Source organism: Pseudomonas sp. NFX5, assembly GCF_049132125.1.
GTDB lineage: Bacteria > Pseudomonadota > Gammaproteobacteria > Pseudomonadales > Pseudomonadaceae > Aquipseudomonas > Aquipseudomonas marginalis.
In genome coordinates this window covers 169276-225903 of record NZ_JAFMZG010000035.1, presented here as the reverse complement: position 1 = coordinate 225903, position 56628 = coordinate 169276, and the positions used below count along the sequence as shown (strand labels likewise).

General features: G+C 63.4%; 50 protein-coding genes and 3 pseudogenes (2 of these 53 cut by a window edge). 26 read left to right on the top strand and 27 right to left on the bottom strand.

The annotated features are described in order from the left end of the window. The 7 genes in view from J1N02_RS25640 to hpaI are tightly spaced (at most 51 nt apart) and all read left to right on the top strand, a layout consistent with a single transcriptional unit that may run on beyond the window. Positions 1-260, top strand: the end of a protein-coding gene (locus J1N02_RS25640; protein ID WP_027603494.1) for a fumarylacetoacetate hydrolase family protein. Its footprint begins 511 nt before the window's first position; only the last 260 of its 771 coding nucleotides appear in the window; the start codon falls outside the window, past its left edge; the stop codon is at positions 258-260. Positions 261-265: 5 nt separating this feature from the next. Further along, on the top strand, positions 266-1726 hold the full coding sequence (gene hpaE / locus J1N02_RS25635; RefSeq protein ID WP_141606044.1) for a 5-carboxymethyl-2-hydroxymuconate semialdehyde dehydrogenase: 1461 nt from the start codon (positions 266-268) through the stop codon (positions 1724-1726). Positions 1727-1775: 49 nt separating this feature from the next. After that, positions 1776-2633 carry a 3,4-dihydroxyphenylacetate 2,3-dioxygenase gene (gene hpaD / locus J1N02_RS25630; RefSeq protein WP_419480259.1) on the top strand — a complete coding sequence of 286 codons (858 nt, stop codon included), beginning with the start codon at positions 1776-1778 and terminating at the stop codon, positions 2631-2633. A 45-nt stretch (positions 2634-2678) separates the two neighbouring features. Then, positions 2679-3071, top strand: a complete 393-nt coding sequence (locus tag J1N02_RS25625) for a 5-carboxymethyl-2-hydroxymuconate Delta-isomerase (RefSeq protein WP_098479852.1) — start codon at positions 2679-2681, stop codon at positions 3069-3071. A 51-nt stretch (positions 3072-3122) separates the two neighbouring features. Next, a complete protein-coding gene (locus J1N02_RS25620) occupies positions 3123-4427 on the top strand; it encodes an MFS transporter (protein WP_419480260.1) in 1305 nt (434 codons plus the stop codon). 12 nt (positions 4428-4439) lie between these two features. Continuing rightward, entirely contained in the window at positions 4440-5243 is an 804-nt protein-coding gene (gene hpaH, locus J1N02_RS25615) for a 2-oxo-hept-4-ene-1,7-dioate hydratase (RefSeq protein WP_027603489.1), read from the top strand. A gap of 13 nt (positions 5244-5256) precedes the next feature. Continuing rightward, positions 5257-6060: a 4-hydroxy-2-oxoheptanedioate aldolase gene (hpaI, locus tag J1N02_RS25610; RefSeq protein WP_108574573.1), complete on the top strand. Its 804-nt coding sequence runs from the start codon at positions 5257-5259 to the stop codon at positions 6058-6060. Positions 6061-6101: 41 nt separating this feature from the next. Here hpaI and hpaR read toward each other — a convergent pair whose 3' ends face one another. Continuing rightward, complete coding sequence (gene hpaR / locus J1N02_RS25605) at positions 6102-6524, bottom strand: homoprotocatechuate degradation operon regulator HpaR (RefSeq protein ID WP_027603487.1); 423 nt, start codon at positions 6522-6524, stop codon at positions 6102-6104. A gap of 239 nt (positions 6525-6763) precedes the next feature. Here hpaR and J1N02_RS25600 point away from each other — a divergent pair, with 239 nt between their 5' ends. The 6 genes from J1N02_RS25600 (at position 6764) to J1N02_RS25575 (ending at position 11639) form a co-directional block, all read left to right on the top strand. Further along, positions 6764-8062, top strand: a complete 1299-nt coding sequence (locus J1N02_RS25600) for an NAD(P)/FAD-dependent oxidoreductase (RefSeq protein ID WP_027603486.1) — start codon at positions 6764-6766, stop codon at positions 8060-8062. A gap of 31 nt (positions 8063-8093) precedes the next feature. Then, on the top strand, positions 8094-8459 hold the full coding sequence (locus J1N02_RS25595) for a cupin domain-containing protein (RefSeq protein WP_027603485.1): 366 nt from the start codon (positions 8094-8096) through the stop codon (positions 8457-8459). Between the two features lie 57 nt (positions 8460-8516). Then, complete coding sequence (locus tag J1N02_RS25590) at positions 8517-9176, top strand: response regulator transcription factor (RefSeq protein WP_092488332.1); 660 nt, start codon at positions 8517-8519, stop codon at positions 9174-9176. Positions 9177-9261: 85 nt separating this feature from the next. After that, positions 9262-10083 carry a molybdenum cofactor biosynthesis F family protein gene (locus tag J1N02_RS25585; protein ID WP_065923951.1) on the top strand — a complete coding sequence of 274 codons (822 nt, stop codon included), beginning with the start codon at positions 9262-9264 and terminating at the stop codon, positions 10081-10083. Beyond that, the gene (locus J1N02_RS25580) at positions 10076-10876 is read left to right on the top strand and encodes an SDR family NAD(P)-dependent oxidoreductase (RefSeq protein WP_027603482.1); all 801 of its coding nucleotides are present in this window, start codon (positions 10076-10078) and stop codon (positions 10874-10876) included. The genes J1N02_RS25585 and J1N02_RS25580 overlap by 8 nt, the downstream gene beginning before the upstream one ends. Continuing rightward, complete coding sequence (locus J1N02_RS25575) at positions 10869-11639, top strand: SDR family oxidoreductase (protein ID WP_421147961.1); 771 nt, start codon at positions 10869-10871, stop codon at positions 11637-11639. Before J1N02_RS25580 ends, J1N02_RS25575 begins: the two co-directional genes overlap by 8 nt. Before the next feature lie 23 nt (positions 11640-11662). On the opposite strand, the gene J1N02_RS25570 is transcribed toward J1N02_RS25575, so the two are convergent. From J1N02_RS25570 to J1N02_RS25555, 4 genes are all read right to left on the bottom strand, one after another. Beyond that, positions 11663-12292: a TetR/AcrR family transcriptional regulator gene (locus J1N02_RS25570; protein WP_092359656.1), complete on the bottom strand. Its 630-nt coding sequence runs from the start codon at positions 12290-12292 to the stop codon at positions 11663-11665. Between the two features lie 15 nt (positions 12293-12307). Continuing rightward, a complete protein-coding gene (gene feaR, locus J1N02_RS25565; protein WP_027603480.1) occupies positions 12308-13270 on the bottom strand; it encodes a transcriptional regulator FeaR in 963 nt (320 codons plus the stop codon). Between the two features lie 116 nt (positions 13271-13386). Continuing rightward, positions 13387-14007, bottom strand: a complete 621-nt coding sequence (locus J1N02_RS25560; protein WP_421147960.1) for a DUF3156 family protein — start codon at positions 14005-14007, stop codon at positions 13387-13389. Next, complete coding sequence (locus J1N02_RS25555; RefSeq protein ID WP_421147959.1) at positions 13952-15451, bottom strand: APC family permease; 1500 nt, start codon at positions 15449-15451, stop codon at positions 13952-13954. The genes J1N02_RS25560 and J1N02_RS25555 overlap by 56 nt, the downstream gene beginning before the upstream one ends. Before the next feature lie 291 nt (positions 15452-15742). Here J1N02_RS25555 and J1N02_RS25550 point away from each other — a divergent pair, with 291 nt between their 5' ends. After that, a complete protein-coding gene (locus J1N02_RS25550) occupies positions 15743-17071 on the top strand; it encodes a hypothetical protein (protein WP_141157322.1) in 1329 nt (442 codons plus the stop codon). A gap of 46 nt (positions 17072-17117) precedes the next feature. On the opposite strand, the pseudogene J1N02_RS25545 reads toward J1N02_RS25550, so the two are convergent. Both J1N02_RS25545 and J1N02_RS25540 read right to left on the bottom strand, forming a co-directional pair. Beyond that, positions 17118-17399: pseudogene (locus tag J1N02_RS25545) on the bottom strand (methyl-accepting chemotaxis protein); the annotation flags it as partial. A gap of 15 nt (positions 17400-17414) precedes the next feature. Further along, positions 17415-17657, bottom strand: a pseudogene (locus J1N02_RS25540) (PAS domain-containing protein); the annotation flags it as partial. Between the two features lie 684 nt (positions 17658-18341). Between J1N02_RS25540 and J1N02_RS25535 the strand changes: the two are divergent. The 4 genes from J1N02_RS25535 to J1N02_RS25520 all read left to right on the top strand — a co-directional run bounded on the left by J1N02_RS25535 (position 18342) and on the right by J1N02_RS25520 (position 22660). Continuing rightward, on the top strand, positions 18342-19319 hold the full coding sequence (locus J1N02_RS25535) for a helix-turn-helix transcriptional regulator (protein WP_027603475.1): 978 nt from the start codon (positions 18342-18344) through the stop codon (positions 19317-19319). 132 nt (positions 19320-19451) lie between these two features. Next, positions 19452-20333 (top strand): transporter, encoded by an 882-nt coding sequence (locus J1N02_RS25530; protein WP_421147958.1) that lies wholly within the window; start codon positions 19452-19454, stop codon positions 20331-20333. Positions 20334-20355: 22 nt separating this feature from the next. Then, positions 20356-21519 (top strand): MFS transporter, encoded by a 1164-nt coding sequence (locus J1N02_RS25525; protein WP_092359669.1) that lies wholly within the window; start codon positions 20356-20358, stop codon positions 21517-21519. Positions 21520-21553: 34 nt separating this feature from the next. Continuing rightward, positions 21554-22660 (top strand): class II histone deacetylase, encoded by a 1107-nt coding sequence (locus J1N02_RS25520; RefSeq protein ID WP_027603472.1) that lies wholly within the window; start codon positions 21554-21556, stop codon positions 22658-22660. A gap of 50 nt (positions 22661-22710) precedes the next feature. Here the strand turns inward: J1N02_RS25520 and J1N02_RS25515 are convergent, their stop codons facing one another. Both J1N02_RS25515 and J1N02_RS25510 read right to left on the bottom strand, forming a co-directional pair. Then, positions 22711-23643, bottom strand: a complete 933-nt coding sequence (locus tag J1N02_RS25515) for a p-hydroxyphenylacetate 3-hydroxylase reductase component (protein WP_098479861.1) — start codon at positions 23641-23643, stop codon at positions 22711-22713. A 56-nt stretch (positions 23644-23699) separates the two neighbouring features. Continuing rightward, positions 23700-24869, bottom strand: coding sequence for a p-hydroxyphenylacetate 3-hydroxylase oxygenase component (locus J1N02_RS25510; protein WP_027603470.1), 1170 nt, complete (start codon positions 24867-24869; stop codon positions 23700-23702). Positions 24870-25131: 262 nt separating this feature from the next. On the opposite strand from J1N02_RS25510, the gene J1N02_RS25505 reads away from it, so the two are divergent. The 3 genes from J1N02_RS25505 (at position 25132) to J1N02_RS25495 (ending at position 28798) form a co-directional block, all read left to right on the top strand. Further along, positions 25132-26619, top strand: coding sequence for an aldehyde dehydrogenase family protein (locus J1N02_RS25505; RefSeq protein WP_421147957.1), 1488 nt, complete (start codon positions 25132-25134; stop codon positions 26617-26619). Between the two features lie 137 nt (positions 26620-26756). Continuing rightward, complete coding sequence (locus J1N02_RS25500) at positions 26757-27818, top strand: aromatic ring-hydroxylating oxygenase subunit alpha (RefSeq protein ID WP_065939637.1); 1062 nt, start codon at positions 26757-26759, stop codon at positions 27816-27818. A 29-nt stretch (positions 27819-27847) separates the two neighbouring features. Continuing rightward, positions 27848-28798 carry a PDR/VanB family oxidoreductase gene (locus J1N02_RS25495; protein ID WP_421147956.1) on the top strand — a complete coding sequence of 317 codons (951 nt, stop codon included), beginning with the start codon at positions 27848-27850 and terminating at the stop codon, positions 28796-28798. Between the two features lie 6 nt (positions 28799-28804). Here J1N02_RS25495 and J1N02_RS25490 read toward each other — a convergent pair whose 3' ends face one another. From J1N02_RS25490 to J1N02_RS25465, 6 genes are all read right to left on the bottom strand, one after another. After that, positions 28805-29518, bottom strand: coding sequence for a GntR family transcriptional regulator (locus tag J1N02_RS25490; protein WP_065939635.1), 714 nt, complete (start codon positions 29516-29518; stop codon positions 28805-28807). Positions 29519-29585: 67 nt separating this feature from the next. Next, positions 29586-31328 (bottom strand): acyl-CoA dehydrogenase, encoded by a 1743-nt coding sequence (locus J1N02_RS25485; protein ID WP_421147955.1) that lies wholly within the window; start codon positions 31326-31328, stop codon positions 29586-29588. Positions 31329-31356: 28 nt separating this feature from the next. Further along, a complete protein-coding gene (locus J1N02_RS25480) occupies positions 31357-32598 on the bottom strand; it encodes a thiolase family protein (protein WP_421147954.1) in 1242 nt (413 codons plus the stop codon). Continuing rightward, a complete protein-coding gene (locus J1N02_RS25475) occupies positions 32595-34469 on the bottom strand; it encodes a feruloyl-CoA synthase (RefSeq protein ID WP_421147953.1) in 1875 nt (624 codons plus the stop codon). The genes J1N02_RS25480 and J1N02_RS25475 overlap by 4 nt, the downstream gene beginning before the upstream one ends. 62 nt (positions 34470-34531) lie before the next feature. After that, entirely contained in the window at positions 34532-35980 is a 1449-nt protein-coding gene (locus tag J1N02_RS25470) for an aldehyde dehydrogenase (RefSeq protein ID WP_421147952.1), read from the bottom strand. Between the two features lie 76 nt (positions 35981-36056). Next, on the bottom strand, positions 36057-36887 hold the full coding sequence (locus J1N02_RS25465; RefSeq protein WP_010567568.1) for a p-hydroxycinnamoyl CoA hydratase/lyase: 831 nt from the start codon (positions 36885-36887) through the stop codon (positions 36057-36059). A 213-nt stretch (positions 36888-37100) separates the two neighbouring features. On the opposite strand from J1N02_RS25465, the gene J1N02_RS25460 reads away from it, so the two are divergent. Continuing rightward, on the top strand, positions 37101-37589 hold the full coding sequence (locus tag J1N02_RS25460) for a MarR family winged helix-turn-helix transcriptional regulator (RefSeq protein ID WP_027603461.1): 489 nt from the start codon (positions 37101-37103) through the stop codon (positions 37587-37589). A gap of 5 nt (positions 37590-37594) precedes the next feature. Here the strand turns inward: J1N02_RS25460 and J1N02_RS25455 are convergent, their stop codons facing one another. Further along, positions 37595-38920 (bottom strand): OprD family porin, encoded by a 1326-nt coding sequence (locus J1N02_RS25455; RefSeq protein WP_027603460.1) that lies wholly within the window; start codon positions 38918-38920, stop codon positions 37595-37597. 308 nt (positions 38921-39228) lie between these two features. Between J1N02_RS25455 and mhpT the strand changes: the two genes are divergently transcribed. Next, the gene (gene mhpT, locus J1N02_RS25450) at positions 39229-40437 is read left to right on the top strand and encodes a 3-(3-hydroxy-phenyl)propionate transporter MhpT (RefSeq protein ID WP_027603459.1); all 1209 of its coding nucleotides are present in this window, start codon (positions 39229-39231) and stop codon (positions 40435-40437) included. On the opposite strand, the gene J1N02_RS25445 is transcribed toward mhpT, so the two are convergent. From J1N02_RS25445 to J1N02_RS25435, 3 genes are all read right to left on the bottom strand, one after another. Next, positions 40415-41362 carry a SphA family protein gene (locus J1N02_RS25445; protein ID WP_027603458.1) on the bottom strand — a complete coding sequence of 316 codons (948 nt, stop codon included), beginning with the start codon at positions 41360-41362 and terminating at the stop codon, positions 40415-40417. The two genes, mhpT and J1N02_RS25445, sit on opposite strands and share 23 nt — an antisense overlap. 81 nt (positions 41363-41443) lie before the next feature. After that, the gene (locus J1N02_RS25440) at positions 41444-42211 is read right to left on the bottom strand and encodes a coniferyl-alcohol dehydrogenase (RefSeq protein ID WP_027603457.1); all 768 of its coding nucleotides are present in this window, start codon (positions 42209-42211) and stop codon (positions 41444-41446) included. A 37-nt stretch (positions 42212-42248) separates the two neighbouring features. After that, complete coding sequence (locus J1N02_RS25435; protein ID WP_027603456.1) at positions 42249-43724, bottom strand: benzaldehyde dehydrogenase; 1476 nt, start codon at positions 43722-43724, stop codon at positions 42249-42251. A 270-nt stretch (positions 43725-43994) separates the two neighbouring features. Here J1N02_RS25435 and J1N02_RS25430 point away from each other — a divergent pair, with 270 nt between their 5' ends. Together J1N02_RS25430 and J1N02_RS25425 are read left to right on the top strand one after the other, a co-directional pair. Next, the gene (locus J1N02_RS25430; RefSeq protein WP_092359690.1) at positions 43995-45749 is read left to right on the top strand and encodes a sigma-54-dependent Fis family transcriptional regulator; all 1755 of its coding nucleotides are present in this window, start codon (positions 43995-43997) and stop codon (positions 45747-45749) included. A 98-nt stretch (positions 45750-45847) separates the two neighbouring features. Beyond that, positions 45848-46459, top strand: a complete 612-nt coding sequence (locus tag J1N02_RS25425; RefSeq protein ID WP_027603454.1) for a TetR/AcrR family transcriptional regulator — start codon at positions 45848-45850, stop codon at positions 46457-46459. A gap of 19 nt (positions 46460-46478) precedes the next feature. On the opposite strand, the gene J1N02_RS25420 is transcribed toward J1N02_RS25425, so the two are convergent. The 5 genes and pseudogenes from J1N02_RS25420 to J1N02_RS25400 all read right to left on the bottom strand — a co-directional run. Continuing rightward, positions 46479-46958: a DUF3237 domain-containing protein gene (locus tag J1N02_RS25420; RefSeq protein ID WP_027603453.1), complete on the bottom strand. Its 480-nt coding sequence runs from the start codon at positions 46956-46958 to the stop codon at positions 46479-46481. Between the two features lie 42 nt (positions 46959-47000). After that, positions 47001-48104 carry a polyamine ABC transporter substrate-binding protein gene (locus J1N02_RS25415; protein WP_092359693.1) on the bottom strand — a complete coding sequence of 368 codons (1104 nt, stop codon included), beginning with the start codon at positions 48102-48104 and terminating at the stop codon, positions 47001-47003. A gap of 40 nt (positions 48105-48144) precedes the next feature. Beyond that, positions 48145-49482 carry an alginate export family protein gene (locus J1N02_RS25410; protein ID WP_027603451.1) on the bottom strand — a complete coding sequence of 446 codons (1338 nt, stop codon included), beginning with the start codon at positions 49480-49482 and terminating at the stop codon, positions 48145-48147. 99 nt (positions 49483-49581) lie between these two features. Continuing rightward, entirely contained in the window at positions 49582-49683 is a 102-nt protein-coding gene (locus J1N02_RS25405; protein ID WP_368961871.1) for a hypothetical protein, read from the bottom strand. Further along, a pseudogene (locus J1N02_RS25400) lies at positions 49677-50723 on the bottom strand (serine hydrolase domain-containing protein); the annotation flags it as partial. The pseudogene J1N02_RS25400 and the gene J1N02_RS25405, both read right to left, overlap by 7 nt. 390 nt (positions 50724-51113) lie before the next feature. Between J1N02_RS25400 and J1N02_RS25395 the strand changes: the two are divergent. Beyond that, complete coding sequence (locus J1N02_RS25395; RefSeq protein ID WP_065926271.1) at positions 51114-52256, top strand: pectate lyase family protein; 1143 nt, start codon at positions 51114-51116, stop codon at positions 52254-52256. A gap of 57 nt (positions 52257-52313) precedes the next feature. On the opposite strand, the gene gspF is transcribed toward J1N02_RS25395, so the two are convergent. The 3 genes in view from gspF to gspD are tightly spaced (at most 58 nt apart) and all read right to left on the bottom strand, a layout consistent with a single transcriptional unit that may run on beyond the window. Beyond that, positions 52314-53525, bottom strand: coding sequence for a type II secretion system inner membrane protein GspF (gene gspF, locus J1N02_RS25390; RefSeq protein WP_414887493.1), 1212 nt, complete (start codon positions 53523-53525; stop codon positions 52314-52316). Next, the gene (gene gspE / locus J1N02_RS25385; RefSeq protein ID WP_414887492.1) at positions 53525-54943 is read right to left on the bottom strand and encodes a type II secretion system ATPase GspE; all 1419 of its coding nucleotides are present in this window, start codon (positions 54941-54943) and stop codon (positions 53525-53527) included. Before gspE ends, gspF begins: the two co-directional genes overlap by 1 nt. A gap of 58 nt (positions 54944-55001) precedes the next feature. Then, on the bottom strand, positions 55002-56628 hold the 3' portion of the coding sequence (gene gspD / locus J1N02_RS25380; protein ID WP_421147951.1) for a type II secretion system secretin GspD. Its footprint extends 704 nt past the window's final position; the window shows 1627 of its 2331 coding nt (coding positions 705-2331); the start codon falls outside the window, past its right edge; it ends in the stop codon at positions 55002-55004.

The following is a 56628-nucleotide window of genomic DNA, read 5'->3' as shown; positions in this document are numbered from 1 at the left end:
AACTGCGCACCTGGATCAACGGCGAGTTGCGCCAGGAAGGCAGCACCAGGGACATGATTTTCGACATTCCCTACCTGATCGAATACCTGTCCAGCTTCATGACCCTGCAACCCGGCGACATGATCGCCACCGGCACGCCCGAAGGCCTGGCGGACGTCGTGCCGGGCGATGAAGTGATTGTGGAAGTCGAAGGCGTAGGCCGCCTGGTTAACCGAATTGTCAGCGAAGCGGCGTTCTTCAGCGCCCGTAAAGAGGCTTGAGCAGCATGATCAAACATTGGATCAACGGCCGTGAGGTCGAAAGCAAAGACGTGTTCGTCAACTACAACCCGGCCACCGGCGAAGCCATCGGAGAAGTCGCCAGCGGCGGCGCCGAGGAAGTCGCGCAAGCCGTGGCGGCGGCCAAGGAAGCCTTCCCGAAATGGGCCGGCACCCCGGCCAAGGAACGGGCGCGCTTGATGCGCAAGCTCGGCGAACTGATCGAACAGAACGTGCCGCACCTGGCCGAACTGGAAACCCTCGACACCGGCCTGCCGATTCACCAGACCAAAAACGTGTTGATTCCCCGCGCCTCGCACAACTTCGATTTTTTCGCCGAAGTCTGCACGCGCATGGACGGCCATAGCTACCCGGTCGATGACCAGATGCTCAACTACACCCTGTATCAGCCGGTGGGTGTCTGCGCGCTGGTGTCGCCGTGGAACGTGCCGTTCATGACCGCCACCTGGAAAACCGCGCCGTGCCTGGCCCTGGGCAATACCGCGGTGCTGAAAATGTCCGAGCTGTCGCCGCTGACCGCCAACGAACTGGGGCGCCTGGCGGTGGAGGCCGGGATTCCAAAAGGCGTGCTCAATGTCATCCAGGGTTACGGCGCGACCGCCGGCGATGCCCTGGTGCGTCACCCCGATGTCCGCGCGATTTCCTTCACCGGCGGCACTGCCACCGGCAAGAAAATCATGCAGACCGCCGGGCTGAAGAAGTACTCCATGGAACTGGGCGGCAAGTCGCCGGTGCTGATCTTCGAAGATGCCGACCTGGAACGCGCCCTCGACGCCGCGCTGTTCACCATCTTCTCGCTCAACGGCGAACGCTGCACCGCCGGCAGCCGGATCTTTATCCAGGAAAGCGTGTACCCGCAGTTCGTCGCCGAGTTTGCCGCGCGCGCCAAACGCCTGATCGTCGGCGACCCGCAAGACCCGAAGACCCAGGTCGGCTCGATGATCACTCAGGCCCACTACGACAAGGTCACCGGCTACATCAAGATCGGTCTCGAAGAAGGCGCCACTCTCCTCGCCGGTGGCCTCGAGCGCCCGGCCAACCTGGCGGCGCATCTGAGCAAGGGCCAGTTCATCCAGCCCACGGTGTTCGCTGACGTGAACAACTCCATGCGTATCGCCCAGGAAGAGATCTTCGGCCCCGTGGTGTGCCTGATTCCGTTCAAAGACGAAGCCGAAGCCTTGCAACTGGCCAACGCCACCGAGTACGGCCTGGCGTCTTACATCTGGACCCAGGACATCGGCAAGGCGCATCGTCTGGCCTATGGCATCGAAGCGGGCATGGTGTTCATCAACAGCCAGAACGTGCGCGACCTGCGCCAACCGTTCGGCGGCGTGAAGGGCTCCGGCACCGGCCGTGAAGGCGGCCAGTACAGCTTCGAAGTGTTCGCCGAGATCAAGAACGTGTGTATCTCGATGGGCAGCCATCACATTCCACGTTGGGGCGTCTGAGCAACACCAGTCCCCCGATGACAACAACAACAATTTCAGGAGCATCATCATGGGCGAAGTCGTCCTGGCGGCGAAAATCTGCCACGTACCCTCGATGTATTTGTCGGAGCTGCCTGGCAAGCACCACGGCTGCCGCGAAGCGGCGATTGCCGGGCACAAGGAAATCGGTCGGCGCGCCCGCGAGCTGGGCGCCGATACCGCCGTGGTGTTCGACGTGCACTGGCTGGTCAACAGCGCCTATCACGTCAACAGCGGCGAGCACTTCAAGGGCATCTACACCAGTAACGAACTGCCGCACTTCATCAAGAACATGGCCTACGAATACCCCGGCTGCCCGGAGCTGGGCGAACTGATCGCCGCCGAGGCCAACGCCGCCGACGTGCGTACCCTGGCCCACAACATCCCGAGCCTGGAGCTGGAGTACGGCACCCTGGTGCCGATGCGCTACATGCACATGGGCGTACCGGACGAGCAGAGCTTCAAAGTCGTTTCGATTGCCGCCTGGTGTGCCTGGCATCGCCTGCAAGACAGCTTCACCTTCGGCGCCGCCGTGCGCCGGGCCATCGAGAAGAGCGATCGCAAAGTCGTGGTGCTGGCCTCGGGTTCGCTGTCGCACCGCTTCTCCGACGACCGCAATGCCGAAGCCAATATCCATAACTGGACGCGCGAATTCGACAAACAGGTCGACCTGCATGTGGTGGAACTGTGGCGCCAGGGCCGCTGGAAAGAGTTCTGCGCCATGCTCCCGGACTACGCCGAGCATTGCTTTGGCGAAGGCAAGATGCACGACACCGCCATGCTTCTCGGTTTGCTCGGCGGGCCGGACTACGACAAGCCGGCCGAGATCATCACCGAACCCTTCGGCAGCTCGGGCACCGGGCAGATCAACGCCATTTTCCCTGTTTGACCGCATGGCCGCGCGGCATCCCCGCGCGGCCTGAAGGAGCCGTTCATGCCCCACTTCATCGCTGAATACACCGACAACATCGAACAGCAGGCAGACCTGCCGGGCCTGTTTGAAAAAGTCCACGCCAGCCTGGGCGACAGCGGCGTGTTTCCCCTGGGCGGCATCCGCAGCCGTGGCGTGCGCCTGGACACCTGGCGCATGGCCGATGGCAAGCATGACTACGCGTTCGTGCACATGACGTTGAAGGTCGGCCATGGCCGCGACCTGGCCACCCGCCAGCAAGTCGCCGAGCGCCTGTTCGAGGTCATCACCCAGCACTTCGCCGCGCTTCAGGCCCAGCGCCTGCTGGCCTTGTCGTTTGAAATGCTCGAACTGCACGAGCAGCTCAATTTCAAGCAGAACAACGTGCATGCGTTCCTCAAGGCGCAGGTCGGTTAAGGCGCCCTGCCCGTTCACACCCTCGGCCTCTCAGATAAAAAGTATAAGACCATGAGCACAGCCCATACCGCCGACAACCTCGGCCAGGTCGCACGCGACCGTACTCACAGCACCATCACCTGGCGGCTGATGCCGCTGTTGCTGGTCTGCTACCTCTTCGCCCATCTCGACCGCATCAACATCGGCTTCGCCAAGATGCAGATGAGCGCGGACTTGAACTTCAGCGACACGGTCTATGGCTTCGGCGCCGGCCTGTTCTTCGTGGCCTACGCGCTGTTCGGCGTCCCCAGCAACATGGCCCTGGACCGTGTCGGCCCAAGGCGGTGGATTGCCACGCTGATGGTGGTGTGGGGCGTGCTGTCGACCTGCATGTTCCTGATCGACAGCGCCATGGGCTTCTATGTGCTGCGCTTTTTGCTGGGGGTGGCCGAGGCCGGTTTCTTCCCGGGCATCCTGGTGTTTCTGAACCGCTGGTACCCGGCCGGGCGTCGCGCGCAAGTCACCGCCCTGTTTGCCATCGCGGTGCCGATGGCCGGGGTGATCGGCGGCCCGCTGTCCGGCGGCATCCTTGAACACTTCCACGACCTGGGCGGCCTGCGCGGCTGGCAATGGATGTTCGTCATCGAAGGCGCCCCCGTGATTCTGCTCGGGCTGGTGGTGCTCAAGTGCCTGCCGGACAGCTTCGAGACGGTCAAGTGGCTGGCGCCGGAACAGAAGCAACACCTGCGCGAGCAACTGCACCAGGAAGAACACCGCAAATCCATCACCTCGTTTTCCGCCATTCTCAGCAACCCACAGGTGTGGCTGCTGGTGGCGGTGTACTTCGCGGTGATGCTGGCGGTCAACACCCTGGCATTCTGGATGCCGACGCTGATCCACGGCGCCGGCATCGGCAGCGACGGCAAGGTCGGCCTGCTCAGTGCGGTGCCGTACCTGGCCGGGTGTTTTTTCATGATCGGCTGCGGGCGTTCGTCCGACCGCCAGCGTGAACGCCGCTGGCACCTGTGCGTGCCCTTGCTGATGTCGGCCGTGGGCATTGCCATCGCCGGGCTCGCCCCCGCCAACCCGGCCGTGGTGCTGGGTGGCCTGATTGTCGCCGGCATGGGCGCCAGCGCGGCGTTGCCGATGTTCTGGCAACTGCCTCCCGCGTTCCTCGCCAATAACACCCAGGCCGCCGGGATCGCCCTGATCAGCTCGTTCGGCAGCATCGCGTCATTCTTCGCGCCCTACCTGATCGGCTGGATGCGCGACACCACCCAGAGCGCCAGCCTGGCCCTGTACGTCCTGGCGCTGCTGATTGCTCTCGGTGGCCTGCTGGTGCTGCGCACCCGGGCGGCCATCGTCAACCCTCAATAAGAGACTCTTGCCATGCTTGATCAATCGCTCATTTTGCAAGCCGCCGCGCGCCTCGACCAGGCCGAACGTTCACGCGAACAGGTGCGTCAGTTTTCCCTCGATCACCCGGCGATCACCCTCGAAGACGCCTACGCCATCCAGCGCGCCTGGGTGGAACAGAAAATCAGGGACGGGCGCAAGCTGGTCGGCCACAAGATCGGCCTGACCTCCCGGGCCATGCAGGTCTCGTCCAATATCACCGAGCCGGATTACGGCGCTTTGCTGGACGACATGTTCTTCGATGAAGGCACCGACATCCCCTTCGAGCGCTTTATCGTGCCGCGCGTCGAGGTGGAGCTGGCGTTTATCCTGGGCAAACCGCTGAAAGGCCCGAACGTGACGGTGTTCGACGTACTCGACGCCACTGAATGGGTGATCCCCGCGCTGGAGATCATCGATGCGCGCATCCAGCAGGTCGACCCGCACACCAAGGCGACCCGCAAGGTGTTCGACACCATCTCAGACAACGCCGCCAACGCCGGCGTGGTCATGGGCGGGCGGGCCGTGCGGCCCACCGAGATCGACTTGCGCAAGGTGCCGGCAGTGCTCTACCGCAATGGCGTGATCGAAGAGTCCGGCGTCTCCGCCGCCGTGCTCAATCACCCGGCCAAGGGCGTGGCCTGGCTCGCGAATAAACTGGCCGCCTATGACGTCACCCTGCAACCCGGACAAATCATCCTGGGTGGCTCCTTCACCCGCCCGGTGGCGGCCAACCCTGGCGATACCTTCCATGTCGACTACGACATGCTGGGTTCGATTGCCTGCCGATTCGTTTAACGGGAGAGTGCTCATGGACATGCCTGTCAACACCTTCAAACGTCGCCTGCGCAGCGGTGAAGCCCAGATCGGCCTATGGCTGGGCCTGGCCGATGCCTATTGCGCGGAACTGGCCGCCAATGCCGGTTTCGATTGGCTGCTGATCGACGGCGAACATGCGCCCAACGACCTGCGCGGCCTGCTCGGCCAGCTCCAGGCCGTGGCGCCCTACCCCAGCCAGCCGGTGATTCGCCCGGTGATCGGCGACACCGCGTTGATCAAGCAAGTGCTCGACATTGGCGTACAGACCTTGCTGGTGCCCATGGTGGAGAGCGCAGAACAGGCGCGTACGCTGGTGAACGCCATCCACTATCCGCCCAAGGGCGTGCGCGGCGTCGGCAGTGCGCTGGCCAGGGCTTCACGCTGGAACAGCATTGCCGGTTACCTCGACCACGCCGATGAGCAGATGTGCCTGCTGGTGCAGATCGAAAACCGCGAGGGCCTGGCCAACCTGGAGGCGATTGCGGCGGTGGAAGGCGTCGACGGAGTGTTTATCGGGCCGGCGGACCTGAGCGCCTCGATGGGCCATCGCGGCAACCCCGGCCACCCCGAGGTGCAGGCCGCCATCGAAGACGCCATCGCGCGCATCCGCAACGCCGGCAAAGCCGCCGGCATTCTCAGCGCCGACCAGGCACTGGCGCGGCGCTACATCGAACTGGGCGCGGCGTTCGTGGCGGTGGGCGTGGACACCACCGTGCTGATGCGCGGGCTGCAAAGCCTGGCGGCGGCCTTCAAGGACTCACCGGCGCCTGCCGTCACAGCCGGCGGCGTCTACTGACGCAGCCTCGCTTGCGCTCGGCAGCTGTGGGGCTAGCTCAACTAGCGCTTGAGGGTTTTCAGTTCGTTGAGCAAGGTCAGCAAGGTCTGCAACTTCTCTTCGCCAAACCCCGCCTGCAAGCGCTGGTAATTGGCTTCCATGCTCTGGCTCATGGAGTCGAAACAGGCTTGCCCCTTCTCGGCCAGCCGCACCAGCACGCGGCGTTGGTCCTGTTGCGCCTTGCGCCGCTCCACCATGCCTGCCGCTTCCATGCGCACCAGCACCCCGGTCATGCTCGGCTTGAGGATGCACGCCAGCTCGGCCAGGCGGTTGATCTCAAGCTCCTCATGCTGGCTGAGAATCCGAATGACCCGCCATTGCTGCTCGGTCAGTCCGTGTTGATTGAGCGAAGGGCGAAAAAACCCCATGGCGGCTTCACGCGCATGGAGCAAAGTGAGGGTCAGGGATTGGCGCGGTTTGGACATGGATGGCGGCGTCGCAATTGGTTAACAGATTAACAACATTCTAGCATTGGCGATTGTTGCCCGTGTGCGGCTTTACCGCGCGGCCGGATTCAGGGTGGATGATTGGCAGCCACGGTCAAGAGCGGCGGCACACAGAATCAAGACACCTACCGCGCGGAAGGCACCTAATACACCCCAACAGGCACAGAGCTTCGTGTCGGCTCTGCAGTGAGTTTCCCTTCACTTTTCCAGGCTGCGCCATGATCAATATCGAAACGCCGACCTACTACTCGGCAACCAAGAAATACAACCTCAGTTTCCCCACCCTCGAACAGGACGTGGAAGCCGATGTGGTGGTGATTGGCGGCGGTTTCTCCGGCATCAACACCGCACTGGAACTGGCCGAAAAAGGCATCACCAACATTGTGGTGCTCGAAGCGCGCTACTTGGGCTTCGGCGGCACGGGTCGCAATGGTGGGCAGATCATGGCGGGGATCGGCCATGACCTGGAGAAAATCAAGAACCAGGTCGGCGACGAAGGCCTGCGCCAGATCTTTGAAATCAGCGAGCTGGGCGCCGGCATCATCAAGGATCGCATCGCCAAGTACGCGATCGACGCCGACTTCTGCCACGGCTACGGCTACATGGGCTTCAACGCCCGCCAGGAAAAAACCCTGCGCGCCTGGGAGAAGGACTTCAAGTCAATCAACACCAAGGACGAAATCCGCTTTATGGCGGGATCCGAGGTCAAGCAGATCATCGGTTCCGACGCCTACACCAGCGCGCTGCTGCACATGGGCGGCGGGCACGTGCACTCGCTGAACCTGCTGCTGGGCGAAGCCAAGGCCCTGGCCGGCCACGGTGTGCGCATCTTTGAGCACAGCCCGGCCCTGGAAGTCAGTTATGGCGAACGCATCACCGTGCGCACCGGCCGAGGCTCGGTCAAGGCCTCCAAGTTGCTGTGGGCCTGCGACAGTTTTCTCAACAAGCTGGAACCGGAACTGCACAAGACCACCGTCAATACCTATGCCTTCCAGTTGATGACCGAACCGCTATCCGACGAGCTGATCAACCGCATCAGCCCGATTCGCGGCGCCTACAGCGATATCCGCCCGGTGATCGACTACTACCGGGTCACCAACGAAAACCGTTTGCTGTTCGGTGCCGCCACGCCTTTCGTCGAGCACATCCCGCTGGACCTCAAGGCCTGGAACCGCAACCTGATGCTGAAGATTTTCCCCTACCTCAAGGACGTGAAGATCGACCTGGCGTGGGGCGGGCCGATGGCGACCGGGGCCAACCTGTTCCCGCAGATCGGCACGCTCAGCGGGCGTCCGAATGCCTTTTATGTGCAGGGCTACGCCGGCTTCGGGGTCACGCCCAGCCACATCATCTGCAAGGTCCTGGCCGAGGGCATGAGCGAAGGCTCGTCGCGCTACGACCTGATCAGCGCGGTCAAGCATGCGCAGATCCTGGGCAAGGACCATATCCGCCCGCTGCTGCTCACGGCCGGCAAAAGCCTTCATCAACTTTCGGGCTACTTCAACGGTCGCCGTTGAGCCCCACTGTTTCATTCACAGGAGACCTGCCATGCCCGTTACCCCCCTGAAGAAAGACATCCAATTATCCGACCTCGATGCCTGGGGCACCGTTGCCGACCTCGGCTCCGAGATCCTCGAGGGCGAAGTCAAAGCCTTTGGCAAAATGACCTTCGGCGCCCCGACCGACGCCGTCAGCAGCGCCTATTTCGGCACCACCCAAGGCAAGTTCCGCATGGTCTACCCGTTCGCCGAACAGGCCACGGTGGTCACCGGCGAAGTGGTGCTGACCGACGAAAGTACTGGCCAGAGCACCCGTTACAAGGCGGGCGACAGCTGGTTCGTGACCCAGGGCACGCCGGTGCTGTGGGAGGTGGTAAGCGAGAGTTTTGTGAAGCACTATTTCGCGGTAGTCTGATCGCTCCCCTCTGCCGGCTTCGGCCGGCAGCGTTTGTTCCGGCGCAGGTGACTGACCATGCACGCCATCCCCGCTCAGGAAGTCGCCGGCCATTGCCTGCAGGCTTTCACTCAACTGGTGCCCGCCAGCCAGGCAGCGTTCTATTGTGTCGACCGCCAGTTGCAGGCCCGTGATTTCAGGCTGCAAGGCATGAGCGGTGAGATGCACCGCGACTACCTCGACAACTACCGCCAATTCGACCCGTTGCAACCGCGCAATTGCCTGTCCAGCGGGCTGGCGGTGGTGCCGCTGGGGTTCGCCATGGCCCGCCAGCCCCTGCGTGACAGCCGCCGCTATCAAGACTTCCTGCAACGCTACGGTGTGGTCGATGTGGTGGAGATCGTCGCCCATCGCGCCGACCAGCCCCAGGCGGCCATCTCCTTGCTGCGCACGGCGGAGCAAGGGGTGTTTACCCCCGACCAACTGGCTCAGCTCAATGCCTTGCAGGCGTTGCTGCAAATGGCCGTGGCCAATATGCAGCCCTGCGACGATGCATTGGCCGGGCTCACGCCCAAAGAGCGCGAGATTGCCTGGTTATTACGCCAGGGTGCGAGCAACAAGCAACTGGCCCTGGAGCTGGATGTCGGCCTGCCGACCATCAAGACCCACCTGATCCACCTGTTCCGCAAGATGGGTGTCAGCAGCCGTACCGAGTTGGTCGCCGCGCTGTTTCTGTAAGCCGCCTCAACCCTTTGGTTGATAGGCGCGCCAGGTTGCCAACCGCATGATCCGGGGTGTCCATTCCCTCAACCGGAGCCATGCAATGACCACTTCATCCGACTGGATCACCGTAGGCGCCCTCGCCGACGGGTTTGCCCCCGACGCGTTTATCCTGCCCAACCTTGCCGACCTCAACGGCAAGGCCTTCACCCTGCACTTCGCCAACGGCTGGCAGATCGAGCATCGCTTCGACACCGAGCAGTTGCACTGGCACGCCGCCGACGGTCACTCCAGCGGTTCGGCCGCCTACCGCGCCACCTCGGTACGCCCGGGCCTGTACCTGGTCGACTTCATCAAGCATGAAGCCGGCCAGGCTTGGTCGATCAGCCTGGTGCTGGACACCACCACGTCGTCGTTCACCGCCGTGATCGGGCGCATGCCGGACCGCGAACAAACCGAGCAAGGCCTCTACAGCCGCGCCCTGGCCGGCAAGGCCCTGACCTCGGTGGACGTGGACTTCCTGCACGGCAGCCTGGATCAACCCTGGCAGCCGGGCCAATGCCCCCACGCGCCCACCCAGGAACTGACCGGCCTGCGCAACCTGTATCGCTACAGCCCCAGCGAAGTCTACGAGCACATCTACCTGAACGATCAGTTCTATGCCTGGCAATGCCTCAAGGGCGTGGAGCAAGGCCTGTGCGATACCGATCGCTGCCACTACTACAAGATTGCCGATCAGCTGTACCTGTTCGTCTGGCGCGAAAAAATCATCCCGACCCTCGGCCTGGTGCTGATCGACCTGCAACAGCACCGCAGCGACGGCAAGATCTTCGGCTATGCCGGCGCGTCGTTCGATGAGCTGTCGAACTTTCCGGTCAGCTCCTACTGCCAAGTGCTCAACCGCACGGAGTATCCCGATGCCTGATCCACGTACCGTTGTCATCACCGGTGCCGGCACGGGCATCGGGGCCGCCTGCGCGCGCTTATACGCCGCCGAAGGCGCCAACCTGGTGCTCATCGGCCGTCGCCGCGAGCCGCTGGAGCAGGTTGCACAGGACACCGGCGGCCTGGTGCTGGTCGGCGATGCGGCCTGCCCGGCCACCTGGGAGGGTTTCGTTGCGCAGATTGCTCAGCGCTACGGCCGCCTCGATGTGCTGCTGGCCTGCGCCGGCGGGCATGGCGTGGGCAGCGCCACCCAGACCAGTCCACACACTTGGGAGGCGGCCTTGCGCAGCAACCTGGACAGCGCGTTCTACAGCGCTCGCGCCTGCCTGCCGCTGCTGATCGAAAGCGCCGGCAATATCGTGCTGCTCGGCTCCATCGCCTCGCTGGCCGCCGGGCCCGACGTATGCGGCTACACCACCGCCAAGCATGCGCTGCTCGGGCTCAATCGCTCCCTGGCACGGGATTACGGCCCACGCGGCGTGCGGGTGAACGCGGTGTGTCCCGGCTGGGTTACCACGCCGATGGCCGACGAGGAAATGCAGCCGCTGATGAGCTTCCACGGCGACACCCTGCCGCAAGCCTATGCCCGCGTATGCGCCGACGTGCCGTTGCGGCGCCCCGCCAGCGCCGAGGAAATCGCCAAGGTATGCCGCTTCCTGGCCAGCCCGGATGCCGCGATCATCACCGGCGCCAGCGTGGTCGCCGATGGCGGTTCGAGCATCGTCGATGTGCCCACGCTGGCTTACGTCCATATGGAGCGTGCACATGCCTGAAGACTTGGATTTCAGCGGCAAGACCGTGCTGGTCACCGGCGGCGCCCAGGGTATCGGCCAGGCCATCGTCGAGGCGTTCGCCTGGCGTGGCGCCCGCGTAATGATCGCGGACCTGCGCCTGGCACAAGCCCAGGCATTGGCCGAAGGCTTGCGTGCGCGAGGCTGCCAGGTCGAGGCCATCGCGCTCGACCTGGCCGACGCGACTGCGGTGTTCGAAGGCATCAAGGCCATCGAACAGGACGGGGGCCGCCTGGATATTCTGGTGCACAACGCCGGCTACTTTCCGTTGACCCCGTTCGCGCAGATCACCCCGGCCATTCTTGAGCGCACGCTGGCGGTGAATCTCTCGGCCCTGTTCTGGCTGACCCAGGCCGCCCTGCCGATGTTTCAACGCCAGGGCGGTGGCTGCGTGCTGGTCACCTCATCGGTCACCGGGCCACGGGTCGCCTATGCGGGGCTCAGCCACTACGCGGCGTCCAAGGCCGGGGTCAACGGTTTTATCCGCAATGCCGCACTGGAGCTGGCGCCTTACCAGGTGCGCGTCAACGGCGTCGAGCCAGGGATGATTGCCACGCCGGCCATGGATAACCTGGGCGACAGCCAGGTCAATGCCGACATCGCCAGCCGCGTGCCCCTGGGACGCCTCGGCGCCGCTCAGGATATTGCCGGGGCCATGCTGTTCCTGGCCTCCGACCTGGCGACCTACATCACCGGGCAGACCATCGTGGTGGACGGCGGGTCGACGCTGCCTGAGGTGAAATGACCTCTGTCGGGACGTAAACCGGATCAAATGTGGAAGGGGCGGTGTATCCGTTGAATAGCGCTCGCCCCTTCAAGCAGCGACAGTGAATCACTGAACACCCGCGACAACGCCGCAAGCCGCTTGACGTAACCCTGGGGCGTCGAATAGATCAGCTCCACATGCAGGCTGTCGACGATACCCAGGTAAGCGTCACAAAACACCTCGAGCGCCTCGGGCCGTACCATCCGGTACCGCCCTTGCGCGGCACGCTGGAAATCCTCGCGAATGCTCGCCAGGTACCCCTCAAATCCTGCCGTAATCACGCTGCGAATATCCGCCGGCGGAAAGTAGGCCGTGCGCAACAGGAAGCGCAGGTGCGCCGACCCTGCATAGCGCCCGCGCAATCGCTCAAGGTGTAATTGCCCAGGCACGCCGGGGTGCCCGGCCTCTTCCTTGAAGCACTGCGCGATGTACTGGTGTTCATGGGCCAGGGCAATCTCGAAGACCGTCTGAAACAGCGCGTCCTTGCTGACAAAGTGCGCGTACAGCGAGGCCTTGCGCATGCCCGCCCCGACCGCGATTTCGTTCAGCGATGAAGCGTCGTAGCCATAAGCGGCAAAGTGTTCGACCGCGACTGCACAAATGTTATGGGCCGACAGGGTGAGCGGTTTCATTGATCCATCGATACCCTATGCCGCACCCACCGCTTGCTGCAGATGAGTGGAACGAAAATCCTTGGGCGACAGCTCGAATTGCTTCTTGAACGAGCGGCTGAAGTGCGCGGAATCGGTGAAGCCCCACTTGTAGGCAATCGAGGTGATCGACTCGCTCTTGAGGAACGGGTTGGTCAGATCGTCCGCGCTGCGCTTGAGCCGCGCACGCTGGATGTAGCGGCAGACGCTGTCGTCCTGCTCTTCAAACAAGCGGTACAAATGCCGCACCGAGATGTTCAGGCGGCTGGCCAGGCCTACCGGACTGAGGCCGGGTTGGGTCAGGGACTCGTCGATGACTTTCTGCACATAACTGCGCAGGTTGCTGCCCTGCAAGGACACGCCGCTGTCGCCTGGAGCGTCATGCAGTTCGAAGGCTGAACCGAGCAGCGAAACAAACGCCGCTTGCAGCGCCTCGGCCTCTTCAATCGAATCCTGCCCCTCCAGGCCCTCGCGGCACAGCTGGTCCATCAACACGTGGAGCATGCGCCCGCAGGCCTTGCTCGAAGAGATCTTGCCAAAGGTTTTCGAGGCGCTGCCCAGCTGCTTGCACACTTCGTTGCGCGAGAGTGACAGCGAGGCATGTTCGATAAGGCCAAAGGGGCTGATCTCGATCGAACCCGTGGAGTCCATCAGCAACATATCGCCGGGGGCCAATTGAATGACCTGGCCGTTCTGGGTGATCTGGCAATAGCCACTGCGCTGGCTGACCAGGAAACAATGCTGGTCCATATCGTGATCGGCATTGGGTCGCTCGCGTTTGATCAGGCCGGCGTTGGTGCGCAGGTTGGCCAGTGACAGGCCGCCCCGGGAGTGCTTGGACACCTCACCGATGAACAGTGAGCGGTTGAAGGCCAGTTCCGTGTCGAAATGGCCGCAGGCCGCTCGCAGATCCCGAGTCCAGGTTTCCAACCCATAGTGCGCAGACTGATAGGTGCTCATGGCATCTCCACAATGGTTTCTTGTTTTTGTTGGCTAATAGTTAACATGTTATCTATATAGGCGCAACAAGTCCGTGATACCGACTGTAGAAGCACTAATGATGCCAATTCCTCAACTCAGATCGCGCCCAATACCCGCTGCAAACCCGCCAGTACCCTGAGCAGCCCGGCCCGCTGCGCGCCGCTCAAGGGGATGTAGCGCCGGAACGCCGGCATGCGATTGACCACCTCGCTGCCGCCCATGTGTTCAAGCCGTACGTGCCATTGCTGCCCGCTCAAATCGAGGTGCAGGCGCTTGAAGTCCAGCCCCATCAACGCTTGATGCAGGTCGGGATCATCGTTCAAGGCCGCCTGGAGCCTGGCCAGCAAATCCGGCGCTCCCGTCCGTTGCCGACAGGCCAGTCCCGTGCGCCGGATCGACCCGCTGTGGTGCAGTTCAAAGCGCGCACTGCCCTGCTCTGAGGCAGGCACCGTGAACATGAATTCGGTCATGACCAGGTGCATCAGCAATTGCGCTTCGGTGCGCTCGGCCACGTCGACCTGAAGGCCGATGTCGTCCAGGCAAAACCTTGCCTGGGCTGGCCCCGTCGAGGTGAAACTCGCCAGCCCGAGGTTGCGCCGCACGTACTCAAGCGTGACCCCAGGCCGGTAACCAGACGGGGCCCGTTGGGCGCTGAACAGCTCAGACAGCTTTTGCAGCCTGCTCGAGATAAGGGTTGTGAGGGTTGCCAGGCTCATGGGAAAACTCCTTGGCCAGCACTTCTTCTACCGAAGCCGGCTTGAATGGATTGACCTTCTGTACCACCAGTGTCCAGAACAGCGCGTATGAAGCCGTGATCCCGAGCATCACCCCGAACGGCACATAAATGTCCGCAGGGTTCATGCCCGGCGGGGTAATGAACCACATGCCCAGCAAGATGCCGACGCTGGAAAGAATCTGTGGCAACGGGAAGAACGGCGAACGATAGGCCCGTGGCAGGTCCGGACGACGAATGCGCAGGATCACCACCGACAGCGTCACCAGCAGATAAGAGAAACTCCACGCACACACCGCCGCCAGCACCAGGTGCATGATGTTATCGGTGTTGCCGCCCAACCACAGGGCATACAGGCACGGAATCAGCATCGCTACCAGGATGCACAGCAGCGGCGTCTTGAAACGCGGGTGCAAATATGTGAAGACCTTGGGCAACGCGCCGTCCACCGCCATGCCGTAGAGAATCCTCGGCACGCCCGCCATCAACGTGTTGATGGTGGCGGCACCGGCGAACAGGAAGCCGATCCCCAGCCACAACGGGCCAATATCGCCCATGACCTGCTCGGCGAACCGCGGGATCGCCATGGGCGTGTCGAGCAGGTGCACGCCGGTGGCGGCATCCAGCACCACGTTTTCCACCTGGCGCTTCATCGCCGCGCCATAGATGAACATGCAGGTGGCTACGCTCAACAAACCGAAAATCATGGCCTTGGGCATGACCTTGGCCGAGTTGCGCAGGTCCGGGGCCAGCGGCGTGACGAACTCGCAACCGACGAACATGAACATGGCCATGCCCACCAGCGACAGAATGGTGACCAGGTCGGTACCCACCAGCGACACGCCGAACCAGCCCTCCAGCTGCACCGCAGGGGCCGCGATCAGGCCGAGCACGCCGAACACCATCAGGGTGGTCCACATGCCGAAGGTCAGGATGATCTCGGCCCTGCCGAAGGCGCTGACGCCAAAGGCATTGAGAACACCGAACACCACGACAAACCCCACCCCCAGCAACCAGGAGCCGCCAGCGGACTCCGCCAGGGTATTGAGGTGTTCGAAGTTCACCAGGGCCATGACCCCGGACAGAATCGTCTCGGCCGTGCCGGCGAACACGTGCACGATCAGGTACGCCGACAGGGTGCCGGTGATCGCAAAGAAACGGCCCATGCCGCAATTGATGTAGTCGTAGACCGAGCCGGTGGTCGGCAGGATCGAGGCGGCCTCGGCGAAGGTGGTCGCCTGGGCCAGCATCATTACCACCGCAATCAGCATGGCCACCGCGAAGGCGCTGCCGCCGATACCGAAGCCCATGGTCGCGGTGAGAATCACCGGGCTGGCCATGATCAGGCCGATGGTGCTGGCCAGCGCGGTCGGAAACCCGACGCTGCCGCGTTTCAAATGCTGTGTGAGCCGGTCATTGATCGACATGGTGCGGATCCTCGAAAGCGGATTTCTGAGTGGATGCATCGAGCCGTTCAAGGAGCCGGCGATAAAGCCCTCCCCAGCCAGTCCCTGATCGAAACGGCATCGTGCGCAAAATCACTGTGCACTTCCCGAGCACCGAGCGTCTTGCCCATGTCTGCCGTGGCTTTTGTTGCTGCCTGCCAAGGCATGCGGCTTGGCGGGCAGGATCAATTACGTGGCACGCAGGTGAAAGACTTCCTCCGCCTGGGGTCATCTTAATGCGCCCTCGACTTAACCAAGCTGGGGACTATAACAATGGAGCACACCTTGAAAATACGCACGCAATCCTTGGCCGTCGGCCTGGGTATCGCGCTGTTGATCGGCCATTCACCGGCCCAGGCCTATGAGCTGTACGCCGACGAGGACACCCACCTGAATGCGGACTTCCTGGCGGTCTACGGCCTGTTCAACAGCCGTCACAACTACGACGGCACAGCGGGCGGCTCGACCTGGCGCGAGGGTTTCATCAAGTACGGGGTGAGCGGCGACCAGGGCCTGGCCGGGCACGGCACCGCGTATGGCGCGCTCAATTGGGTCAGCTCCGGCACCTGGGGCGATGGCGATGCGGCGGGCAACACCGATGGCAGCGAACGCACCACCAAAATCGAAGACGCCTACCTGGGATGGCGCTCGGCCGACCTGTTTCCGGCGCTGGGCAAGGACGGTGTGGATTTTTCCGTCGGGCGCCAGGTGGTCAAGATCGGCCGGGGTTTCCTGATCAACGACGACGGACCCAACCTCGGCAAAGGCCCGGCTGACGGTGCACTGAACCGTGGCGGCGCCTATTACCTGGCGGCACGCCACGCCTTCGACCGCACGGCGGTGCTGCGCCTGGGCGGGCAAGAGGGCCTGCACGGCTCGGTGCTGTGGCTCAAGTCGGACAACCGCGCCCAGGCCGAAACCGAACTGGCGGCGGGCACCCTCGACTACACGGCCGCCGCCGGAACGCTGGGGCTGACCTGGGTCCACGGCATGAACGTCACCGACCAGTGGGCCAGCGACTTCCAGAAACAGCGTGAGGGCCTGGACACTTACAGCGTGCGCGGCGAAGGCAGCGCCGGTATCGACAACGCCAGCTTCGCCTTCGAATACGCCTGGCAAGACAAGGACGCGGGGCCGGAAAAAGCCTGGTACGCCGAGGCCGGCTACACCTTCGCCGATGTCGGTTGGTCGCCAAAAGTGACCTACCGCTACACCCGCTACTCGCAAAAATGGGACCCGCTGTTCACCGGGCTCAGCACCGGCTACGGCACCTGGTTCCAGGGTGAAGTCGCCTCCAACTATGCCGGCCCGTTCAACAGCAATACCGGCATCCATCACGTCGGCCTCAAGGCGACGCCCCTGGAGAACCTGACGGTCGGCGCGCTGTACTTCGACTTCAATACCCTGCGTAAACACGACGCGCTGAACCTCGACGCCCGGGAGCTGGACCTGTACGCCGAATGGGCGGTCAACAGCCACCTGATCATCAGCCCGCTGGTGGGCATCTACCAACCCAAGAAGGATGCCGACACCGGTGGTAACCAGGTGGGTGGCAACGGCACCAACCTCTACAGCCAGCTGACCGTGGCCGTGCCCTTCTGACCCCGTTTCAGGAGCTGCGCGACGCAGCTCCGTCCTAACGTTCGTGCTGGTGCAGCATCGTCTGGATCTGATGGGTCGCCTGACGGGTGTTTTCCGCCAGCTTGCGCACCTCATCGGCCACCACCGAGAACCCGCGCCCGACCTCGCCGGCCCTGGCCGCCTCAATGGCGGCGTTCAAGGCCAGCAGGTTGGTCTGGTCGGCAATGCCCTTGATCACACTCACCACCGTGGCGATCTGGCCGTAGGTGGCCTGATTGTGTGCGAGCAGCTGTTGATGGGTGGTCTTCGCCGACTGCTCATCGCTGATATCGCGTACCGCGCCGATCACCCGCGTCAAACGCCCCTGGGCATCGCGCACCGCTCGCCCACGCTCGCGGCACCAGATGTAGTCACGGGTCTTGTGGCGCATCCGGTATTCAAACACGTACTCACCGCTGCCCTGGGGCGCAAGGATTTCCCGGTCGAAGATCGCCATGATCTTCGGCAGGTCATCGGGGTGGGTGATGCTGACCTGCGCGTCCCAGCCGTCGGGCAGCTCATGGGGCGCGTAGCCCAGGAGCAGGCGGAACTGATTGAAAATCCGCATGCGGCTGGCGGGATCCTCCACGTCACCGTTGACCACGGTGATGTCCCAGCAGCCTTCGGTCATGGTGCAGAGCAGCAGCTCCCAGATCTGCGTCTCGTGTTGATGCGCAAGGGCGCGCTGCGCATGCTCACGCAACTCGGCTTCCAGCGCCTGTTCACGCTGCCCGGCCTGCTCCAATTGCCGGCGAAGCACGGCAAGTGCCTGTTCGCTGCGCGCCCCTTCGGCAGCCTGATCGCGGGCTGATTCCTCGAGCAACAGCAACTGCCGCGTAGCCTGCGCACGTTGTGTGGCGAGTTGCTCCAGGTCGGCCTGCACCGACGGATAAGCGTGCAGTGCCTGGGTTCCCAACACCTCCCCCGCCAGCAGTTGCTTGAGGACGGCGGCAAGGTCCTGCATCGGCTGTTTTTTCTTGAAGAACATCGGCCTGGCCCTTTCTGATCGAGTCGAAACCCCGGATCTGATCGCAAACCGAGCGTGATTGCTTGTACGAGCCTGCAAGGCCTTTGCGCGTGGCTGCCATCCAAAAAAGCCCTGCGTCGGGCGCTATCGTGCATCTGTAGGATGGTGATCGGCTTTCAACCCGTCGATACTTGTCCCCAGGCCCTGCCCACGTCCAAACGACGTTCCGGCCCTTAATGACTTCGTGACGAAAACAATAAGAATGTCGCACAGAGGTACATACGAATGAGCCGTCATGATCATGGTCACGCCAGCCTGCTGGAGGCATTCAGCGCGATGACACTGGAGCTCCAACGCCTGGCGCAGGACAAAGACATAGAACACTTCCACGAAGCGGCGCTGAGCTGCATCCGACAGTTGCTGCCCTTCGACAGCGCCTGGTGGGGCCGGGCTGCGCTGATTGACGGCCTGCCCGAAGAACACAGCTCCTACCTCTACAACCTGCCCCGCAGCTACCTGGCCGATTGGCAATCGATTCGCCATATCGATGTAACCATTGCCAGGGTCAACGACGTGCCGGGGCAAGCGGTCATCGTCGACATGCGCAACCCCGCCAACGGCCCGGGGCTCAACTGGCTCGGCTCGTGCTACGCGATCGGTGAGTTACTGTGCGTGGTGTACATCGACCCGCAAACCCACCTCAGCGATCACCTCACGCTCTACCGTGCGCCCGACGCCCCACGCTTTACCGAGCAGGACTGCCTGCTGCTGAACAACCTCATGCGGCACCTGGTGGCGGCGGTCTCGGCCAATCAGATTCGTACCCTGGTCGCCATGCGCGAAGCCCTCACCCACCCGCGCAATCTCGCACTTGCCGTGTGCGACCAGCGCGGCACCCTGCACTGTACGGAACGTGGCTTCGTCGACTTGCTGCTGAGCGAATGGCCGGACTGGACCGGCCCTTGCCTGCCGGTCGCGATGGACGCCGAGGGCTATGACGGCAAGCACCTGCAGGTCGAGGCCTCGACGGTCGGCGACCTGCTCCTGCTGGCGGCCCGCAGCCGTACGGTGCTGATGCAACTGAGCCCTCGGGAGAATGCGGTGGCCCAGGGTTTCGGCGAAGGCAAGACCTACAAGGAAGTCGCCCGCGACCTGGGCATGTCGCCCAATACCGTGCGCCATCACATCCGCGCCATCTACAGCAAACTCGGGGTCAAGGACAAAGCCCGAATCGCCCACCTGCTGCACGCCCCGCCTGATTGATCGGCACCACTGACCCGCGCTGACTTTTTCGCTGTCGTTTTGACGGCCACGGGACACCTGTGCGCTTTTTTTGTCCCCCCTGCCACCCACGGGCGAGCCGTTCGCCACACAACACCTCAAAGAAGAGATGCCATGCCCATGATCCACACCTTCACCCGCACCACCACACTGGCCCTGCTCGGCGGCCTGTCGAGCCTGCACGCCAGTGCGGCCGACCTCAACGCCCGGGACTTTTTCGGCGCCCCCTCGGGCACCAGCCTGGGCGTGCTGTACCTGCCGGCAAGCCGCGCCAGTGACTTCCACGGCCCGGCCGACAGCACCGGCAAGGCCGACCTGAAGGTCAACGCCGTGGCGTACCGCCAAGTGTTCTTCACCGACCTCTGCGGCACCCTCTGCACCCCACAGTTCATCGTGCCTTTCGCCGACATCAACGCCCGCCTGCCGGGTGCCGGCCAACGCAGCGCAGAAAGCGGTTTCGGTGATCCCCAGGTCGGCGGCACGGTGTTTTTCATCAACGATCCGGCCTCGCGCACCTACAGCGGCCTACTGACCCTGATCACCCTGCCTGTGGGCGAATACCACGGTAACAATCCCGATGTATCGCCCGGTGCCAATCGCTGGGGCACCACCTTTGTCTACAACTACACCCAGGGCATCGGCGAAAAGTGGGTGCTGGAAGCCAACCTCGAAGCCCAGCTCTACGGCAAGAACGACAACTACTTCGGCAGCGACCTGAAACAGGACCCGCTGTATCGCCTGCAAGCCTTTGCTTCCTACGACTTCACACCCAGCACCTACGGCGCACTGCGACTGATCCACACCGATGGTGGCGAATTGCGGATCAATGACCAGCGCATCGACAACACCCACAAGCGCTACACCCAGGTGGGCTTCGAGGTTGGTCACTGGCTGGATAAACAGAACCAGTTGATGTTCGGCCTCTCGCAGAACGTCGCCACCGACAACGGCTATCACGGTACCGACGCGCTGCTGCGTCTGGTCCATGTGTTCTGAATCCCCTCATCGGAGCTTGCCCATGAACACCCAGACCCAACCGCTGACCGATGAACGCGCCCACGCCTCATCCCCATTGGCATTGCTGGCAGCCATTGTGCTGTTCGCTGCCATCACCCCGACCATTCTCATGACCGCACCGGCCGTGGCTGCGCAACTGGCGACGCAATGGCAGTTGAGCCCGTCACAGATCGGGGACCTGTTCTCCACCGAACTCGGCGCCATGAGCCTGGCCACCCTGCCCGCACTGTGGTGGCTCAAGCGTGTCGACTGGCGCCGCGCCGCCTTGCTGGCCGGGTTGCTGTTCATCGCCGCCAACCTGCTTTCAATGCTGGCCCGCGACTACCCGATACTCCTGGCACTGCGCTTTTGCAGCGCCCTGGCCGGTGGCTCGTTGATGATCATCTGCCTGTCCAGTGCGGCCTCCACGGCCAATCCCGGGCGTGTCTACGGGTTATGGGTGATGGGGCAACTGGTGGTCGGGGCGATCGGCCTGAGCATCCTGCCCCGGCTGTTCGAGCACTACGGGCTGTCAGCCTGCTACCTGATCCTCGCCGCCTTGATGACGCTCTTTCTGCCCCTGGCACGGCACTTTCCCCAGGGCAGCCCGGCGCCTGAAAAAGCCGCCGAGCGCATCGCCCTCGCCTCCCGGTGGAAAGCCGCACTGGGCATTCTGGGCCTGCTGAGTTTCTACGTCAGCCTGAGCGGTGTCTGGACCTTTATCGGTTCCATCAGCAGCCATGCCGGCCTCTCTGCCGAGGCCAGTGGCGAGATTCTGGCGCTCGCCACGGTGATGGGCATCGTCGGGGCCGGTTGTGCCTCGCTGATCGGCGACCGTCTGCCACGCCTGTTGCTGTTACTGCTGGGGTACGCGTTGATGGCAGGCGCCGTGCTGTTGCTGCTGGGCCAGCCCGACATGCTGCGTTTTGCCTTGGCGGCGCTGCTTTTCAAGTTCACCTGGACCTTCATTCTGCCGCTGGTCCTGGCCTGCCTGGCCGACCTCGACCGCTCCGGAAAATTGATGAACACCTCCAACCTGGTGATCGGTGGCGGCCTGGCCATCGGCCCGACCGTGGCTGGCCGGATGATCGAAGCCAGCGGCGGCTTCCAATCACTGCTGATCGCAGGGGCGTGCATCACCGTGCTGTCCCTGGTGTTGATACTGGGCAGCCGCCCAAATGCCTGACAGGCCCTTTTACCCCAACGAAAATGGAAAGACGATGAGCCGAAAAAGTGCATTTTTCTTCGACGAACTCAGCCTCTGGCACAGCGCCGGGTTGCACGCCTTGACCTTACCGGTGGGCGGGTGGGTGCAACCGCCTGCCGCCGCCGGCCACGCCGAGTCACCGGAAACCAAGCGTCGCTTGAAGAGCCTGCTGGACGTTTCCGGCCTGACCCGCCACTTACAGGTGCGCAGTGCCAACGCGGCCACCGCTGAAGACCTGCTGCGGGTGCACACGCCCAACTACCTGCAACGCTTCAAGGCGATGAGCGATGCCGGGGGCGGCGAATTGGGCCCCCACGCGCCCATCGGGCCAGGCAGTTATGAAATAGCCAGGCTCTCCGCCGGGCTGGCCATGGCGGCAGTGGATGCGGTGCTGTGCGGCGAAGTCGACAATGCCTATTCTCTGTCACGCCCACCCGGCCACCACTGCCTCGCCGACAACGCCATGGGCTTCTGCTTCCTGGCCAACATCGCCATCGCCATCGAAGCTGCAAAAGCACGGCGTGGCCTGGGCAACGTCGCGGTGATCGACTGGGACGTGCACCACGGCAACGGCACCCAATCGATCTTCGAAGAACGCGGCGACGTGCTGACGATTTCCCTGCATCAGGACGGCTGTTTCCCGGCAGGTTACAGCGGTGAAGCCGATCGCGGGCGCGGCGCGGGGCTGGGCGCGAATATCAATATCCCGCTGCCCCCCGGCAGCGGTCATGAGGCGTATCTGCACGCGATGGAGCGTATCGTGATTCCGGCGCTGGAGCGCTTCGAGCCGGAATTGATCATCGTCGCCTGCGGCTACGACGCCAACGCGGTCGACCCACTGGCGCGAATGCTGTTGCACAGTGACTCGTTCCGGCACATGACCCGTCTTGTACGCCAAGCAGCCGAACGCCTGTGCCAGGGCCGCCTGGTGCTGGTGCACGAAGGCGGCTACTCCGAAGCCTATGTACCGTTTTGCGGGCTGGCGACCATTGAGGAATTGGTGGGCGTCAGGACACAGGTCGGCGACCCCATGCTGGAGTTTGTGCAGTTGCAGCAACCGAACGCGGCGCTGGCGGCGTTTCAGTTGCGCGTAGTCGATGAGTTGGCCGAAGCCCGCTGAGCGTGACGCAAAAAAATCCGATGCCGTTGCCGGCATCGGATCTTGGCCAGTCAGCAGTGGCTGATCAGTCCCTTCAACACCGTCTTGAAGGTGTCGATCTGGTCCTGGCTGAACTCGGCGAACACCTTCTCCTGCTGTTCCCGTGCAATGGCCCAGAGGTCTTCGGTCTGCTCGATACCCGCCGCGGTCAGGCGCACGCCGTGCTCGTCGTCATCGACCAGCCCCTTGCGCTTGAGGTTGGCCACGGCGTCGTCGATTTCCCGCACCGGCATCGCCACTTCCCGCAGCAGGTCGCCAGTGCTCAGGCGGGCATCGTTCTCAAGCACCATCAGCATCCGCGCCTCGCTGGTGCGCAGGCCGGTGGACAGTTGCCGGGGCTGGTAGCTGGACTGGTAGGCGCGAACCGCCTGGGTCATCAGGTAATACAGGTTATGGTTCAGGCGCCCCTGGAAGTGGCTGCTCGGCGGCTGGCTTTCGTCGCGCCTGGTCATGCGCGTATGGGGCAGGACCATGGAGTAGGCGCCCTGGTGGTAGAGCAGCGGCGAGCGCCCGAAATCGTCGAAGGCCACCACCTTGCCGATCATGATCCAGTGATCGCCGCCATCCACCTGCTGGTATTTCTCGCAGTGAAAACGTGCCGCACAATCGGCGAACACCGGCGCCCCGCCCTCCCCCGGTGCATAGGCGATCTCGGCGAAGCGGTCGTCCTTGGGCCGGGCAAAATTGTTCGAGAGGTCGATCTGGTCCGCCGCCAGCACGTTGACCGCGAAGTGGCTGGCCTCCTCGAATACCCCGTGACTGCTGGAGCGTTTGTCGATGCTCCACAGCACCAGCGGTGGGTCCAGGGACACCGAGTTGAAGCTGTTGGCGGTAACGCCCACCTTGCGGCCGGAGGCGTCGGCGGCGGTGACCACGGTCACGCCCGTGGCAAAGTTGCCCAGGGCCCGGCGAAAGGCGCGTGGGTCGAAGGTCGATTCAGACATGCAAGACTCCCGGGCTGCGTCAGGCGCAGCCCTGATTGTTGTTTTCAAAAGCAGCTTCAGATCATGCTCGGATCGGGCTCCAGGCCCATCAGCTCGCGGCCGAGGATCTGTGCACAGACGTCGTAGTCGGTGTAGGCATGGGCGCCGGTCATGTGCGAGTCGCGGAACAGGCGCTGCATCTCGTTGTGCTCGAACCAGGCGTTGCCGCCGGCGGCTTCGAACAGACGGTCCACCGCCTGGATGCACATCTTGGTCGCGTAGGCCTGGTTGGTGCGCCAGAACGCCAGGGTCTGGCGGCTGGGGTAGCGCTGCTGCTCACTGTGTTCAGCGTGTTCGTCCCAGGTTTTTTCGAGGAAGGCGCGCGCGGCGGCCACCTGGTGCGTCGACTCGGCCAGGCGCATCAACGCCGGGGTCGCGGCACCGACCGCCGCGCCGGTGTAGGCGCGCACGCGGGTCTTGGTCTTTTCGCGGAACACCTCGAGCATCCGCTCGGCGACGCCCAGGCTGACGGTGGAAAAACCGCTGGCAAAATACGGCCGGTACGGTGAGTAGAAAATCCTGCTGTCGGGGTACAGCCCGAAGCCGGCGGACTTGCCTTCCATCATGTCCTTGGCTTTCTGGATGCGGTGTTCCGGCACCCAGGCCTTGTCGATGATCAAGGTCTTGGTGCCGCTGCCCTTCATGCCGGCGGCAAACCAGTCATCGCGGATCTGGTAGTCACTGCGCGGCAGCACCGCGAAGCAGTAATCCTGGGAGCCCTGGGGGTTGTTGCGGCGGAAACCCACGATCGCCCACTCGGCGTGATCACAGCCGCTGCTCCAGCCCATTTCTCCGCTGAACAGCACGCCGCCCTCGACTTCCTCGGTGCGCCCGAACGGCGCGATGCTGCTGCTGGCCGTGGCATCCGGGTCAGTGCCCCAGACCTCCTGCTGCAGTTGGGCCGAGAACAGTGCCAATTGATGGCTGTGGGTACACAACAGGCTCATGGCCCAGGCCGTGCTGGCGCAGGCCCCCGCGAGCAAGGCGATGCAGTCGGCAAACTGCGGCAGCGACAACTCCATGCCGCCGAACACTTTCGGCTGAAACACACGGTGCATACCGATGCTCTTGAGCAGCGCAATATTCTCGGCGGGCACCTGGCGGTCCTGCTCGGCCACGAAGGCATTGGCGGCGATGGTCGGCAGGATGGACTTGAGGTCTTCAAGGAGCGGGTTTGGCTTTTTCATGGATGGCCCTGCTTATTATTGGATGTCCGGGCAGCGCCAGAAATCAAGGCGCGGCGCCGGATGCAGGGCCAGTATGGAGCGTGCCTTCCTGGCAGGACATGCACCTTCCAGAGTCAAGATTGTACTTTTCAAAGGCTCAGGCTGATCCGCCGTGCACAGGCGCTGGCAGCCACAGACATGCCACTGGGCAGCCACAGTCAAGCCCGTTCCGGCCACTGGGATTAACCTCGGGCTTTTCAATCTCTGCCACCAGGAAAAACCCATGAGCGATATTCCACTGCTGCCCCAGGTTGAAGCCTTCCTCCGTCGAACCCATACGTTGTTCATTGACGGTGGCTACGTCGAGAGCCATTCCAGCCAGCGGTTGGAGGTGATCAACCCGGCCACCGGCCAGGTCATCGCCGATGTCGCCGACGCCGACCCGGCCGACATTGACGCGGCCGTGGCGTCCGCGAGCCGAGGCTTCAAACAGTGGTCGCAGGTCGCACCAGCGGTGCGCGGCAACGTGCTGTTCAAACTGGCCGACCTGCTGGAGCAACACCGCGAAGAACTGGCACAGATCGAAACCTGCCAGTCAGGCAAGATCATCCAGATTTCCCGCGCCTTCGAAGTCGACCAGGCCGCGCACTTCCTGCGTTACTACGCCGGCTGGGCCACCAAGATCAGCGGCCAGACCATCACCCCATCGTTGCCCTCCTTCGCCGGCGAGCGCTACACCGCGTTCACCCTGCGCGAGCCGGTCGGAGTGGTGGTCGGCATCGTGCCGTGGAATTTCTCGACCATGATCGCCATCTGGAAACTCGCCTCGGCGCTGGTGACCGGTTGCAGCATCATCATCAAGCCCAGCGAGTTCACGCCGCTGACCATCCTGCGCATCGCCGAACTGGCGATTGCCGCCGGCCTTCCCGCCGGTGCGCTGAACGTCTTGACCGGCGGCGGCAGCGTCGGCAAAGGCCTGATCGAACACCCCGGCACCGACAAGGTGTCGTTCACCGGCTCCGTGCCGACCGGGATTGCGGTGGGCCAGAGTGCCATGGGCGCCGGGCTGACCCGCGCCACCCTTGAACTGGGCGGCAAGAACTCGGCCGGGTTCCTGCCCGATGTGGACCTGGACAAGGCCGTCAACGGCATCATCGAAGCGGGCTTTTTGCACTCCGGGCAAATCTGCGCCGCCGCCGAACGCTTCTTTGTGCATCGTTCGCAGATCGAAACGGTGATGGGCAAACTGGCCCAGCGCCTGAGCACGCTGAACATCGGCTCGCCTCTGGACGAGCGCACCGAATTCGGCCCGGTCACCAACCGCCAGCACCAGCTCAAACTCGGCGAGTTCTTCGCCAAGGCCCGTGCCGAAAACAACCGCATCATTCACGGTGGCAACCTGATCGACCGGCCGGGCTGTTACGTCGAGCCGACGATCATCCTCGCCAACAGCGTCAACGACACCCTGCTCAACGAAGAGACCTTCGGCCCCATTGCCACGTTCTTGCCGTACGACAGCGAAGAAGAACTGCTGGCCTTGATGAACAACACTCCCTACGGCTTGAGCGCCAGCCTGTGGACCAACGACCTCAGCAAAGCCCTGCGCATGGTGCCCGCCATCGAGGCCGGCACAGTGTGGGTGAACATGCACACGATGCTGGACCCGGCGGTGCCGTTTGGCGGCAACAAGTCCTCCGGGATAGGCCGGGAGTTCGGCAGCGCCTTCATCGAAGACTACACCGAGTTGAAGTCAGTGATGATTCGCTACTGAATCCAACCAGTGGATCCATTGAAACGTAATCGTCCGATAATCGCCCAATAAAACAACCAAAATAGATTGACTCTCCATAAGGCCAGCCATTTAATGGATCCATTAAATAAAAACAATCCGCCGCCTGGAGAGTCATCATGTACCCCAAGAACACCTGGTATGTCGCCTGTACCCCCGATGAAATCGCACACAAGCCCCTGGGTCGACAGATCTGCGGCGAAAAGATGGTGTTTTATCGTGGCCAGGAAGGCGCCGTGGTGGCGGTCGAGGACTTCTGCCCCCATCGCGGCGCGCCGCTTTCACTGGGGTATGTCGAGAACGGCAACCTGGTCTGCGGCTACCACGGCCTGGTCATGGGCGGCGACGGCAAGACCGTGGAAATGCCCGGCCAGCGGGTACGTGGTTTTCCCTGCAACAAGACCTTTGCCGCCGTTGAACGCTACGGCTTCATCTGGGTATGGCCCGGCGATCAGGCCCAGGCCGACCCGGCGCTGATCCACCACCTGGAATGGGCCGTGAGTGACCAGTGGGCCTATGGCGGCGGGCTGTTCGATATCCAATGCGACTACCGCCTGATGATCGACAACCTGATGGACCTGACCCACGAAACCTATGTGCACGCCTCCAGCATCGGCCAGAAGGAAATCGACGAGGCACCGCCCGTGACCACGGTGGACGGCGATGAAGTGGTCACCGCCCGGCACATGGAAAACATCATGGCCCCGCCGTTCTGGCGCATGGCCCTGCGCGGCAATAACCTTGCCGATGACGTGCCGGTGGACCGCTGGCAGATCTGCCGCTTCACCCCGCCCAGCCATGTATTGATCGAAGTCGGCGTGGCCCACGCCGGCAAAGGTGGCTATAACGCCGCCCCCGAACACAAGGCTGCCAGCATCGTGGTCGACTTCATCACCCCGCAAACCGACACCTCGATCTGGTACTTCTGGGGCATGGCGCGCAACTTCAACCCCCACGACGAGGCGCTGACCGCAAGCATTCGCGAGGGCCAGGGCAAGATTTTCAGCGAGGACCTGGAGATGCTCGAACGCCAGCAACAGAACCTGCTGGCCCATCCGCAGCGCAACCTGCTCAAGTTGAATATCGACGCGGGTGGCGTGCAATCGCGCAAGATCCTGGAGCGACTGATTGCCAAGGAACGCGCCCTCGAACCGCAACTGATCGCCACCACCACCGCCTGAACAGCGCGACAACTTTGCGAGGACTGAACATGATCGATGTGGTGGTGGTATCCCGTCATAACGAAGCCCAGGACATTTGCAGCTATGAACTGGCCAGTGTCGATGGCCAGCCGCTGCCGGCCTTCAGTGCCGGCGCGCATATTGACGTGCACTTGCCCGATGGGGTGATCCGGCAATATTCCCTGTGCAATCACCCCGAAGAACGTCATCGCTACCTGATCGGCGTGCTCAAGGACCCGGCGTCCCGGGGTGGCTCGCGCAGCCTGCACGAGCAGGTTCACGAGGGCGCCCGCCTGACCATCAGCGCACCGCGCAACCTGTTTCCCCTGGCCGACAACGCGCGACGCAGCCTGCTGTTTGCCGGTGGCATCGGCATCACCCCGATCCTGTGCATGGCCGAGCGCCTGGCCCATGTAGGTGCCGACTTCGAGCTGCATTACTGCGCCCGCGCCCGTGAGCGTGCGGCGTTTGTGCAGCGGCTCGAGGCGTCGCCGTTTGCCGCGCGGGTGTTCCTGCATTTCGATGAGCAGCCCCACACCGCGCTGAACATCGCCGAAGTGCTGGCAGCGCCCGCCGATGACGTGCACCTGTATGTCTGCGGCCCCGGCGGGTTCATGCAGCATGTGCTCGACAGCGCACGCGCGCAGGGCTGGCAGGAAGACTGCCTGCACCGCGAATACTTCAGCGCGGCACCGGTGGACAGCAGCCTCGACGGCGGCTTTTCGGTGAAGCTCGGCAGCAGCGGCCAGGTCTTTGAAATTCCCGCCGACAAGACCGTGGTCCAGGTCCTGGAAAGCCACGGCATAGAGATTGCCGTGTCCTGCGAACAGGGGATTTGCGGCACCTGCCTGACCCGTGTGCTGGAGGGCATACCGGAGCACCGCGACCTGTTCCTCACCGAACAGGAACAGGCCCTGAATGACCAGTTCACCCCCTGCTGCTCGCGCTCGAAAACCCCGCTGCTGGTACTCGATATCTGACAGGGTTCACGACGCGGGCAAAATCACCTTCATGCGCGCGGCGGCGGTGGCTGAGCTGAAGATCTCGGCATAGCGCAACGTCGCATTGGCGTGTTCGCGCATGATGGCTTCGGCCCGCGCGCCCTGGCGATTGACCAGGGCATCGAAAACCGAATGATGCTGCATGTGGGCATAGTTGAAGCGTCGGTACTCGCGGGCCATGTCCTCGCGATCCACCGCCAGCGCGGTCACCGAGGCGAACGGCAGGTGATCATTGCGGGCCAGCGCGTCGGCGATCGCCGGGTTGTGGCTGCCTTCGACGATGACCTGGTGAAAGCGCATGTTCAGGTCGTGATAGACCTCAAGGTCATCCTCGGTCACGTAGCCCTTTTCGAACAGTTGATCGCCTTCCACCAGGCAGCGCTCCAGCGCCGCACGCGCCGCGTCGGATAAACCAAGCTCGGCGGTCTGACGCGCTGCCAGGCCCTCAAGCACGCCGCGCACTTCGACGGCGCCGGCAATGTCGCTGGGGCTGACCGAACGCACCTGATAGCCGCGCCCGCCAAACGGCACCAGCAGTCCTTCCTGCTCAAGGGTACGAAAGGCCATGCGCACCGGCATGCGCGACACGCCGAACAGCTGCGCCGTGGGAATCTCCATCAGCCGCTCGCCCGCCGCCAACTCCCCGCTGGCAATCATCTTGCGCAGTGCAACCAGCACCAATTGACCGGGTTTACTCATCCAGGCAACTTCCAGAAAACGTGAGCCGCCATGGTACCGCAAGTAGTACCGCAAGCACCTGGCCGCGTCAGATGAACGCCAGCGCTGCCCGTGCCCCGTCTATGGCGCCCAGGTGCTGCGCCAGCCGCGACGGCAGGTAATCGAAAAAGAACCCGGCGCTTTGCAGCTTGGCGGCACGCAGCGGATCGTCTTCGCGCAGGGCCCTGGAGACCCGCGCGGCCCGCGCCCAGGCAAAGGCCAGCAACGCGACGCCACAGAGCTGGAGGAAATCCGGCGCCGCCCGATAGGGGTATTCACTGTCCTCGTGGGTGCGTTCACGGATGGCGTGCACCACACTGGCCAACGCGTCGCACAGGCTGGCCAACGCATCGGAAAAGCCTGCGCATTCCTCATACTGCGCGCCCTGCGCGGCCTCGGCGCGCAACTCGGCCAGCAGCAGGCCAAAGGCTCGGCCGTCATCCCCCAGCACCTTGCGCAGCAACAGGTCATTGGCCTGGATCTCGTTACTGCCCTCATAGATCATCGCGATACGGCTGTCCCGCAGGGTTTGTTCGATGGCGAACTCGGTGACGTAGCCGTAACCGCCGAACACCTGCAGCCCCTGGCTGGCCTGGCGAAAGCCCTGTTCGGTGAAATACGCCTTGATGATGGGGGTCAGCAGCGGCGCCAACTGCGCCGCCGACGGGTCCTGGCCGTGCTCGGCCTGATCAAGCAGGTGCGCCGCCCAATAGCCGATGGCGCGCATGCCCTCGCTGGTGGTGCGCAGCTCCAGCAACACGCGGCGCATGGCCGGGTGATAACGGATCGGGTCAGCCGCCTGGGCCACCACCTCTTCCGGCCTTGACGGCGCACGCATCTGCAAGCGCTCGGCGGCGTACTGGCGAGCGTTCTGCCAGGCCGCCTCGACATGCCCCAGGCCTTGCAGGCCCACATGCAGGCGCGCCGAATTCATCATCACAAACATCGCCGCCAGGCCGCGATTGGGCTCGCCGACCAGCCAGCCCTGGGCGGCGTCGAACACCAGGGAGCAGGTGGCGCTGCCCTTGATGCCCATCTTGTGTTCGATGCCGTCGCAGTGCACGCCATTGGCCTGGCCATCGTCCAGCTGCTTGGGCACCAGGAACAGTGAAATGCCACGACTGCCCGGCGGCGCATCGGGCAGGCGCGCCAGCACCAGGTGCAGGATATTCGCCGTGAGGTCGTGCTCGCCGCCGGAGATAAACAGCTTGCTGCCGCTGAGGCGATAACTGCCATCCGCCTGGGGCTGCGCGCGACAACGCAGCAAGCCGACATCGCTGCCGGCCTGGGGCTCGGTCAGGCACATGGTGGGCAAGGCCTGGCCGCTGACGATGTCGGGCAGGTAGCGCGCCTGCAACCATGGGGCGGCGTGGGCCTTGAGACACAGGTAGGCACCGTGGGCGATCCCGGTGTACATGGCCCAGGCGTGGTTGCTGGCATAGAGCATCTCTTGCAGCGCCGCATCGAGCAGTTGCGGCGAGCCCTGCCCGCCCTGCTCCTCGGCACACGCCAGCGCCGGCCAGCCCCCCTCGACATAGGCGCGATAGGCCTCGACGAAGCCGTCCGGGGTGCTGACCCGGCCCGCCTGCCAGCGGCAGCCCTGGCGATCACCGCTGCTATTCAACGGCGCCAGCACGCCCTGGCTGAAGCGTGCCGCCTCCTCCAGCACCTGTAGCGCCAGCGGCAGGTCCAGGGCCGCGAATGCCGGGTGGCGCTGCCAGGTATCGGGCGCCTGCAGCCAGTGTTCCAGGACAAATTGCATATCGCCCAGGGGCGCCTCATAGCTCCACATCGGGACACCTCATCGACTAAAAAAACCATCAAGCGCGGTAGACAGGGTTCTCGATCAGCAACGCCATGCCCTGCCCGCCGCCCACGCACGCCGCGGCAATCCCGTAGCGCAGGTTGTGCTGGCGCAGTTGCCGGGCCAGGGTCATCACCAGGCGCAGGCCGGTGGCAGCCAACGGATGCCCCAGGGCAAGGGAACCGCCCTCGACGTTGAGGCGGCTGCTGTCCAGCTCCAGTTCATGGGCAACCGCCAGTACCTGGGCGGCCTGGGCTTCGTTGATTTCGAAGCGGCCGATGTCGCCCAGGTTCAAGCCGCTGCGTTGCAGCAGCAGGCGGATCGCCGGTGCCGGGCCGATGCCCATGAACTCGGGGGCCACACCGACCACCGCGCTGGCCAGCAGCCGCGCCAGGGCCGGGCGCGTGCAGGCCGAGGCACGCCCCACCAAAGCCGCCGCCGCACCATCGACCACCGCGCAACTGTTGCCGGCGGTTTGCACGCCGCCTGGATGCACGGCGCGCAAGCGCGTCAGGGCTTCAAGGTCGGTAGAACGTGGGTGGCTGTCGGCGCTGACGGCACTCTCCCGGCGCGCCAGGCTGATGCCCCTGGGCTGGTACCCCTCAAGCTCGAACACCTGGTTATCGACCGTGACGATTTCTTCCGCCCACACGCCGTCACGTTGCGCCTGCAAGGCACGCTGGTGGCTGTCGCAGGCGTAGCGGTCCACGGCCTTGCGGCTCAGGCCATAACGGCGCGCAAGATTGTCGGCGGTGGCGATCATGTCCAGGCCGGGGGCCGGGTCGTACAGGGCCTCCCAGAGAAAATCCTTGAATTGCACCTCGCCGCCGAGGCGAAACCCATCCCGATGGGTGTAGGCCGCAATCGGGTTGCGCGACATGGATTCACTGGCCACGCACAGCGCCAGTTGCACCTCGTCGCGCAGTTGTTCAGCGGCCTGGCGCAGCAGCTCGAAACCGGTGGCGCAGATGCGCTGCACCCCCAGTGCCGGGACCGCTTGCGCCACCCCGCTGTACAAGCCGATATGCCGAGGCAGCAAGTAGGCATCGAAACTGGCCTGGGCCATGGAGCCGGCCAGCACGCTGTCCACCGCCAGGGGGTCGATGCCGGCCCGGGCCAGCACTTCGCGGCCCACCTTGATTCCCAAATCGATAGGCGACACCTGGGATAGTGCACCGCCAAGGTCGACCCACGGCGTGCGCACCGCCGCGAAAATCGCCGCATCGGCAAACGCCGAGTACTGCCCGGCGCTGTTCAAGGCTTGGGCCCGGCGCGCAGGATCGCAGGGTCTTCACCGCGATACAGCGCCTCGACCCTGGCCGCGCGCCATTGCAGCACGGCGCGCTGGTTGATCGAACCCTTGTCGGTGATTTCCCCGCGATCGATGGACGCTGGCTCGTCGAGCAGGGCAATCCATTCCAGGCGACTGGCATTGCCGGTGGCCTCGCGGTTGAGGCGCTGCAACCAGTCGGCGAACCACTGGCGTACCGGCGCGCTGGCCAGCACCTCGGCGTCGCTGGCGTCAGCGCTCAAACCGGCCAGCCGACGGCACTCGTAGAGCCGGGGGAATACCAGGGCGCCCAGGCATTCGCGGTCCGGCGCGGCAATCACCAGGTCCTGCACATAGGGCGCGCCGTCGAGCACCGCGCGATTGCGCAACGGGCCGACACTGACAAACACCCCGGAAGACAACTTGAAATCCTCGGCAATCCGCCCGTCGAACATCAGCCCCAATTGCGGCTGGTGCGGGTCGGCGAGCTTGATCGCGTCACCTGAACAGTAGAAACCCTGGTCGTCGAACACCTCGGCGGTTTGCTCCGGCGCCCGCCAGTACCCCGGCATGATGTGCGGCCCGCGAAAGCGCCCTTCGAACTTGCCGTCCAACGGCACCAGGCGCACCTCGCAGCCCGGCGCGGGCAAGCCGATGTAGCCGGCCATGGACAACGGCCCGGTGGTGAAGGTGCAGGACGGCGCGGCTTCGGTCATGCCCAGCCCGGCCATCATGCGGATACGTTCACCGCAGTGCTGTTCGGCCACGCGGTCAAGGCGATCCCAGATACTTTGCGACAGGCCGGCGGCGGCGAAGAAGAACAGTTTCATCCGCGCAAAAAAGCGTTCACGCAACTCGGCGTCCTGTTCCAGGGCGTTGACCAGTTCTTCCCAGCCCTTGGGCACCGTCAGGTAGGCCGTGGGCGAGACTTCCTTGAGGTTGCGCAGGGTCTCGGCAAAGCCCTGGGCGGTCGGCTTGCCGTCGTCGAGGTAAAAGGTGCCGCCGTTGTAGAGCACGATGCCGACGTTATGGCTGCCACCGAAGGTGTGGTTCCACGGCAGCCAGTCCACCAGCACCGGCGGTTCCTCACCGAACACCGGGAACGTCTGCAGCAGCATTTGCTGGTTGGCACAAAGCATGCGCTGGGTGGTGATCACCGCCTTGGGCAACTTGGTCGAACCCGAGGTGAACAGGAACTTGGCGATGCTGTCGGGGCCGGTGGCCTGGAACGCCGCGTCGGCCTCGGCGGCGCCCGGCGTTTGCAGCAGGCTGGCGAAGCTGGCCTGAGTGCGCCCAGGCACGTGGCCGCGCACGCTGATCAGCGGGGTCTCGGCCGGCAGGACGGCGTCGATGGCGCGCTGGTAAGCCGCCGCATCGCTGACGAACACCAGCCCCGGTTGCAACAGGTTGCACACATGCCGCAGCTTGGCGAAATCCTGGGACAACAACGAATACGCCGGCGACACCGGGCAGTAAGGAATACCGGCGTACATCGCGCCGAGGGCAACCTGCAAATGCTCGATGTCGTTGCCCGACAGCAAGGCCAGCGGCTTATGCGCCGAGAGCCCGTAACTCAACAGGCCCTGGGCAATCGCACGCACGCTGTCGAGCATCTCGCGGTAGCTGACCCGGCGCCAATCACCACCGGCCTGGCGGGCCGCGATAAACGTCTGCTCGGGGCGCACCCGGGCCCAATGCACCAGGCGATCGAGCAGGCGCGCCGGCAACTCGGCCAGGGGCTCCAGGGAGCGCATATGCAGCACGCCGTGTTCTTCAGTGACCGCCACCGCTGCGTGGCCGATGGAGACCTCGCGGTATCGCGGTGCGGGCTGGGGTTGCGGTCTGAATTCGGAACTCACAAGGGTGTCCTCCAGCAAGGCGGGTCAACGCCGCCTTGTTATTGTTATGTCGCGACGCCTGCTCAGATCGGGTAATGCCGTGGCCCGTTCTGCAAGGTCACCCAGCGCAATTGCGTGAAGTGCTCGATCGAGGCCTTGCCGCCGAAGCTGCCGTAGCCGCTGGACTTGACCCCGCCAAACGGCATCTGCGCCTCGTCATGCACGGTCGGGCCGTTGATATGGCAAATGCCCGACTCGACACGCTGGGCCAGGGCCAGTGCACGCCCGGTGTCACGGCTGAAGATCGCCGCCGAGAGGCCGAACTCGGAGTCGTTGGCCAGGCGCAACAAGGCTTCATCCCCGTCACCGCGCAGCAGTACCGCCACCGGACCGAAGGATTCTTCGCGGTACAGGCGCATATGCTCGGTAACGCCATCGATCAGGGTCGGCTGCAGGATGCTGCCGTCCAGTTGGCCACCCACCACCAGCCGCGCGCCCTTGGCGAGGGCATCGTCGATCAGGGCCTTGATGCGTGTGCCGGCGCCGGCGTCCACCAGGGAACCCAGAACCGAATCCGCTGCAATGGGATCGCCTGCGCGCAGGGTCGCGACCTTGGCCGCCAGCTTGGCGGTGAACGCATCGGCGACCTTGGCATCGACAATCAGGCGCTCGGTGGACATGCAAATCTGGCCCTGGTTGAAATAGGCGCCAAAGGCCGCCGCTGCCACCGCCGCGTCGAGGTCGGCGTCGTCGAGCACCAGCAACGGCGCCTTGCCGCCCAGTTCCAGCAAGGCCGGCTTGAGGTGACGCGCCGAGAGTTCGCCGACAATCCGCCCCACATGGGTCGAGCCGGTGAAGTTGACCCGGCGCACGGCCGGGTGGGCGATCAGCCGCTCGACAATCGCAGCGGCATCCGCCGGGGCATTGCTGATGACATTGACCACGCCATCGCCCAGGCCGGCGTCCTGCAACACCTGGCCAATCAGGCGGTGCACCGCAGGGCTCAGCTCCGAGGCCTTGAGCACCACGGTATTGCCGCAGGCCAACGGCATGGCGATGGCGCGGGTGGCGAGGATCACCGGGGCATTCCACGGCGCGATGCCCAGTACCACGCCGCAAGGCTGACGCAAGGCCATGGCGAAACTGCCGGGGACATCGGAGGGGATCACTTCACCGGTGATCTGGGTGGTCATCGACGCCGCTTCGCGCAGCATATTGGCCGCCAGGCGCACGTTGAAGCCATACCAGTTGGCCATGGCGCCGGTCTCGCCGGCGGCGGCAATGAATTCGGCGCTGCGCGCCTGCAATTGCTCGGCGGCATTGAGCAGGCGGGTGCGGCGTTCGTTGGGTGCCAGCGCCGCCCACGCGGGGAACGCGGCGTGGGCGGCCGCTACGGCGGCGTCGGCATCTTCCAGGGTGGCGGCGGCCACCCGCGAGACCACTTCACCGGTCACCGGGTTGCGGCGCTCGAAGGTTCGACCGTCACGGGCGGGGCACGACTGGCCGCCGATCAACAGGGGCACGTCCAGCATGGTGATTCCTCTTTATTGTCTTTATCGGGAATACGTTCAAGCAGGGTACAACGGCGCGGCCAGGCGGCCGCGCCCTTCAGCGTTTATACGCCTGCAGACCAGGCTTGATGCTCTTGTCGTCGAGGAACTGCTTCATGCCCTGCTCGCGACCGCCTTCGGTGTCGAGCAGGCGCGACTGATCGAGCTTGGCGTAGAGGTAATCCTCGTTCTGCTCCCAGGTCAATTCGCGGCAGCGCTTGAAGCCATGCTTGGCGGCACGCAGCACCACCGGGTTTTTCTCCAGCAGGTTGCGCGCCAGTTCGATGGTCACTTCGCGCAGTTGAGCCAGCGGCACGCTTTCGTTGACCAGGCCCATTTCGGCGGCTTTCTGCCCGCCAAAGGTCTTGCCGGTCATGATGTAGTACAGCGATTGGCGATGGCCCACGGTGTCGGCCATGGCCTTGCTCACCAGGTTGCCCGGCGGGATGCCCCAGTTGATTTCCGAAAGGCCGAAGGTCGCTTCGTCCGCACAGATCGCCAGGTCGCAGGCCACCAGCGGGCTGAAGCCACCGCCGAAGCACCAGCCATTGACCATGGCGATGGTCGGCTTGGCGTACATGCGCAGCAGTTTCCATTGCCATTGCGAGGCTTCGCGACGGATTTTTTCCTGGAGGATTTCCGGGCCGGCGTCCACTTCGCGGAAGTATTCCTTGAGGTCCATGCCGGCGGTCCAGGCTTCGCCCGCGCCAGTCAGCACCAGCACGCCGGCGGCAGGGTCCTGCTCGAGGGTTTCGAGGACGTCGATCATTTCCCGGTTCAGGGTCGGGCTCATGGCGTTGCGTTTTTCCGGACGATTGAGAATGACCCAGGCGATGCCTTCTTCGATCTCAACCTTGACGGTGGTCCAACGGCCTTCGTAATTGCTCATGGCGGTACGCTCTTGTTCTGGGTTTGAAGATGATTCGAAATTAAACCGCAAATATAGTTATGTCAATTAACTATTAATCCGGATAACCAATATTTTTACGCGATGAAACCTGCGTTTTCCAGGCGTTGTGAAAAGCCGGCATAGCCATGGCGCGCCAACCCCGGCAAACTAGATAGCCTTCTTAACCTCCACCTTCTGAGGATTGCACTGCCAATGGCCAAGCCTTCCACCATCGCCGCCGCCAGCCAGGCCCTGCCCGACAACGACGAGGTACGGCCGCCGCTGGATTCAGCCCTGGACGATCTGATCGGCTACGCCATGCGCCGCGCCCAGCTCAAGCTGTTCCAGAACCTGATCGGCCGGCTGTCGGACCACGACCTGCGCCCTGCACAGTTCTCGGCCCTGGCGATCATCGAGCAGAACCCCGGGCTGATGCAGGCCGACCTGGCCCGCGCCCTGGCCATCGAGCCGCCCCAGGTAGTGCCGTTGCTGAACAAGCTGGAAAGCCGCGCCCTCGCCGTGCGGGTGCGCTGCAAGCCGGACAAGCGCTCCTACGGGATCTTCCTCAGCAAGAGCGGCGAAATCCTGCTCAAGGAACTCAAGGCCATCGCCGCCCAGAGTGACCTGGACGCCACGGCCGCCCTTGACGCCCAGGAACGCGAAGAGCTGCTGCGCCTGCTGAAGAAGGTCTATCAGGACTGAGCGGCCTACCAGAGCGCCACGGTGTAGAGGACCAGGAAACGGGTCTGGTTTTCATCGCGAAACGCCGCGCCGCTCGGGAAGTCATTGCGGTAGATCGACTTGCGCGCCATGAACCCGACGTTCTTCAGCGGGCCGTCCTGGATCACATACCCCAACTCCATCTGGAACTCGCGCTCCTTGCGGTCCTCGGCATTGAAAGCGGCCAGTTCGATGTTGTCGCCGCGCACATAGCGCAGCCGACTCTTGAGCCCCGGCACACCCGCTGCGGCGAAGTCGTAGTCATAGATGGCTTGCCAGGTGCGCTCCTTGGCGTTGAGAAAGTCCGAGCTCATGGTCAGCTCGCTCATGCCCATCAACTCGGTGCCGGAGATATAGGGTGTGGCCGTCTCCCCGCTTGAGTGCATGTAGCCAAGGCTGACGCGATGGCCGCCGAGGCGGTAGCCGAACAGCGCCGAGAGGTTGCGGTTATCCACCTTGCCCGCCTTGGCACTGCCATCCTCGCGGCTGAAAAAACTGCGCAGGTCGCTGGTGAGCACGCCATCGCCCAACGGCAGGTTGTGCAACAGCGCCAGGGTGTCCTGCTGGTAGAGGTCGGCGACCTGGGAGTGATAGAGGCGCAGGCTGAGGTCTTTGTTGACCTGATAGTCCCCGCCCACATACGCCAGGTGCGACGTGGTGGCGGTGGCGTTGAAACGCCGGTTGGGCGAAGCGATGGTCATGGCCTGGTAGTCGGTGGAGTCGCGCTTGTTGATGCGGTCGATGTAGCCGGTGTTGAAGGTCAGGCCATCGATGTCCTTGGAGCTCAAGGTGGTGCCGCGAAAGGTTTGCGGCAACAGGCGCGACGGGCTGGCAAAGGCGAACGGCAGGAAGATCGACACATCGCCGGCCTTCACCGTGGTTTGCGCAAACCGCAGCTTGGCAGTCGGGGCCAGGCGCGAGTACTCATCGGCGGCGCGCTTGTCGCTGGCCGACACCGGCAGCAACTCGGTGCCGCTGCGGTCCGGCGAGGAGTCGAGCTTGACCCCCATCAACCCGCGCACATCCAGGCCGAAGCCCACCGGGCCCGGGGTGTAGCCCGATTCCAGGTTGAGGATGAACGCCTGGGCCCATTCCCGCGCGGCGGTCTTCGCTCCGTCGTCCTTGTAGTCGCGGTCCAGGTAGTAATTGCGCAAGGTCAAGGTGCCGTGGCTGTCGTCGATAAAGCCTGCGGCCCATAGCGAAGTGGGCAACACGCTCAAGGCCAGGCATGCCATGAGCAGGCGTGGGGTATTGTTCGACACACAGGCGACGGGCGCCGCTGCAACGGCTTGCTCCATAGGGAGTTCTGGCATGTTCGATGTCCATTTTTTGTTGTTGTTTTTGGGGTGGCACACGCTCGGCCCGGTCGGCTTCGCGAGCCAAGAATGGAAACAGCCGGCGGTGCCCGTCAACCGCAACTGAGCGATAATCGAACATTAATAAAGCTATCTATTTTTTAGTTGCATATGAATCAACATCGCAACCCAATGAATTACATGGATTTATTCATGTTTTATGGGCGGATTAATCCACGATTCATTTTTTAGTTATCTTTGTTATCTTAATCACCAGCAGCCACTCGCGCTCGTCACCACAACAAAAACAACAATGAGGTTTGCCCATGGACAGTCCATCGCGTCGTTCGACGCTGACTATTGCGTTGTGCTTTATCGTTGCGCTGATCGAAGGGTTCGATCTGCAGGCCGCCGGCACTGCCGCCGCCGGGTTACGTCAAACGTTCGCCCTGGATCCGAAGATGCTCGGCTGGGTGTTCAGCGTCGGCATCATCGGCCTGCTGCCGGGGGCGTTCTTCGGCGGCTGGGTCGCCGACCGCATAGGGCGCAAGAAAATCCTGGTGGGTGCCGTGCTGCTGTTCGGGCTGTTTTCCCTGAGCACCGCGTTTGTCGACAGCTACGCCAGCCTGTTGCTGGTGCGCTTTCTCACCGGCCTGGGCCTGGGCGCCGCACTGCCCAACCTGATCGCGCTGTGCGCCGAAGCAGTGAGCGAACGCAACCGGGGCACGGCCATCAGCGTGATGTACTGCGGGGTGCCGCTGGGTGGCGCATTGGCCGCGGTGGTGGCGATGTTTTCCAGTGAGCACTGGCAGACCACCTTTATCATCGGTGGCCTGGCGCCGTTGCTCGCCGTGCCGTTGATGATCCTGCTGCTGCCGGAGTCCAGCGCCTTTCGCCAACAGCGCGACACTACGCACGGCGCCCGCCCTTCTACCGGCCAGGCGCTGTTCGGCGAAGGTCGCGCCCGCACCACATTGGCGTTGTGGCTCAGCTATTTCTTCACCCTGACCGTGATGTACATGCTGCTTAACTGGCTGCCGTCGCTGTTGCTGGAGCAGGGTTTCAGCAAACCCCAGGCGGGCATGGTGCAGATGCTCTTCAATATCGGCGGCGCCCTCGGCTCGCTGCTCGGCGGCGTGCTGCTGGACCGCTGCAATGCCGTCAAAGTGGTGCTGGGTGTGTATGCCGGGTTGCTGGCGGCATTGGCCGGAGTCGGGTTGTCGGTGGGCATCGTGCCCATGGCCATCGCCGGTTTTGCCGCCGGCCTGTTCGTGATGGCCGCGCAGTTGGTGCTGTACGCATCGGCACCGCCCTCCTACCCGACCTCGGTACGCGCCACCGGTGTCGGTGCCGCGGTGGCCGTCGGCCGCCTGGGTTCGGTGGCCGGGCCGCTGGCGGCCGGGCAACTGCTCGCCGCCGGCGCCGGCACCGCCGGGGTACTGCTGGCGACCTCCCCCGGGGTGGTGATTGCCGCACTGACCATCATCAGCGTGATGGTGCGTACGGCGCCCACTAGAACTTATGCAGCCAATTGAGCACCAGTTTGTTGCCCTGCGTGCGGTTCTCCGCCTGCTGCTCGAAGTAGGCGTTTACCGATAGCACGTCTTCCTTGCTGAACCCGTAGACCAGGCCTGGGCCAATGGCCCAGACCTTCTCCCGGCGCCCGCTCACGGCGTGCCCATCGACCTGGGTGTCGGTGATCTGCTTCAACCAGTAGCCGTTAACCCCCACGCTCAGTTGCTGGCTCACGGCATATTGCAGGGTCAGGTTGGCATGCAACGCCTGCCCGGCCTGGGTATCGGAAACATCCCCGAAGCCTGCCTGCGGATCATCGTTCTTGCCATTCCACAGGTACATGAACCGCCCGCTCGTCGACCACTTCGGGCTGAACCAGTACGTCGCCGCGTAATACGGGTTGAATGACCAGAAGTTGCTGCCTGGGTTGATCGAGCGCTTGCGGTCATAGGCGCCCACCGGCACCGAGATATCGGCTTCGATACGTTGGGTCAACAGCGGGCTGCCATCGGCGCGGCTCAGGGTCGGCAGTTGCAGGAAGGGCCCCACAATCACATCACCAAAGCCGGCGCGAGAACTCAGGGCCGCATTGTTCAACCCGTCGTCGACATCCACATGGGCCAGGGAGGTGTTGATCAGGGTGAATCCGGGCATCGCGCCATTCGCCAAGGGTTGGCCGAGGTAGATGATCTGTGTGGTAGGCGCCACCACTTCCACGTCCTGGTTGGGCAGTGCCAGCTTGTGGCCGTTGGCATCATTGAAACGGCTGGCCCGGGAGTACGTCAGGTATTCCTCCAGGTACCAGCCCGGGCCAGCGGGTGCCGGTGAGCCGTCGTAGAAACTGGTGCTGCCCAGGTTGAGGCCGGGCAAGTCGTAAGCATGTGCAGTCGATGACAGTGCGATAAAGGTCCCGGCCGCAACCGTCCGCAAGATAGGCTTGAGCATCTTGTATGTCCTGTATTTTTGTTGTTGTTCAAGACCCCCGGCACGGTGGATCCGCACCGGGGTTTACCGCTGTAGCACCCCCTACACGTAGGTCGCCGCCAACCCACCGTCCACCGGCAGATTGACCCCGTTGACCCAGCGCGCGGCGTCGGAGCAAAGAAAGGCGATCACCGCCGCCACCTCATCGGCCAGGGCCGGACGGGTCATGCGCTGGCTGTCCGCAGCCACCCGCTCCGGCCCGAGCATGCTGACAAAATCGTCGAGAATCGGGGTAAACACCGGCCCCGGCGCCACGCAGTTGATACGCACCGCGTGATCGCGAAACCAGCCTTGGGATTGCTGGAAGCTCCACACGATCAGCGCTTCCTTGAAGTACTGATAACAGCTGGCCTGCTCCACCGGATTGGCCGCCAGCCACTGCTGCCCGGCCTCGAAGCTGTGCGTCGCGGCCAGGGCCTTGTGCAGCTCCAGGCGTTGCGGCCACTGCGCACCGAGCACCGAAGCGACATTGACGATGCTGCCGCCCGCCGCCATGCGTGGCAGCAGCGCTTGAGTCAGGTGCCGCAACCCCAGGTAGTTGACCGTGGCCACCGCTTGCACGGGCGCGGTACCGGGCACGCCGGCAATGTTGCACAGCCCGTCGACCCGTGCCGGCAGGCGCGCCACCAGGGCATCGATGCTGGCCGGATCGCCCAGGTCAGCCTGGAAAAAGCCATCCAGGGTCAGTTGCGGTGCATGGCGATCAACGCCGATCACCGTGGCACCCTGGAAGCGCGCGAGCCGCGCAAGCTCGGCGCCAATGCCGGAGGCGACGCCGGTGACGACCAGGGTTTTGTTGTGCAGGTTCATGTTCAAGCCCTCTTGTTTTTGTATAGGCATAGGTGGATCAAAACGGATAGGCAGGTGCAGTGTTCTTCACCGTGACCCACTGCCACTGGCTGTACTCGTCCCAGTCGGCCGGCCCGCCTACGCTGCCGCCATTACCGGAAGCGCCGCGCCCACCAAAGGGGTTGATGCATTCGTCGGCGACGGTCTGGTCATTGATGTGCAGCAGGCCGCAGTCAAGCCGCTCGCCGATGGCCATGGCACGCCCGACCGAAGGCGAGATGATCGCGGCCGAGAGGCCGTACTCGGTGCGGTTGGCCAGCTCGATGGCCTCCTCGTCGGTGGCAAAACTGACCACCGTGGCCACCGGCCCGAAGATTTCATCCTCAAACGCGCGCATGCCTGGCCGCACACCGCTGAGCACGGTGGGCTGGTAGAACAATTGGTCGTATTCGCCACCCGCCTCCAACCGTGCGCCCGCTTGCAGGCTGTCGCTGACGATCTCGTGCACGCGCTGCAATTGCCGTTGGTTGATCAACGGGCCGAGCGCGGCTTCACCGCGGGCGGCATTGCCCACGGTCAACGCCCGGGCCTTGTCCACCAACTTGCGCGTGAGGCGTTCGGCGATGGATTCATGGGCGAGAATCAAGCCGGTGGCCATGCAGATTTGCCCCTGGTGCAGCCAGGCGCCCCAGGCGGCATTGCTCGCGGCCAGGTCGAGGTCGGCGTCTTCGAGAATGATCAGCGGGTTCTTGCCGCCCAGTTCCAGCGCGACTTTTTTCAGGTGTCGTCCGGCCACTTCGGCGACTTTGCGCCCCGCCGCCGTCGACCCGGTGAACGCAATCATCTGCACATTCGGATCGCGGCACAGCGCCTCACCCGCCGGCGCGGCACCGGGCAATACCTGCAGCAGGCCCTTGGGCAAGCCCGCCTCCTCGAACAGCCGGGCGATGAGAAAACCACCGCTGACCGGGGTCTGCGGGTCGGGCTTGAGCACCACCGCATTGCCCGCCGCCAGGGCCGGGGCCACCGAGCGCAGCGACAGCACCAGCGGAAAATTGAACGGTGAAATCACCCCGACCACGCCGTGGGGCTGACGCCGGGCATAGGACAGGCGACCTGCCGCACTGGGCAGCACCAGCCCGTGAGGTTGGGACAACAGCCCCGCCGCCTGATGCAGCAGCACAATCGCCTCGCGCACTTCGTGCTCGCCCTTGAACAACGCGCCGCCGGTTTCCCGCGCGACGTACAGCGCCAGTTCGGCAAAGGACTGCTGGGCCAGGTCCGCCGCCTTGCGAAACACCTCGGCGCGCTCCCGTGGGCCGAGTGCTGCCCAGGCCGGCTGCGCCAGGGCCGCGCTGCGGCAGGCGACGGCGATGTCGGCCGGGTTGGCCATGGCGCAGCGCATCAGGGGTTCGCCGGTGGCGGGTTCGATCACCGCGATCACGGACCCCGAGGCAGGTATCCAGTCGCCGTTGAACAGGCATTCGGACGCAATGGCCCGCTGTAGCAAGTGGGTGGTTTCAGGTACTGACATGGCAACTCCCGGTTCTTGTAATTGTCATCGCCTGCACAGGGTGCAAGCGCCGCATCAAGCCTTGAGCAAAGGCTGTGCCGCTTGCACCCAACGACGCAGACATAAAGGACCGAGGGCTCTGGGACGAGGCCTGCCACGGGGCGCCCACGCCTCACCGCCCCATCGGCTGCAAAAACCGCGGCACCGCCACTTGTTCAATTGATAAGGTTATGTTTAATAACTATCTGAGCAGTTACTCATATCGATCACTCGCTTTGCAGGGGCATAACAATGACTAATCCCCACAGCGCGCTGCCCGACGACCGGGTGGCCAGCGCGCCCTACCATCCGCGCGGCGACAGCCGTCAACTCAGTGAGAGCAGTTCGCCCACCCCGGCGGAACTGACCGATTGCCTGTTCTTCTCGCCCGAAGACGGGCGTATCTGGCTCAACGATCAACGCATGGTGTTGCTGCACGGTTCGTCGTTCGGTGCCCTGCGCGCGGAGGTCATCGAACGCCTGGGGCTGGAGCAGGCGCGTGGCCTGTTCACCCGCACCGGTTATGTCTCCGGCGCGCGGGACGCGCGGTTGATCCGCGAGCGCTGGCCACAGGCCGATGCCGCCGCCGTGTTTCGCGCCGGGACCCACCTGCACACCCTGGAAGGCATGACCAAGGTTGAACCGCTGCACTTCAAGTTCGATGCCGACTCGGGGTTCTATGAAGGCGAGTTCCTCTGGCACCACTCCTGCGAGGCCGATGAACACGTGGGTGCCTACGGCATCGGCCAGGACCCGGTGTGCTGGACTGAAACCGGCTATGCGATCGGTTTTGTCAGTGGCCTGTTCGGGCAAATGGTGATTTTCCGCGAGGTGGAATGCCGGGGCATGGGCCACCGCTGTTGCCGGGTGATCGGCAAGACCGCGGAGCAATGGGGTGACGTCGAGCAGGACCTGCGTTACCTGAATGTGTCCCAGGCCGTCGCCGACCCTGCTGCCCCCACGCCCGCCAGCCCGCTGCGCAGCAATGGCGGAGTCACTCAGCCGCAACCGTTGGTGGGCGCCAGCGCAGCCTTCAACGCCGCGATGCAAGCTTTGCAACGGGTCGCATTGACGCCCGCGACCGTGCTGATCAGCGGCGAGTCCGGGGTCGGCAAGGAGATGTTTGCGCGCCAGTTGCACCAGCTCAGCCGCCGCCAGGACAGCCCGTTCGTGGCGCTCAATTGCGCCGCGATTCCGGACAACCTGATCGAGGCCGAACTGTTCGGTGTCGAACGCGGCGCCTATACCGGCGCGACGCACTCGCGGCCTGGACGTTTCGAACGGGCCCAGGGCGGCACGCTGTTTCTGGATGAGATCACCAGCCTCAGCCTGGCCGGGCAAAGCAAGTTGCTGCGGGCCTTGCAGGAACGGGAAATCGAACGGGTCGGCGGGGTGCGCGGGATCAAGGTGGATGTGCGCGTGGTGGCCGCCACCAATATCGACCTGCGTAAAGCCGTGGCTGACGGCAGCTTTCGTGAAGACCTGTTCTACCGCCTGAATGTCTACCCCATCGCCCTGCCCCCGCTGCGCGAACGCCGGGACGACATCCCGCTGTTGATCAATGCGTTCCTCACGCGCTTCTGCCAGGAATACGCGCGAACGCCGGCGGGCCTGACCATGCGCGCCCTGAAGGTGTTGCTGCGCTATGACTTCGCGGGCAATGTGCGCGAACTGCAGAACCTGATCGAACGCGGCCTGATCGCCAGTGACGAAGGCCAACCCATCGACCTGGTGCACCTGTTTCGCAACGAACCGATGCCGGCCGATCCCTACGGCCTGGACGACCACGGCAGCCTGTCCAACAGCGCACCGCCGCCGTGCCTGGCACTGTTCGACACCCTTGGCCAACTGGAACCAGGGTTTTCCATCGAAGGCCTTGAATCGCGCCTGCTCAACGAAGCCCTGCAACGCAACGCCGGCAACCTGGCCGCCGCTGCCAGGCTTGTGGGGCTCAGCCGCGCTCAATTTGCCTACCGGTTGAAGAAGCATCAGCGGCAAATCCCTTGAATGCCAATTAGTGCTTTAAAAGCTTTACCCAATTAAGTATTTTGCAGGGATACCGGGGCGATAAGCGCCCCTCTTTTTACTCGTGACAAGGATCTCCTGTGAGCGGACTGCGTGAACGTCAGAAAGCCGAACGCCGGCAAGCTATCAGCCAGGCCGCGATCGAGCTGTTTGAACGCCAGGGTTTCCAGAACACCACCATCGAACAGATCGCCAGCCAGGCCGGGGTGTCGCCGCCGACGGTGTTCAAGTACTTCGGCAACAAGCAGGAAATCATCCTGGAAATCCTGCATCACGCCGATCAGCGCGCAATCAGTGACACCCGCCGCGAGATCCACACAATGGACGATCCGGTCGAAGCGCTGTGCCACCTGGAAAGCCTGCTCACCGGCTATGCCCTGGAAGTCATGCACCCCAGCCTGTGGCGTGAACTGCTGCCGCTGATCCTGTTCGGCGGCAGCAATGAACTGCCGGCCGGTTATCGCGCCATGAACGATGCGCTCAGGGCGGAAATCAGCGAACTGCTGCGGGAACTGCAACGGGCCGGCAAGCTGCGCCCGCAACTCGATGTGGAGTTGGCCGCGTTCCTGTTGAACGACTATTCGCACCTGCAACTGTTCAGGCTGGTGAACCAGGAACAGCCGGATATCGACGCGCACTCGACGCAGGTACGGCGCATCACCGAGCTGCTGTTCTACGGCATGCAGGCCTGACAGCTTCCAGGGCCGGGCCTCAGTAAAAGCGATAGCAACGAATCACCACCTGGTCGGCGCCCGGGTAATGCACCAGGCCGATAAAACTTGAACGGGTGAGCCAGTCCAGCCGCCCCTTGGGCACCTGAAACAGCGGGGTGCAGGTGCAGCGGTACTCCGTCTCAGGAATCGGCCATTGACCGTCGCGCTCCAGCTGGCGCCCGTACTCAGTCATGGTCAATACGCCGCGGTTACGGATGTTGATCACCTCGCCTTCGTCGGTCCTCAGGCTGTAGCGGGCATCCAGTTGACCGATGCCATCCGGGCGCAAAACAAAACAATCGTCTCCGCCCGCCAGGACCTGGCCGCTGATGCCGACCCCATCGAAGTCCCCGCCCATAATCGGGTAGTTGCAGCGCAGGCCTTCAACGCTGTCGCCCAGGGTCACACCCGGCCCTATCGCGACGCGCAGGGTCAGCACCCGCTGCAAGTTGGGGGCAATGTCCATCCGTTCAGTCATGGCAAGCTCCAGGCCCGGCGCGCACGCACCGGGCCACACTGATCAGCGGTTGCTCTTGATGGCCGTCCAGGTGCGGGTACGGATGCGCTCCACGGCGGCCGGAATCGGTTCCAGGGCGAACAGGGTCTTGCGCGCTTCCTCCGGCACATACATGTTGGGGTCGTTGCGGATGCTGGCGTCCACCAGCGCAGTGGCGTCCTTGTTCGGGTTGGGGTAGCCGATCTTGTTGCTGATGCGCGCAATCACGTCCGGGCGCAGGATGTAATTGATGAACGCATGGGCCTCCGCCAGATCGGGTGCCTTGGCCGGGATCATCATCACGTCCGCCCACATCGGCGCGCCTTCCTTGGGCAGTGCCATCTCGACCTTGACGCCCTTGCCGGCGGCATCCGCCAGTCGCGTGGCCAATGCGACACCGCCGGACCAGCCCACGCCCACACAGATATCACCGTTGGCCAGGTCCATGCCGTAGCGCGACGAGTTGAAGTAAGTGACGTAAGGGCGAATCTTCATCATCACGGCCTGGGCTTGCACATAGTCTTCACGCTTCTGGCTATTGGGGTCGAGGCCCTTGTAGTGCAGGGCAATCGGCAGGATCTCGTTGCCGGCGTCGAGGAAACCCACGCCACAACTGGCGAGCTTGGCGAGGTTTTCTTCCTTGAAGATGATGTCCCAGCTGTTCATCTGCACGTCGGGGCCCAGGGCCTTGCGTACCTTGTCGACGTTGTAGCCGATCAATGTGGTGCCCCATAGGTAAGGCACGGCGTAGCGGTTGCCGGTGTCACCCACGGCTTCCAGGGATTGCATGAACTGCGGGTCCAGGTGCTGCCAGTTCGGCAACTGCTGGCGGTCCAGCGGCTGCACGGCCCCGGCCGTGATCAGGTGCCCCAGGTTGGCGGTGCCGGGAAACACCACGTCATACCCTGAGTTGCCCGTCAGCAGCTTGGACTCCATGGTTTCGGCACTGTCGAACACATCGTAAATCGGGCGAATGCCGGTTTCCTCCTGGAAACTCTTGAGCACTTCGGGTGGCAGGTATTCGATCCAGTTGTAGATCCGTACGGTGCGTTCTTCGCCCAGGCAAACACCGCTGATGAACAACGAGGCGACAGTGCCCAGCAAGGTATTGCGCAAAAACTTGTTCATGATCAACACACTCCAGCGCGGCCGCGATGGCTCGCAGCACTTAATAGCGGTAGGTGAAATACAGTTCCAGCGCACTGAACATCTGGTCGTTACCGAACACCTGTTTGGCGGCGGCCAGCGGCTTGACCCAGTTGTAGGACAGCGACGTATAGAACGACGGCGTGGGCGTCCAGTCGAGGAAAACCACACTTTCGTCAGCAAAGCGCCGATCGCTGACCGGCGCGCCCATGTAGTTTTTCTCGTCCAGCCAGAACTGGTAGTGAATCGCGCCGAGGGTCAGGGTGTCGTTGAGGTGGGTCTTGAGGGAGAACTGCTGGACGTTTTCGTTGCTGTTGAACAGCAGGTAGTTGCCGACCACATCCCCGACCAGCCAGGTGCTCCAGTCAACGAAGCCCTTGCTCAGTGAATCCCAGGCTTTCTGGCGGTTGTCGGTGAGGTTGTCGTCGCCGGAAAAGCTCGCGTAGCGATAGCCGAGGATCGGTGTCAGCGGCACGGTGCTGAAGGCGTAGTCGGCCTGGGCGTACCAGGCGTTGGCATCGTAGTCGACACCCTCGCCGCTGCCGCGCTCCAGCGCGTACTCGGCATTCAGGGTCAGCGCCTGGACGCCGGGCACCTTGGCGTTGAGCGCCCTGACGTTGTACACCTGCATCCCGTCCCGACGGCGCGGCAGCGTGCTGCCTTTGGGGCCAAGGGCATTGACCTTCATGGCCATGGCACCGAGCGTCACCTGGTCATCGAGGTTGTAGTCGAGGTTGACGCCGGTCATGCGGAAATCGCCCAGGTCATCATCGGTGCGCAGGGTGAATACCTGGGACTTCAGCGCGCCATGGTCCCAGGCCAGGATCGCTGAATCCTTGAAGGCGGTTCGCGGGCCGAGCCAGTAGGCGCCGTCTTTGTACTGGTCGAGGTTACCGTCCATGACGATGAACCCCGTACCGATCATGTAGTTCTGGCGGCCGGCGGTGAACTTCCACTCGCCGGCGCGAAAACCGCCGTAGAGTTCTTCGGCTGCGACCTTGCCGTCGGAGCTGCGGGTGAAGCCTCCCGCATCGCCATCGCCGAAGGTGCTCGCCGCCACCAGGGAACCGCCGGCCAGCAGGCTGAAATCCGGTTGCAACGCATACTCGAGCTTGACCCCCGGCTTTACGTAGACCTCTTGCCAGTTGATGCGGGCGCCGCCGTTCTTGCCGCTGCGTGCATCGACCTGGCCGCTGCCGAAGTTGACGCCACGGGTAAACAGCGTCGCCCCGCCCACGGTAAGATTGACTTCACCCTTGAGATCGCCGTCCTCAAAGGTGTAGCCCGCCAACGCGACGTGGGTGGTCAAGGGTAAGCCGAGCGCTAACAGCGCTCGAGAGAAACGCTTGGTGAAAACCATAAGAAGCTCCTGTGGAATTATTGTTGTTACAGGGCAGTCAATGGCGACGCAGGGCGCCGCCAACACCTGGGCAAGCCAGGTGAATAGAACGCAAGACTCTTATTGTTTGGCGTGGATCAGCGACTCAGGTGGGCGGCGATCGCGCGCAGCATGCGCACGCTGTCGGTATCGAACGGGCTGACCGCATCGGTGAGTGACGATTGCTTGACGATCACCACGCCGGACGGCTTGTCGATGAACAGGTATTGGCCGTGGATCCCTCCGGCCATCAGGGCTTGGCTGTGGTCGTTGAACACGTACCACTGGCTGCGATAGGACGCACCCGGCGTCCAGCTGGAGAACTCGGCATTTTGCGCGTAGATCGCCGGATCAGAACCGGCGGCGATACGCGCTACGGTCTCGGGCGACAACAGCTCGACCCCGTCCTGGCGACCGTCGTTGGCGAGCAGGCGACCGAAGCGCGCCATGTCTCTCAAGGTGGCACTGAAGCCCGCCCCGGCAACGTTACGGCCCCAGGGATCGGCCATGAAATAACCGTCGCGCTCGCAGCCCAAGCGCCCCCAGATCTGTTCCAGCATCTGACTGCACGCCTGGCCCGAGGCCCGTTCCATGACCCATGCCAGGACTTCGGTGGTGGCGGTCACGTAATGGAAAAAGCCGCCGTGTGCGCCACGTTTTTTCAGTGACGGCAGGTATTGGTACAGCGATTCAAACTGGGCGTATGGCGCCGGTGCCGGCTGGAAACCGCAGGCATAACCGTACTGCGAACTCTCGGAGGCGGGATCGTCATACACCTCGTTGTAGTCGATGCCCACGGCCATATCGAACAACTGGCGCACGGTGGCATCGCCAAACGCACTGCCCACCAGCTCAGGCACGTAGTACGCGGCAGACAGCTCGGGCTTGAGCAGGCCGTTGGAAACCAGTTGTTCGCCGAGGGTGCCGATCAGCGACTTGGTCACCGAGAACATGATGTGCCGGTCATCCGCGCGCTGGCCGTTGAAGTAGCGCTCGAACAACACCGTGTCGCCCTGCATCACTAAAAAAGCGTCGGTCTGGCTGGCCACAAGGTGTTCGATCACGCTGATGCTGAGCCCGCATTCGCTGTCGAAACACAGTTGGTCCAGCGCTGTGGGCGCTTCCTTGAGCTGACCGGCAGGCCTTGAACCCGCCGCCACATCAATCGTGGGACGCAGCCGCGCCAGATGACGGAACCCCCACTGGCTGAAGGGCGCGCGCATCCAGTTGTGCCACGTTACCCGGTGTTTCGGCTCGGCCGGGAAGCCCTGCATCAGCGCAGGTGCCACGGGGGTTGCAAAGCACGACTCATTGGCCTCGACGTAAAGAGTCGCCAGTACAGACGGGGTTTTAACACTCATCGGGATAACCCTGAAAATGACTCTGCGTGGGAGCAGATGCACAGGAATAATTATCCGATATTTTATTTTAGTCAATAAAACTTTTTACTCATTAACCTCGAAATCAGTTGTACGACAACGCAATTCCATATGATAGGATTTCTCATGCAGCGGACGTTCGATTCGCTGCACCAGTGGCAAGGACGTCCGCTCGAGAAACGCGCATGCCTGTGCGCGTTTAAACACTCAAGTTAATCAAGGATCTGATTACTCATGACAACCCCCTCAACCTTCACTGCCTCAAAACTGGCCAGTGCCGTTATCGGTGCCCTGCTGTTTTCCAGCGTTCCTGCGCATGCCGCGGACATCTGGCTGGATTCGGCCACCACCGGTTGGGCCACTCAAAACGGCGGCACCAAGGGCGGCTCGCGAGCTGCGGCGAATAATATCTACACGGCAAAAAACGCGGCTGAGCTGAAAACCGCACTGAGCGCGTCGGTGGGCACCAATGGTCGCATCATCAAAATCACCGGCATCATCGATATCAGCGAAGGCAAGGCTTATACGACGACTGCTGATATGAAGGTACGCGGTCGCCTGGATATTCCTGGCAAAACCACCATCGTCGGTACCACCAGCAATGCCGAGATCCGTGAGGGTTTCTTCTATGCCAAGGAAAACGACGTCATCATCCGCAACATCACCATCGAAAACCCTTGGGATCCCGAGCCGAAGTGGGACCCCACGGACGGCAGCGCCGGCAACTGGAACTCGGAATACGATGGCCTGACCATCGAGGGCGCCAATAACGTGTGGGTCGATCACGTGACCTTCACCGATGGCCGCCGTACCGATGACCAGAACGGCAGTGCCAACGGCCGTCCGAAGCAGCATCACGACGGCGCGCTGGATGTTAAAAACGGCGCCAACTACGTGACCATCTCGTACTCGGCGTTCAAGTCGCACGAGAAGAACAACCTGATCGGTTCCAGCGACAGCCGCACCACCGATGACGGCAAGCTCAAGGTCACCATCCACAACAGCCTGTTTGAGAATATCTCTGCCCGTGCGCCGCGCGTGCGTTTCGGCCAGGTGCATCTGTACAACAACTACCATGTGGGCAGCACCAGCCATAAGGTGTACCCGTTCTCGTACGCTCACGGTGTGGGCAAGAACTCGAAGATCTTCTCCGAGCGTAACGCCTTCGAAATCGCCGGTATCAGCGGTTGCGACAAGATCGCCGGCGACTACGGTGGCAGCGTCTACCGCGACACCGGCTCGACCCTCAACGGCAGCGCATTGAGCTGCTCGTGGAGTTCGAGCATCGGCTGGACCCCACCGTACAGCTACACTCCGCTGGCTGCCGATAAGGTCGCCGCCGACGTCAAGGCCAAGGCCGGCGCCGGTAAGCTCTAAGCAGCACTGTCATCTGTGAAATGAAAAGCCCTCGGTGACGAGGGCTTTTTTGTGCAGCTATTGCACCAGTTGGTTGATCTCGATGATCGGCAACAGCACCGCCATCACGATCACCAGCACCACCGCGCCCATCACCACGATCATCAGTGGCTCCAGCAGTGCGGTCATGCCCATCGCCCGGCGCTCGATATCGCGGGACAGTGTCTGCGCGGCGCGATCGAGCATAGGCGGCAGCGAGCCGGTCTTTTCGCCGCTGGCTATCAGGTGGATCAGCAGGGGCGGAAATACTTTTTCCGCCGCCAGCGCCGTGGCCAGGCTGACGCCTTCGCGCACCTTGGCAGTGGCGTCGTTGACGCACTGGCTCAGGCAGTCGTTGGACAAGGTCTGGCGTGCCGCTTCCAGTGCACGCAACAGCGGCACCCCGGCGCCGCCGAGAATCGCCAGGGTCGAGGCAAACCGTGCGGTATTGAGCCCGAGTACAAAACGCCCGATCAGCGGCAGGCGCAACACGCGACGATGCCAACCCAGACGCGCCAGCGGGTTGCGCAGGTACACACGCCAGCCCCAGAAACCCGCGATCAAAGCACTGAGGCACAGCCAACCCCAACCGCGAATGAAATCACTGGCATTGAGCATCGCCAATGTCAGCCCGGGCAAGTCCTGGCGCGCCTGGGAAAACGCACTGACCACCTGGGGCACCACGTAGCTGAGCAGGAAGATCACGATGGCGATCGAGACCAGCCCTACCACTCCAGGATAGATAAACGCGGTGAGGATTTTACTGCGCAGGTTATTGCGTTCTTCGATGTAGTCGGCCAACCGCTCCATCACCTGGGCGAGGTCGCCGGACTCCTCTCCCGCCGCAATCAGCGCGCGGTAGATCTCCGGAAAGTCCCGTGGCCGCGCGGCCAAGGCATCCGCCAGGCGCATGCCGCTGCGTACATCGGCACGCACCGCACTCAGGGCCTGGACGATGTGTTTGCGCTCGGCTTGTTCCACCGTGGCACTCAACGCGGCCTCCAGTGGCAGGCTGGCGCTGAGCAGGCTCGCCAGTTGCCGCGTGGCCCAGGCCAGGTCGTTGTCCGACAGCTTGGCGCTGAACAGGCCCGCGCCAGCCCCCGAGGCCGTATTTTGCTCAAGGTGCACCGACAAGGCCGTCAAGCCACGCCGTCGCAGAGTCCCGAACGCCTCGCGCTGACTGTCGGCTTCCAGGTGTCCGCTCTCGATCTTGCCCATGGCGTCGGCGGCTTCGAAACGGTAGCGATTCATCAGGCGTCCCGTGTCACGCGGAGCACTTCTTCGGGTGCCGTCACGCCGCTGTTGACCCAGCGTTCGCCATCCTCACGCATGCTGCACATACCGGCGCTGCGAGCTGCGGCCCTGAGCGCCTGCTCACCGGCGCCCTGGTGAATCAGCGCGCGAATCGCGTCGTCAATGCAGAACAGTTCATGAATGCCGGTGCGACCGCTATAGCCGGTGTGGTTACACGCCAAACACCCCAGTGGACGCCAGGTGCCCGGGCTGGCCGGGTCTTCTTCCTTGCATTGCGGGCAGAGACGACGCACGAGGCGTTGCGCCAGAACCCCAAGCATTGAAGACGCCAGCAAAAACGGCTCGACGCCCATGTCCAGCAGGCGGTTGACGGCGGATACCGCGTCGTTGGTGTGCAACGTAGCGAGTACCAAATGCCCGGTGAGCGAGGCCTGCACCGCGATTTGCGCGGTCTCCAGGTCGCGGATTTCACCGATCATGATGATGTCCGGGTCCTGGCGCAGGATCGCCCGCAGGGCCAGGCCGAAGGTCATGTCGATCTTGGCATTGACCTGGATCTGGCTGATGCCCGGCAGGTCGTATTCCACCGGGTCTTCCACGGTGAGGATATTGCTGGTACTCGCATCCAGCCGCGCCAGGGCGGCGTACAGGCTGGTGGTCTTGCCGCTGCCCGTAGGCCCGGTGACCAGCACGATGCCATGGGGCTGGCGGATCAAGGTGTCGAGGCGCGCCAGCAGCTGCGGCTCCATGCCCAGGGTCTCCAGTTGCAGCCGCCCGGCCTGCTTGTCGAGCAAGCGCATCACCACCCGTTCGCCATGCGCGGTGGGCACGGTCGACACACGAATATCAATCGGCCGCCCGGCCACGCGCAGGGCGATACGGCCATCCTGGGGCAGGCGTTTTTCGGCGATATCCAGTTGGGCCATGATCTTGATCCGCGACACCAGCGCGCCATGCAGCGCCTTGCGCGGCGACACCACATCCCGCAACGTGCCGTCGACGCGGTAGCGCACCACGGAGTGGGTTTCATAGGGCTCGATATGGATATCACTGGCCTCGTCCCGCGCGGCCTGGGTGAGCAAGGCGTTGATCATACGGATCACCGGCGCGCCGTCCTGGGTGTCGAGCAGGTCGGTGATCTCGGGCATGTCCTGCATCAGGCGGTCGAGGTCGACCTCGTTTTCCGCCGCACCCACCACAGCGGCGGCGCTGCCCGTATCGGCATAAGCACTGGCGAGGAGGCCGTCGAGTTCGTCGTCGCGTACCTGCTCGAGGTGGGCCTGGCCGAACTGGCGCCGTACTTCGCTGATGGACCAACCGGGGGTGGAGGGACAGACGGTGAGCAGCATGCCGTCGGCGCCGGGGCGCAGGATGATGCGTTGGGATTTGGCCCAGGCGTAGGGCAACAGACTCATACCCCTCTCCCGCAGGAATACATCGCCCCTCCCACATTTGGTCCTGCGTACAACAGGCTCACGGTCGTGCACCTACAGGCACCGCCCGAATCACCGCCCTCGGCCCCTGCTGCTGCCCGCCCGGAATCCCCTTCTCCACCACCGGCAACTGCGGCGCCTGCACATCCGGCATCGCCCAGCTGTGTTCCGGCTGGGAATGGCCCTGGGCACGGCGCATGTAGTCATAGCGGTTCAGGGTGATCGCGCGTCCGGCACCACTGTCGCGGATGATATACGGGCGCAGGAACACCATCAGGTTGGTCTTGGTGACCGCCCGGCGCTCATTGCGAAACAGCACACCCAGCCCCGGAATGCTCGACAGCCACGGCACGGCTTCATTGCTCTGGCTGTAACCGTCCTGGAGCAGGCCACCGAGGACCATGATCTGCCCGTCGTCGAGCAAAATACTGGTGTCGATCGCGCGCTTGTTGGTGACGATGCCGGCCGACGCGGCGCTGCTGGACGCGCGCTCATCGATGCTGCTGACTTCCTGGTAGATATCGAGTTTGACCGTGCCACCCTCAGAGATTTGTGGGCGCACATTCAGCTTCAAGCCGACCTCCTCACGGGTGACCGTCTGGAACGGATTATTGCTGGTACCGCCGCCACCGGTCACGTAGCTGCCACTGACAAACGGAATAGTCTGGCCCACAAAAATACTGGCCGCCTCGTTATCCAGGGTCAGCAGGTTCGGCGTCGACAGGACGTTGCTGCCGCCTTTGCTTTTAAGCGCGCGGGCCAACACCTTGAGGTCCATGACCTTGCCAATGCCGGGCACATCCACAGTACCGTTGATGAAGCCGAGGCTGAGCCCGCCAGGCAGCACATCAACGCTGGTCTTGCCATTCAGGTTGAACCCCGCACCACCCAGGTTAGTCCCGCCGATCACGCCTTTGCCGGCCAGGTCGCCGCTCTGCCACTGCACGCCGAACTCATTGGCATCGTCCTCGCCGACTTCAACGATAAGGCTTTCAATCACCACTTGGGCGCGGCGCTGGTCGAGCATGTCGATGACTTCACGCAGGTTGCGGTACAGCGGCTCCGGGGCAGAAATCAGCAAGGTGTTGGTGGTCGAGTCGGCCTGGAGGGTCACGCCACCGGCGGTGAAGGCGACGTTTTGCTCACTCGTTTGCCCGCCGGGCTGGCTGCTCGAGCTGCCGGTCGTCTGCGCCGACTCATTGGCGCTGGTGGTACTGCCTTGGCCACTGCCCTGCCCGGTCTGGCTGCCGGAGATATTGGCACCCATTGTGCTGAGGGCCGACCGCGCATTGTCACCGCCACCGCTGTCGCTTTCACCGGTCAGCAAACCGCGTAACGACTGCGCCAGTTTCGCGGCCTGGGCGTTGCGCAGGTACACCACGTGCAAATTGCTTGGGTTGGCTTGGGCGTTATCCAGCTTGTAGATCAGGTTACGCGCCAACTCGGTCCGCTCCGGGCTGCCGGCACGAATCACGATCGCGTTGGAGCGCGGGTCGCCCACCACCGTGATTTTCTGCGTCGGATCGCTGCCCGGCTGCTCCAGCAGTTGCGAGACCATCTCGGCGATATCCACGGCGATCCCGTTTTGAACCTGCACCACGTCGGTGTCGATGGCGCTCGGGGTATCGATACCGTCGATAAGCTGCGCCACCCGCGCCAGGTTCTCG

Bases quoted from the DNA above. Each gene is read 5' to 3' on its own strand.
- hpaE (WP_141606044.1), top strand. From the start codon at position 266: ATGATCAAACATTGGATCAACGGCCGTGAGGTCGAAAGCAAAGACGTG.
- hpaD (WP_419480259.1), top strand. From the start codon at position 1,776: ATGGGCGAAGTCGTCCTGGCGGCGAAAATCTGCCACGTACCCTCGATG.
- J1N02_RS25625 (WP_098479852.1), top strand. From the start codon at position 2,679: ATGCCCCACTTCATCGCTGAATACACCGACAACATCGAACAGCAGGCA.
- J1N02_RS25620 (WP_419480260.1), top strand. From the start codon at position 3,123: ATGAGCACAGCCCATACCGCCGACAACCTCGGCCAGGTCGCACGCGAC.
- hpaH (WP_027603489.1), top strand. From the start codon at position 4,440: ATGCTTGATCAATCGCTCATTTTGCAAGCCGCCGCGCGCCTCGACCAG.
- hpaI (WP_108574573.1), top strand. From the start codon at position 5,257: ATGGACATGCCTGTCAACACCTTCAAACGTCGCCTGCGCAGCGGTGAA.
- hpaR (WP_027603487.1), bottom strand. From the start codon at position 6,524: ATGTCCAAACCGCGCCAATCCCTGACCCTCACTTTGCTCCATGCGCGT.
- J1N02_RS25600 (WP_027603486.1), top strand. From the start codon at position 6,764: ATGATCAATATCGAAACGCCGACCTACTACTCGGCAACCAAGAAATAC.
- J1N02_RS25595 (WP_027603485.1), top strand. From the start codon at position 8,094: ATGCCCGTTACCCCCCTGAAGAAAGACATCCAATTATCCGACCTCGAT.
- J1N02_RS25590 (WP_092488332.1), top strand. From the start codon at position 8,517: ATGCACGCCATCCCCGCTCAGGAAGTCGCCGGCCATTGCCTGCAGGCT.
- J1N02_RS25585 (WP_065923951.1), top strand. From the start codon at position 9,262: ATGACCACTTCATCCGACTGGATCACCGTAGGCGCCCTCGCCGACGGG.
- J1N02_RS25580 (WP_027603482.1), top strand. From the start codon at position 10,076: ATGCCTGATCCACGTACCGTTGTCATCACCGGTGCCGGCACGGGCATC.
- J1N02_RS25575 (WP_421147961.1), top strand. From the start codon at position 10,869: ATGCCTGAAGACTTGGATTTCAGCGGCAAGACCGTGCTGGTCACCGGC.
- J1N02_RS25570 (WP_092359656.1), bottom strand. From the start codon at position 12,292: ATGAAACCGCTCACCCTGTCGGCCCATAACATTTGTGCAGTCGCGGTC.
- feaR (WP_027603480.1), bottom strand. From the start codon at position 13,270: ATGAGCACCTATCAGTCTGCGCACTATGGGTTGGAAACCTGGACTCGG.
- J1N02_RS25560 (WP_421147960.1), bottom strand. From the start codon at position 14,007: ATGAGCCTGGCAACCCTCACAACCCTTATCTCGAGCAGGCTGCAAAAG.
- J1N02_RS25555 (WP_421147959.1), bottom strand. From the start codon at position 15,451: ATGTCGATCAATGACCGGCTCACACAGCATTTGAAACGCGGCAGCGTC.
- J1N02_RS25550 (WP_141157322.1), top strand. From the start codon at position 15,743: ATGGAGCACACCTTGAAAATACGCACGCAATCCTTGGCCGTCGGCCTG.
- J1N02_RS25535 (WP_027603475.1), top strand. From the start codon at position 18,342: ATGAGCCGTCATGATCATGGTCACGCCAGCCTGCTGGAGGCATTCAGC.
- J1N02_RS25530 (WP_421147958.1), top strand. From the start codon at position 19,452: ATGCCCATGATCCACACCTTCACCCGCACCACCACACTGGCCCTGCTC.
- J1N02_RS25525 (WP_092359669.1), top strand. From the start codon at position 20,356: ATGAACACCCAGACCCAACCGCTGACCGATGAACGCGCCCACGCCTCA.
- J1N02_RS25520 (WP_027603472.1), top strand. From the start codon at position 21,554: ATGAGCCGAAAAAGTGCATTTTTCTTCGACGAACTCAGCCTCTGGCAC.
- J1N02_RS25515 (WP_098479861.1), bottom strand. From the start codon at position 23,643: ATGTCTGAATCGACCTTCGACCCACGCGCCTTTCGCCGGGCCCTGGGC.
- J1N02_RS25510 (WP_027603470.1), bottom strand. From the start codon at position 24,869: ATGAAAAAGCCAAACCCGCTCCTTGAAGACCTCAAGTCCATCCTGCCG.
- J1N02_RS25505 (WP_421147957.1), top strand. From the start codon at position 25,132: ATGAGCGATATTCCACTGCTGCCCCAGGTTGAAGCCTTCCTCCGTCGA.
- J1N02_RS25500 (WP_065939637.1), top strand. From the start codon at position 26,757: ATGTACCCCAAGAACACCTGGTATGTCGCCTGTACCCCCGATGAAATC.
- J1N02_RS25495 (WP_421147956.1), top strand. From the start codon at position 27,848: ATGATCGATGTGGTGGTGGTATCCCGTCATAACGAAGCCCAGGACATT.
- J1N02_RS25490 (WP_065939635.1), bottom strand. From the start codon at position 29,518: ATGAGTAAACCCGGTCAATTGGTGCTGGTTGCACTGCGCAAGATGATT.
- J1N02_RS25485 (WP_421147955.1), bottom strand. From the start codon at position 31,328: ATGTGGAGCTATGAGGCGCCCCTGGGCGATATGCAATTTGTCCTGGAA.
- J1N02_RS25470 (WP_421147952.1), bottom strand. From the start codon at position 35,980: ATGCTGGACGTGCCCCTGTTGATCGGCGGCCAGTCGTGCCCCGCCCGT.
- J1N02_RS25465 (WP_010567568.1), bottom strand. From the start codon at position 36,887: ATGAGCAATTACGAAGGCCGTTGGACCACCGTCAAGGTTGAGATCGAA.
- J1N02_RS25460 (WP_027603461.1), top strand. From the start codon at position 37,101: ATGGCCAAGCCTTCCACCATCGCCGCCGCCAGCCAGGCCCTGCCCGAC.
- J1N02_RS25455 (WP_027603460.1), bottom strand. From the start codon at position 38,920: ATGCCAGAACTCCCTATGGAGCAAGCCGTTGCAGCGGCGCCCGTCGCC.
- mhpT (WP_027603459.1), top strand. From the start codon at position 39,229: ATGGACAGTCCATCGCGTCGTTCGACGCTGACTATTGCGTTGTGCTTT.
- J1N02_RS25445 (WP_027603458.1), bottom strand. From the start codon at position 41,362: ATGCTCAAGCCTATCTTGCGGACGGTTGCGGCCGGGACCTTTATCGCA.
- J1N02_RS25440 (WP_027603457.1), bottom strand. From the start codon at position 42,211: ATGAACCTGCACAACAAAACCCTGGTCGTCACCGGCGTCGCCTCCGGC.
- J1N02_RS25435 (WP_027603456.1), bottom strand. From the start codon at position 43,724: ATGTCAGTACCTGAAACCACCCACTTGCTACAGCGGGCCATTGCGTCC.
- J1N02_RS25430 (WP_092359690.1), top strand. From the start codon at position 43,995: ATGACTAATCCCCACAGCGCGCTGCCCGACGACCGGGTGGCCAGCGCG.
- J1N02_RS25420 (WP_027603453.1), bottom strand. From the start codon at position 46,958: ATGACTGAACGGATGGACATTGCCCCCAACTTGCAGCGGGTGCTGACC.
- J1N02_RS25415 (WP_092359693.1), bottom strand. From the start codon at position 48,104: ATGAACAAGTTTTTGCGCAATACCTTGCTGGGCACTGTCGCCTCGTTG.
- J1N02_RS25410 (WP_027603451.1), bottom strand. From the start codon at position 49,482: ATGGTTTTCACCAAGCGTTTCTCTCGAGCGCTGTTAGCGCTCGGCTTA.
- J1N02_RS25395 (WP_065926271.1), top strand. From the start codon at position 51,114: ATGACAACCCCCTCAACCTTCACTGCCTCAAAACTGGCCAGTGCCGTT.
- gspF (WP_414887493.1), bottom strand. From the start codon at position 53,525: ATGAATCGCTACCGTTTCGAAGCCGCCGACGCCATGGGCAAGATCGAG.
- gspE (WP_414887492.1), bottom strand. From the start codon at position 54,943: ATGAGTCTGTTGCCCTACGCCTGGGCCAAATCCCAACGCATCATCCTG.